The sequence below is a fragment of the Hymenobacter profundi genome, assembly GCF_019334315.1.
Taxonomy (GTDB): Bacteria; Bacteroidota; Bacteroidia; order Cytophagales; family Hymenobacteraceae; genus Hymenobacter; species Hymenobacter profundi.
This window is the reverse complement of the sequence record NZ_JAHWGL010000005.1, coordinates 1-57,671: the sequence shown is the minus strand read 5'-3', so window position 1 is coordinate 57,671 and position 57,671 is coordinate 1. Positions and strand designations below refer to the sequence as shown.

At 58.7% G+C, this 57,671-nt stretch carries 44 protein-coding genes and 2 tRNA genes (1 of these 46 running past the window's edge); 16 read left to right on the top strand and 30 right to left on the bottom strand.

Going from position 1 to position 57,671, the window contains the following annotated elements; translation table 11 throughout:
* Both murB and KYK14_RS02630 read left to right on the top strand, forming a co-directional pair.
* On the top strand, positions 1–7 hold the 3' portion of the coding sequence (gene murB / locus KYK14_RS02635; RefSeq protein WP_219156692.1) for a UDP-N-acetylmuramate dehydrogenase. Its footprint begins 1,025 nt before the window's first position; the window shows 7 of its 1,032 coding nt (coding positions 1,026–1,032); its start codon lies off the left edge, out of view; the stop codon is at positions 5–7.
* A 104-nt stretch (positions 8–111) separates the two neighbouring features.
* Positions 112–1,098: a mechanosensitive ion channel family protein gene (locus KYK14_RS02630; protein ID WP_219156690.1), complete on the top strand. Its 987-nt coding sequence runs from the start codon at positions 112–114 to the stop codon at positions 1,096–1,098.
* 131 nt (positions 1,099–1,229) lie between these two features.
* On the opposite strand, the gene KYK14_RS02625 is transcribed toward KYK14_RS02630, so the two are convergent.
* The 4 genes from KYK14_RS02625 to KYK14_RS02610 all read right to left on the bottom strand — a co-directional run bounded on the left by KYK14_RS02625 (position 1,230) and on the right by KYK14_RS02610 (position 6,770).
* Complete coding sequence (locus tag KYK14_RS02625; RefSeq protein ID WP_219156688.1) at positions 1,230–3,677, bottom strand: endonuclease MutS2; 2,448 nt, start codon at positions 3,675–3,677, stop codon at positions 1,230–1,232.
* A 255-nt stretch (positions 3,678–3,932) separates the two neighbouring features.
* A complete protein-coding gene (locus tag KYK14_RS02620; protein WP_185284027.1) occupies positions 3,933–4,556 on the bottom strand; it encodes a DUF4136 domain-containing protein in 624 nt (207 codons plus the stop codon).
* Between the two features lie 221 nt (positions 4,557–4,777).
* Positions 4,778–5,560, bottom strand: coding sequence for a TIGR02757 family protein (locus KYK14_RS02615; RefSeq protein ID WP_219156686.1), 783 nt, complete (start codon positions 5,558–5,560; stop codon positions 4,778–4,780).
* 226 nt (positions 5,561–5,786) lie between these two features.
* Positions 5,787–6,770 carry a LysM peptidoglycan-binding domain-containing protein gene (locus KYK14_RS02610; protein ID WP_219156684.1) on the bottom strand — a complete coding sequence of 328 codons (984 nt, stop codon included), beginning with the start codon at positions 6,768–6,770 and terminating at the stop codon, positions 5,787–5,789.
* 180 nt (positions 6,771–6,950) lie between these two features.
* Between KYK14_RS02610 and kdsB the strand changes: the two genes are divergently transcribed.
* Entirely contained in the window at positions 6,951–7,694 is a 744-nt protein-coding gene (gene kdsB, locus KYK14_RS02605) for a 3-deoxy-manno-octulosonate cytidylyltransferase (RefSeq protein ID WP_219156753.1), read from the top strand.
* Between the two features lie 138 nt (positions 7,695–7,832).
* On the opposite strand, the gene KYK14_RS02600 is transcribed toward kdsB, so the two are convergent.
* The 5 genes from KYK14_RS02600 to gap form a co-directional block, all read right to left on the bottom strand.
* On the bottom strand, positions 7,833–8,237 hold the full coding sequence (locus KYK14_RS02600; protein ID WP_208307482.1) for a DUF1622 domain-containing protein: 405 nt from the start codon (positions 8,235–8,237) through the stop codon (positions 7,833–7,835).
* Positions 8,234–8,803 (bottom strand): HPP family protein, encoded by a 570-nt coding sequence (locus KYK14_RS02595; protein WP_208307483.1) that lies wholly within the window; start codon positions 8,801–8,803, stop codon positions 8,234–8,236. The genes KYK14_RS02600 and KYK14_RS02595 overlap by 4 nt, the downstream gene beginning before the upstream one ends.
* Before the next feature lie 35 nt (positions 8,804–8,838).
* Positions 8,839–9,183, bottom strand: a complete 345-nt coding sequence (locus KYK14_RS02590; RefSeq protein ID WP_208307484.1) for a translation initiation factor — start codon at positions 9,181–9,183, stop codon at positions 8,839–8,841.
* A gap of 111 nt (positions 9,184–9,294) precedes the next feature.
* Entirely contained in the window at positions 9,295–10,161 is an 867-nt protein-coding gene (locus tag KYK14_RS02585) for a diacylglycerol/lipid kinase family protein (RefSeq protein ID WP_281421280.1), read from the bottom strand.
* 148 nt (positions 10,162–10,309) lie between these two features.
* Positions 10,310–11,317 carry a type I glyceraldehyde-3-phosphate dehydrogenase gene (gap, locus tag KYK14_RS02580; protein ID WP_185284035.1) on the bottom strand — a complete coding sequence of 336 codons (1,008 nt, stop codon included), beginning with the start codon at positions 11,315–11,317 and terminating at the stop codon, positions 10,310–10,312.
* Positions 11,318–11,655: 338 nt separating this feature from the next.
* Here gap and KYK14_RS02575 point away from each other — a divergent pair.
* The 3 genes from KYK14_RS02575 to KYK14_RS02565 all read left to right on the top strand — a co-directional run bounded on the left by KYK14_RS02575 (position 11,656) and on the right by KYK14_RS02565 (position 12,762).
* A tRNA-Glu gene (locus KYK14_RS02575) sits at positions 11,656–11,727 on the top strand.
* 475 nt (positions 11,728–12,202) lie between these two features.
* Positions 12,203–12,274, top strand: a tRNA-Glu gene (locus tag KYK14_RS02570).
* 248 nt (positions 12,275–12,522) lie between these two features.
* Positions 12,523–12,762, top strand: coding sequence for a hypothetical protein (locus tag KYK14_RS02565; RefSeq protein ID WP_208307486.1), 240 nt, complete (start codon positions 12,523–12,525; stop codon positions 12,760–12,762).
* Between the two features lie 7 nt (positions 12,763–12,769).
* Here the strand turns inward: KYK14_RS02565 and KYK14_RS02560 are convergent, their stop codons facing one another.
* Together KYK14_RS02560 and KYK14_RS02555 are read right to left on the bottom strand one after the other, a co-directional pair.
* Positions 12,770–14,428: a PAS domain-containing sensor histidine kinase gene (locus KYK14_RS02560; RefSeq protein ID WP_219156680.1), complete on the bottom strand. Its 1,659-nt coding sequence runs from the start codon at positions 14,426–14,428 to the stop codon at positions 12,770–12,772.
* A 168-nt stretch (positions 14,429–14,596) separates the two neighbouring features.
* Positions 14,597–17,668: a CheR family methyltransferase gene (locus KYK14_RS02555; RefSeq protein ID WP_219156678.1), complete on the bottom strand. Its 3,072-nt coding sequence runs from the start codon at positions 17,666–17,668 to the stop codon at positions 14,597–14,599.
* Between the two features lie 178 nt (positions 17,669–17,846).
* On the opposite strand from KYK14_RS02555, the gene KYK14_RS02550 reads away from it, so the two are divergent.
* The 3 genes from KYK14_RS02550 (at position 17,847) to KYK14_RS02540 (ending at position 22,224) form a co-directional block, all read left to right on the top strand.
* Positions 17,847–18,860, top strand: a complete 1,014-nt coding sequence (locus tag KYK14_RS02550; RefSeq protein ID WP_219156676.1) for a chemotaxis protein CheB — start codon at positions 17,847–17,849, stop codon at positions 18,858–18,860.
* A gap of 368 nt (positions 18,861–19,228) precedes the next feature.
* Entirely contained in the window at positions 19,229–19,456 is a 228-nt protein-coding gene (locus KYK14_RS02545) for a hypothetical protein (protein WP_185284039.1), read from the top strand.
* Between the two features lie 575 nt (positions 19,457–20,031).
* Positions 20,032–22,224, top strand: a complete 2,193-nt coding sequence (locus KYK14_RS02540; RefSeq protein ID WP_219156674.1) for a bifunctional alpha,alpha-trehalose-phosphate synthase (UDP-forming)/trehalose-phosphatase — start codon at positions 20,032–20,034, stop codon at positions 22,222–22,224.
* A gap of 106 nt (positions 22,225–22,330) precedes the next feature.
* On the opposite strand, the gene KYK14_RS02535 is transcribed toward KYK14_RS02540, so the two are convergent.
* From KYK14_RS02535 to KYK14_RS02525, 3 genes are all read right to left on the bottom strand, one after another.
* A complete protein-coding gene (locus tag KYK14_RS02535; RefSeq protein ID WP_185284041.1) occupies positions 22,331–24,133 on the bottom strand; it encodes a glycoside hydrolase family 15 protein in 1,803 nt (600 codons plus the stop codon).
* Positions 24,134–24,329: 196 nt separating this feature from the next.
* Positions 24,330–25,184 (bottom strand): YsnF/AvaK domain-containing protein, encoded by an 855-nt coding sequence (locus KYK14_RS02530; RefSeq protein ID WP_208307493.1) that lies wholly within the window; start codon positions 25,182–25,184, stop codon positions 24,330–24,332.
* Positions 25,185–25,223: 39 nt separating this feature from the next.
* A complete protein-coding gene (locus KYK14_RS02525) occupies positions 25,224–25,655 on the bottom strand; it encodes a YsnF/AvaK domain-containing protein (RefSeq protein WP_219156672.1) in 432 nt (143 codons plus the stop codon).
* 396 nt (positions 25,656–26,051) lie between these two features.
* On the opposite strand from KYK14_RS02525, the gene KYK14_RS02520 reads away from it, so the two are divergent.
* A complete protein-coding gene (locus KYK14_RS02520; protein ID WP_185284044.1) occupies positions 26,052–28,370 on the top strand; it encodes a hypothetical protein in 2,319 nt (772 codons plus the stop codon).
* 215 nt (positions 28,371–28,585) lie between these two features.
* Positions 28,586–29,464, top strand: coding sequence for a M48 family metalloprotease (locus KYK14_RS02515; protein ID WP_185284045.1), 879 nt, complete (start codon positions 28,586–28,588; stop codon positions 29,462–29,464).
* Positions 29,465–29,645: 181 nt separating this feature from the next.
* Here KYK14_RS02515 and KYK14_RS02510 read toward each other — a convergent pair whose 3' ends face one another.
* The 5 genes from KYK14_RS02510 to modA form a co-directional block, all read right to left on the bottom strand.
* Positions 29,646–30,050 (bottom strand): SpoIIAA family protein, encoded by a 405-nt coding sequence (locus KYK14_RS02510; protein WP_185284046.1) that lies wholly within the window; start codon positions 30,048–30,050, stop codon positions 29,646–29,648.
* 44 nt (positions 30,051–30,094) lie between these two features.
* The gene (mutM, locus tag KYK14_RS02505; RefSeq protein WP_185284047.1) at positions 30,095–30,955 is read right to left on the bottom strand and encodes a DNA-formamidopyrimidine glycosylase; all 861 of its coding nucleotides are present in this window, start codon (positions 30,953–30,955) and stop codon (positions 30,095–30,097) included.
* A 253-nt stretch (positions 30,956–31,208) separates the two neighbouring features.
* On the bottom strand, positions 31,209–32,063 hold the full coding sequence (locus tag KYK14_RS02500) for an ATP-binding cassette domain-containing protein (protein ID WP_219156671.1): 855 nt from the start codon (positions 32,061–32,063) through the stop codon (positions 31,209–31,211).
* A complete protein-coding gene (gene modB, locus KYK14_RS02495) occupies positions 32,060–32,734 on the bottom strand; it encodes a molybdate ABC transporter permease subunit (RefSeq protein ID WP_185284049.1) in 675 nt (224 codons plus the stop codon). Before modB ends, KYK14_RS02500 begins: the two co-directional genes overlap by 4 nt.
* 168 nt (positions 32,735–32,902) lie before the next feature.
* Complete coding sequence (modA, locus tag KYK14_RS02490; protein WP_219156669.1) at positions 32,903–33,670, bottom strand: molybdate ABC transporter substrate-binding protein; 768 nt, start codon at positions 33,668–33,670, stop codon at positions 32,903–32,905.
* Positions 33,671–33,906: 236 nt separating this feature from the next.
* Here modA and tkt point away from each other — a divergent pair, with 236 nt between their 5' ends.
* The 4 genes from tkt (at position 33,907) to KYK14_RS02470 (ending at position 41,723) form a co-directional block, all read left to right on the top strand.
* Positions 33,907–35,958 carry a transketolase gene (tkt, locus tag KYK14_RS02485; protein WP_219156667.1) on the top strand — a complete coding sequence of 684 codons (2,052 nt, stop codon included), beginning with the start codon at positions 33,907–33,909 and terminating at the stop codon, positions 35,956–35,958.
* A 227-nt stretch (positions 35,959–36,185) separates the two neighbouring features.
* Entirely contained in the window at positions 36,186–38,996 is a 2,811-nt protein-coding gene (locus KYK14_RS02480) for a bifunctional transaldolase/phosoglucose isomerase (protein WP_219156665.1), read from the top strand.
* A 127-nt stretch (positions 38,997–39,123) separates the two neighbouring features.
* Complete coding sequence (locus KYK14_RS02475) at positions 39,124–39,477, top strand: spore germination protein GerW family protein (RefSeq protein ID WP_208307503.1); 354 nt, start codon at positions 39,124–39,126, stop codon at positions 39,475–39,477.
* Positions 39,478–40,076: 599 nt separating this feature from the next.
* Positions 40,077–41,723, top strand: coding sequence for a MutS-related protein (locus KYK14_RS02470; protein WP_219156663.1), 1,647 nt, complete (start codon positions 40,077–40,079; stop codon positions 41,721–41,723).
* A 174-nt stretch (positions 41,724–41,897) separates the two neighbouring features.
* Here KYK14_RS02470 and KYK14_RS02465 read toward each other — a convergent pair whose 3' ends face one another.
* The 11 genes from KYK14_RS02465 to KYK14_RS02415 all read right to left on the bottom strand — a co-directional run bounded on the left by KYK14_RS02465 (position 41,898) and on the right by KYK14_RS02415 (position 56,928).
* A complete protein-coding gene (locus KYK14_RS02465) occupies positions 41,898–42,134 on the bottom strand; it encodes a hypothetical protein (protein WP_185284054.1) in 237 nt (78 codons plus the stop codon).
* Positions 42,135–42,264: 130 nt separating this feature from the next.
* Positions 42,265–42,489 (bottom strand): hypothetical protein, encoded by a 225-nt coding sequence (locus KYK14_RS02460; RefSeq protein ID WP_219156661.1) that lies wholly within the window; start codon positions 42,487–42,489, stop codon positions 42,265–42,267.
* Positions 42,490–42,700: 211 nt separating this feature from the next.
* On the bottom strand, positions 42,701–44,116 hold the full coding sequence (locus KYK14_RS02455; protein WP_219156659.1) for a T9SS type A sorting domain-containing protein: 1,416 nt from the start codon (positions 44,114–44,116) through the stop codon (positions 42,701–42,703).
* Positions 44,117–44,128: 12 nt separating this feature from the next.
* A complete protein-coding gene (locus KYK14_RS02450) occupies positions 44,129–45,877 on the bottom strand; it encodes an LVIVD repeat-containing protein (protein ID WP_219156657.1) in 1,749 nt (582 codons plus the stop codon).
* Between the two features lie 41 nt (positions 45,878–45,918).
* Positions 45,919–47,649, bottom strand: a complete 1,731-nt coding sequence (locus KYK14_RS02445) for an LVIVD repeat-containing protein (RefSeq protein ID WP_219156655.1) — start codon at positions 47,647–47,649, stop codon at positions 45,919–45,921.
* A 66-nt stretch (positions 47,650–47,715) separates the two neighbouring features.
* A complete protein-coding gene (locus tag KYK14_RS02440) occupies positions 47,716–49,575 on the bottom strand; it encodes a tail fiber domain-containing protein (protein ID WP_219156653.1) in 1,860 nt (619 codons plus the stop codon).
* Positions 49,576–49,632: 57 nt separating this feature from the next.
* A complete protein-coding gene (locus KYK14_RS02435; RefSeq protein ID WP_219156651.1) occupies positions 49,633–51,444 on the bottom strand; it encodes a tail fiber domain-containing protein in 1,812 nt (603 codons plus the stop codon).
* Between the two features lie 65 nt (positions 51,445–51,509).
* Entirely contained in the window at positions 51,510–52,139 is a 630-nt protein-coding gene (locus KYK14_RS02430) for a response regulator (protein ID WP_219156649.1), read from the bottom strand.
* Positions 52,140–52,316: 177 nt separating this feature from the next.
* Positions 52,317–53,483 carry a hypothetical protein gene (locus KYK14_RS02425; RefSeq protein WP_219156647.1) on the bottom strand — a complete coding sequence of 389 codons (1,167 nt, stop codon included), beginning with the start codon at positions 53,481–53,483 and terminating at the stop codon, positions 52,317–52,319.
* Positions 53,484–53,561: 78 nt separating this feature from the next.
* The gene (locus KYK14_RS02420) at positions 53,562–55,481 is read right to left on the bottom strand and encodes a tetratricopeptide repeat-containing sensor histidine kinase (protein WP_219156645.1); all 1,920 of its coding nucleotides are present in this window, start codon (positions 55,479–55,481) and stop codon (positions 53,562–53,564) included.
* A gap of 421 nt (positions 55,482–55,902) precedes the next feature.
* Positions 55,903–56,928, bottom strand: a complete 1,026-nt coding sequence (locus KYK14_RS02415; protein WP_185284066.1) for an SDR family NAD(P)-dependent oxidoreductase — start codon at positions 56,926–56,928, stop codon at positions 55,903–55,905.
* A gap of 196 nt (positions 56,929–57,124) precedes the next feature.
* Here KYK14_RS02415 and KYK14_RS02410 point away from each other — a divergent pair, with 196 nt between their 5' ends.
* Positions 57,125–57,592, top strand: a complete 468-nt coding sequence (locus tag KYK14_RS02410; protein ID WP_219156643.1) for a hypothetical protein — start codon at positions 57,125–57,127, stop codon at positions 57,590–57,592.
* Positions 57,593–57,671: the final 79 nt, after the last annotated feature.

The window sequence follows — 57,671 nt, the reverse complement described above, 5'->3', positions numbered from 1 at the left end:
CATGTAGCAGAAGTCTCTGCTGGTAACCCTGGAGCGGCAACTTACGTGTCTACTGTCAAGCTCCTACCAACTGCCCGCTATGCTGCTGGCAGGTTACCAGTGCGTATTTCTATGAATTTTTCTATTGCCTGGCAGAAGATAAATGCCATGGGCAGGGATTTTATGGCCCTGCTACCCAACCTGATTCTGGGGATTGTTGTCTTCGTTATCTTCCTGTTTATTGCCAGCGGCGTCCGGTCGCTGGTTCGGAAAGTGACGGCCAGCCGCCAGCAAAGTCAAAGCCTGACGCTGCTATTAAGCCGGCTGGCCTACGTATTTATGCTGATTGTTGGCATTCTGGTCACGTTCACCGTCATGATTCCCAGCTTCACCCCTACTACGCTCATCAGCGCGCTGGGGGTAGGCGGCGTGGCCATCGGCTTTGCATTCAAAGACATCTTTCAGAATTTCCTGGCGGGTATTCTGCTTCTGCTCACCGAACCGTTCAAAATCAACGACCAGATTAAATACAAAGATTTTGAGGGCACTGTCGAAACCATTCAGACCCGCGCCACCACCATCAAAACCTATGATGGCCGTCGGGTGGTGATTCCGAACGCTGAACTTTTCATCAACTCCGTAACCGTAAACACGGCCTACGAAAAGCGCCGCCTGCAATACGACGTGGGAATTGGCTACGGCGACGATATTGCCAAGGCGCGCCAGTTGATGCTAGAGGCTATGCGCGAGGTAGAAGGCGTGCTTTCTGACCCGGCCCCGGAAGCCTTGGTGGTAGATTTGGCTGATAGTACCGTGAACCTACGCGCTCGTTGGTGGATCAACCCGCCCCGCCGCTCCGACTACATGGAGTCGATGGACGGCGTGCTGGAGGCCATCAAAAACAAGCTGGTACTCAACGGCATCGACCTGCCTTTCCCTACCCAGCAAATCCTGCTGCACGACCAGACCGAAGAAACCGACGGCGACCGGCGCGCCCAGCGCGAAGGCTGGCCCGCCGGCAACGGCGACGTGCCCCGCCCTGCCCGCGAAATCCCCCGCCCCGAGCCCGAAACCACGCCGGCTTTGGAAGAGAAAGCTACGGAAGAGAAACCGGCCTAGTTTGCTTTTGCGCAAAGAAAAAGCCCCTACACTACTTGTTTAGTGTGGGGGCTTTTTAGTTGTTGATGAGCGCACGGCTATAGCATGCAGTCCTGACGAGTGGACGCCTGCAAGGCACCCCTACACATAGTTTACTTCAGCACAGCCAGCGTTACGCCGTCGCCGCCGCGGTCGGCGTGCTCGTCGCCCACGGTGGCAATGCTGCGCACGGAGCGGAGGTAGTCGCGCACCACTTGGCGCAAGATGCCATTGCCACGGCCGTGCAACACCTTGATTTCGGGGATGCCGAACATCACGGCGTCGTCTACGAAGGCCATTACTTTGTGCAGAGCGTCCTCGGCCCGCTCGCCGCGTAGGTCGAGGGTAGGGCTGAAATCGGCCATGCGACCCGTGAGGTCCATGCCCGCGCCGGCACCGGAGTACACGGCTTTTTCGGCCTTCTTCTCCCGCTCGCGCACTTCGGCCCGGCTCAGCTTTTCGAGCTGGCTCACCTTCACGAAGGTTTTCATGCCGCCGAATAGCACCTCAGCGTTTTTGCCCTTCACCCCAATGATTTCGCCGTGGCCTTCCTGCCCGAGCAGGGCTACCCGGTCGCCGGCCTTTAGGGTAGCGGCGTCGGCCATTTCGCGGGTAGGGCGGGGCTTGGGCGGCTCTATTTGCAGCTTTTCGCGCACAAACGTATCGAGCTTTTGGCGAGCCTCCTTGGTCTGCTCCTTCTCGGCCTGCGAGCGGCGGATTTCGGTGATAGTCGCCTCAATCTGCTGATTGGTGTCTTTCAGCAGCGCTTTGGCTTTCTGCTTGGCGTCGCGCAGTACGTCGAGCTGGGTTTCTTCGAGGTAGCGCTTCAGGTCTTGATATTCCTGAGCCGCTTTCTTCAGTCGGCGCTCCTGCTTCGTGGCTTCGGCGGTACGCTGCTCTAGCTCGGTTTTCTCTTTTTCAAGACCTTCGAGCAGGCGGTCGTAGCGGATTTTATCCTTGCCTACCAGCTGGGTAGCGCGCTCCACAATCTGCTTGGGCAACCCAATTTTGCGCGCAATCTCGATGGCAAACGACGAGCCCGGCTTGCCGATTTCCAGGCGGTAGAGCGGTTGCAGCTGCTCGGGGTCGTAGCGCATGGCGCCGTTTACGATGCCCGCCGTGCGCTCGGCGAAGTTCTTGAGGTTGGTGTAGTGGGTGGTGACTACCCCAAACGCCCGCACCTGATTGAGTTGATTGAGCACGGCTTCGGCAATGGCGCCGCCCAGTACGGGCTCGGTACCAGTACCAAATTCGTCAATCAAAATCAGGCTGCGCTTGCCGGCGAATAGCAGAAACTGCTTCATGTTCAGCAAGTGCGAGGAGTACGTACTCAAGTCGTTTTCCAGGCTCTGCTCGTCGCCGATGTCCAGAAATACGTCCTCGAATACGCCCGCCTCGGAGGTGCCGTCGGCCGGAATCAGCAGGCCGCATTGCAGCATGTACTGCACCAGCCCTACCGTCTTCATGGCCACGGACTTACCCCCAGCGTTCGGCCCCGAAATCAGCAAAACGCGCTGCTCCGGCGTCAGGTCGATATCCAGCGGCACCACCTCGCGGGGTGCTTCCTGCGGCTCGTCGCTGTTACGCTTCTTCTTACTCTGCTCCTGAAACGCGAGGTACAGCAGCGGGTGGCGCACGGTGCGCCACTGCATCAGCGGGCGCGGGTGCAGGGTAGGCAGTGTGGCTTCCAGGCGCTGCGCCAAGCGGGCTTTGGCCCGAATGAAATCAATCAGCCCCAGGTACTGGTAGGCCTTGCGCAGGTCGGGAATGTGCGGGCGGAGCTGGTCGGTGAGCGAGGTCAAGATGCGAATCAGCTCGCGCTGGTAGGCATTGTCTAGGTCCTTGATGTCGTTGTTCAGCTCGAACACCGCTTCCGGCTCGATATACACCGTCTGGCCCGTCGCCGATTCATCGTGGATTAGGCCTTTCACGCGGCGCTTGTGCTCAGCCAGCACCGGCAGCACCAAGCGCCCACCCCGAATGGTCGGCTCAGCCCCATCGGGCACCCAGCCTTGCTCGCGGGCGTGGCGCAACACGCCCGCAATCTGCTTACGCAGCATTCCCTGGCGATTGATCAGCTCCTGGCGTAGCTGGAACAGCAGCGGCGAAGCATTGTCGCGCACGTGGCCGTCGTCGTCCACTACCTTATCCAAGGTAGCCAACAAGTTGCGGTCTACCTGCACGCCAATGCCTAGCAGGCGCAGGGTAGGATACAGTCCCTCTTCGGCGTGCACGAAAAACACCAGCGCTTCCCGGATGGTCCGCAGCGACATTTTGATGGCGAAAAACGCCGTTACGTCGAGGTAGGCGCCGGGCAGGTTGGCGCGCACCAAGTGCTGGTGCACATCGTGGTAGTGCTGGCCGGGAAAGTCGGCGCCGGATTGCAGCAGCTGGCGAAATTCGTCGGTTTGTTGCAGTAGCTTCAGCAGCTGGTCGTGCTTGGTCTGAAACTGCATTTTGGCTACAAACTGCCTACCCAACGTGCTCAGGCAGAAGGAGTCCAGTAGCTCCCGCAGCTGCGAGAAGCCTATTTTATGTTCGAAGTTATTCGGAAAAATCAATAGTAAAGTGCGCGTTGCGATTTTGATAGAACGTACAAAGATAAACACCGATGCATGGCAGAAAGATTCGCTTTGCACGATATATAGCGTGGTTTTTACGGCGACGCAGCTGGGTAGGGCACAACGTTTCTTCCGGACGGGCCGTGTACCGGTCAGCTCTTTCATAAGTGCATCGTCACCACGATGCAGCACAAAGCAAAAGGCCAGCGCATCAGCACTGGCCTTTTATTCGTATAACTACTTGGCAGCAAGCAACTATAGTTTGTCGCCACGGTATTCATATTTATTAAATATCTGCCCGACGGCTGTGTACACTTTGTTTTTGTCTTTATCAAAAGCGTTACCGTTAGTTAGACCAGAAGCATAGCCCTGCCACACTTCTACACTTTTGTTGCGGTCAATCATCTGTACCAAGATACTACCCCGATCCAGTTTCACTTGGTTGCGTGTATTATAGGCGTAGGTTTCGTTGGCACCCCAGTAACCGGTGCCCAGATTTTCGTTGGATCTGATTTCGGTAGGCTGGTCGAATACCCGAAAGTTCAGCAGCAGGTCGCCGCCGCTAGGCGAGTACGTGTAGCCCCGCGAAACCATTTCATGGTCCACGGCGTCGCGCACCATAGCTTTGAATACCAAGTCGTTGAGAAAGTACACCGTATTGGCCTCATCGCGCACCTGCGAGGCCCAGGAATACGTTTTGTACTTCGTGAAATCTACAGCGTCGGAGTTATCAGTAGTAGACACGCTACTGTACGGGGTAGCGGTTTGGTTGGCATCGCCACGTTCGTCGCTACCTACTACTACTGCCGATTCGGAACCGGAGCAGCCAGCTATACCGGCGGCTAATCCACAAGCGAGGAATAAAGAAGTTATTTTCATGATTTTCAGCGTTTTTGTGAAAAAATATCTATACTTTATTTACGCTGAGCAATCTATATCGTTTAAAATATGACAATATTTTATAATATTTCAACGGAATTATACCATTATAATTAGACGCTATTTTGCCTTCTGAAGCAGAAGCTATATATGCTGTTTATCGCATTATAATGGCTGTTACCAGCACTTAACGGCGATGAGATTATTCAAGCAATTTCCTGCTATAAAGCTGCTCGTTGCTTGTTTGCTAGCTTCTCTTCCACACCTAGTCCAAATAGCGCAAAATCGTACTTCACGGGGTCTTTTGGGTCGAACGTGCGTAGGTGAGTCGTGAGGTCTTCGGCGGCTTGCCAATCTACAAGGGTGCGCGTCATGAGGCCCAGGCGGCGGGCAATACGCTCTACGTGCACGTCGCAGGGGCAAATAAGGTCGGCAGGCGCGAGGCGCGTCCAAAGGCCAAAATCCACGCCACGCGCGTCGGTGCGCACCATCCAGCGCAGGTACATATTCACGCGTTTGCAAGCCGAGCCGCGGGCCGGAGTAGCCACATGCTTGCGGGTGCGCTGAGGCGCGTCGTCGAGACTGAAGAATAGATTGTGAAAGTTTTGTAACCGCTCTTTTTGCGTGGCGCCGTGCAAAAACGCATCCTCCAGCGACGCGTGCTGCTGGTAGTACCACCGCAGCCAGTGCACGAAATACAGCAGGTCCGTATCGCAGAACGTGCGGTGACAAAAGCCCAGCAGCTGCTTCAGGTCCTCGTCGGAGTGATGCAACACGAACTGGTAGGGTGCGTCGTCCATGCGGCGCAGCAGCTCGCTGGTTTTGCTGATGATGGTTTTGCGCTGCCCCCAGGCCAGCAGCGCCGCAAACAGCCCACTGATTTCAATATCCTGCTTCTGCGTGAAGCGGTGCGGCAGGCTGATGGGGTCGTTGTCGATGAAAGCGGGCTGGTCGTAGCGGTCGTAGTGCTCCTCCAGAAAATCCCGCAGCTGGGCGGTGTTCATGTAATAAGAGACTGACTGAGAGTCTGTTTGGGTTAAATACAAACGTGTAGAGACGCATACTTGCATCTCATTGCATGCGCCATATCTACGAAATCGTTCAACGATGAGACGCAAGTATGCGTCTCTACACCCTGTCAACGGCCCACCGATTTAACGAAAACAGATTCTGAGTGATTAAGAAGCCTTCTTGAGCATGCACTCAGTTACTCTCCCACTCAATCACTCTTTACGGCACGTAGGAAGTTTCGACGCGGAAGCGCTGGTCGGGGGTGACGAGGCGCTGCACGGCGCGGGGCGAGAGGCGCACCAGCATATTGGCGTTGTCGCCAGTGTCGGGCAGGTGACCGATTACGCGCACGTACACCGACTGGCCATTCATGATATTGCGCACCTGCATGATGGTGCCCACCGGCGCGGTTTTGTGTAGGGCTAAGTACTTCTCGGTGGTAGAGCCTTCGATGATGGCAGCTAGGCCGCTTTCGCGCACGCGGCTCACAATTTCACTGGCGTGCTCGGGGGCCCGTTCCTCCTCGGGGCCGTCGGTGGTGGCGGTTTCAGTGGGCGCCGGCGCGGGAGTTTCCTTCGGGCGGTTGCGGTCGGGGTCTTCGGGGCGGGGCGCGGCAGCCGGTGGCGCTACCACCGTTGGCGCGGGCCGGGTAGGCGCCGGCTTGGCCGCAGCCACGCTGCCAGCGGCAGCCGGCACAATAATCAGCGTCTGGTTGGCATTCACGACACCCGATGCGGGCAGGCGGTTCAGCCGAATCAATTCTGTGGTGCTCACCCCGTAGCGCTGGGCAATGGAAAACAGCGTCTGGCCGGGCTTCACAGTATATAAGCGGTTGCCGCGGGCATCGGTGGGTAGGGCGCGGGCAGCGGGCGTTGCGGCAGAGGCCGCGGCAGCAGTAGCGGTGCGGGTAGCGGGGGCAGGCGTGAGCACCACGCGGGTGCGGGGCACCAGCACTACCTGGCCTTTCACTAGGGCACCCTGCAACTGCGGGTTGGCCTCCACAATGCTTTCCACCGTCACCTTATAGCGCCGCGACAAGCCGTACAGCGTTTCGCCGGCGGTTACCAGGTGCTTGATCAGCATTTTATTGCCCCTATATTCTACCCCAATGGAATCGGGCAGCGCGGCCGGCGGCAATGTAGTGGCACAAACAGCACGGCTTGCACCTACAAGTAGCACCAACAAAAAGGAAAGACGAATCATAACAACTATATCGTGGAAAAGAGCACCGGGCAACCTCACGCTCCAGCCCACGCTTTTTACCCGTAATAAGGCCGAAAGATAAAGATTAATCTCCGCACAGTACCATTCTTCAGTAGGAAACGCGGACGGAAAGGTGCTTATTTTGCGGCGTTTCTGATTTTCTCTACCCTCCCGCCCATGTTGCACGCCATTGGTATCATTCCGGCCCGCTATGCTTCTACCCGCCTACCCGGCAAGCCACTGATTGACCTAGGTGGTCAGTCCATGATTCAGCGGGTGGTGAACCAGGCCCGGCAAGCCCACCTGAGCCGCGTGGTAGTAGCCACCGACGATGCCCGCATTCACCAGCACGTGCTGGATTTTGGGGGTGAAGCCGTGCTGACTGCCTCCGACCATCCCAGCGGCACCGACCGCGTGTACGAAGCCTACCAGTTGCTAGGCGAAACGGCCGACTGCGTAGTGAATATTCAGGGCGACGAGCCGTTTATTCATCCCGCGCAAATCAACCTGTTGCTGGATTTGTTTGCCGATGCGGAAACGCAAATTGGCACGCTGGTGAAACATGTGGTGAGTGAGGAGGAACTACGCAGCCCGCACTTGCCCAAAGTAGTGCTGAATACGCGGGGCGAAGCGCTGTACTTCAGCCGCCACCCCCTACCCTACCAGCGCCAGCACAACCCCGCCGACTGGCTGGCTTACCACCACTACCTGCGCCACATTGGCCTCTATGCCTACCGTCCTGCTGTGCTGGCCGAGCTAACCCGCCTACCCCCTTCCCCCCTCGAAATAGCTGAGAGCCTGGAGCAGCTGCGGTGGCTGGAACACGGCTACCGCATCCGCACTGCTGAAACTGAGTTGGCTACCCTGGGCATCGACACGCCGGAAGATGTAATTCGCGCCTTAGCACAGATTTTAGGAGAATAAGAAAGTAGAGCTGTCATCCTGAGCTTGCGAAGGACCTTCTTACGCTAGAACGGGTCGTTGGTACTTGTGCGCTTGTCGTACAGATGTGAGAAGGTCCTTCGCAAGATCAGGATGACATATTTTTCAACTCACACCTTCCTACCCTCCTTCGCTCCCCGATGCTTGGGCGGCTACTTTCTTTTCCTGCTCAGAAGCGCTTTCCTCTTTCATCTCAATAGATAGGAAATAGTTGAGGGCAGTACGGATAACGGCAATGGCGCCTAGCTTACCGATTTGTTCCCAGCCGGGTGCAATGGCGGTACTCAGCACGTCGGCGCCTAGCTCAAATTCTAGTGCCACGGCCAGGTAGCGAGCCAGCATCAGGCGGATGGCGTTGAAGTTGGCTGTTTGTCGCCGCAGGAGAGCCATCACAAACTGGCTGCCTGCTATGAGCACGCCCAGCGCAATAATAGCTGCTCCAATGGCCTCTACGGCCAGCTTGATCCATTGTACGGCGGCAATTACGGAGCCTTCGACTCCCAGACTTTCGGGGGTAGCAATCATTGTGGTTGGGTAAGGGCCGCGGCGGCAGCAGAAGACGTACGGGTAAGGCGGCGCAACAGCCAAACTGACCCCCGTTGCAGAGCCACGAGCACCAGAATCAGCCCCACGGCAGCCCCGAATAGCAACAGGTTATCGGCCTTTTGCCCCTGAAAGGCGAAGCTGAGAGCCGTGGATACGGCCGGCGGGTGCACTGCGTCCAGCACCACCATCAGCCCGATAACCGTGAGCATGGCCAATGCAGCGGGGAGGTAGCCCGGCCCCAGCCACGCGTAGAAGCCAAAACCTGCCAGCGCCGCCGCGCATTGCGAGAGCAGCAGCGTACGGCCACTGTTGGTCGCGTGCTCGGGGTCGAGGTAGATAAGAAAAGCACTGGAAGCCAAAGAGGCAAACAGCAGCCGCTGGTGGCTATATACCTCCACCAAGGCCAGTACCGCCAGCACTGTAGCCGTGGGTAGCAAGGCTAACAGCAGCTCGGCGCGCACGCTCAGACGCTTGCGGCCTACGCCGCGGGACGGTGCATCGGCAAGCGGAGCGGTTGATTGTTGAGAGGGAGCAGAGGGGGCCATACTGGCTTATGCATACGCCCACATGCAAGGCTGGTTTAGCCGCCTGCCTTTTTTGCCTTGTAGCCAGCAGCTAGTAGCACAGCCATCACTTTATCGCGAAAGTCGCCCTGGATGAGGATTTCGCCGTCTTTGGCATTGCCGCCTACCCCGCACTTTGTTTTCAGCAGTTTGCCCAGGGTTTGCAGGTCGGCATCAGTACCTACGAAGCCGGTTACGAGGGTGACTTGTTTGCCGGCACGGGCTTTTTTGTCGAGCTGCACGCGCAGGTTTTGCTGCTGAGGTGGCAGCGTCGTTACTACAGCTTCGTCATTGTATTGATAAGCAAAATCGGCGTTGGTGGAATACACAACTCCTTCAGGTCTCTTCTTGTCGGCTTTCATAGGGTGAAGTTATGAAATGGGAAAGTAGTGCGTTTGATGTTCTGGCTGCACGGTTTGGGAAAATGGCGTAGTTCGTGCAACCAAAATATCAAACGCACCACTACATTATTTTCAAACAGCCACTTCCAGCGCCAATGGCGTCAGCTCCACGGCAAAGTTGGTGGCTTCTCCTTTATAATCGCCATCTACGTGGAAGCCGAGCGGCTGGGCGGCTTCTACCCGTACCTGCTGCGCGGTGTGGTATACGGCTGCGCTCGAGGTAGGCAGATTGCCCAGCGCCAGCCCTACCCCCACGCGCACGGCCCGCAACAAGGGTAGCGCATCAATCAGGCATAGATCCAGTAGACCATCTTGGATGTTGGCATTCGGAGCGATGTAAGCATTGTTGCCGTACTGCGCGGCGTTGGCAAAGGCCAGCACATAGCAGTTAGTTTCCAGCACGTTATCGGCAAAATGCACCTGTACCGGCGTGGGCTGGTAGTGGCGGTATTCGTGCAGGGCTACCTTCACGTAAGTAACCAGCCCGCGGGTGCCGGCCACGGCAAAGCACTTACTCACGTGCGCGTCGAACCCTACCCCCGCCGTGCAGAAAAACTGGTGCCCATTGATGCAGCCCACGTCAATACGCTGGAACTCTGGCGCATTCAAGCGCTTAATGGCCGCCGACAGCCCCAGCGGCACGTGCAGGTGGCGAGCCAGGCCGTTGCCGGAACCGCGGGGCAAGATGCCTAGTGCAGCCCCCGTACCCAGCAGCCCCCTTCCTACCTCGTTCACCGTGCCATCGCCCCCCACGGCCACTACCACCCGGCAGCCGGCTTCGGCAGCTTCGCGGGCCAGCAGCACGGCGTGGCCGGCATACTCGGTGTGACGCACTTCGTAGGTCACCCGCGCCGGGTCGAGGTAGCGCGCCAGCAGGCCCGCCACATCTTGCCGACGATTGGTGCCGGACATTGGATTCAAAATAAAACAGATGCGCAAGGTGGTGAGTAGTGAGTTTGAACGATTGGGTAGTGGTAAGGGAATTCGTTTGGCGCTCAAAAGTCGACAAATCTATTTTTATGCTACAACAAAAAAGCGGCCTACCCCAGTGGGGCAGGCCGCTTTTTGATATAAGGCAATGCGGAGCTTAGCCCTGCATTTTTACGCCCAGCTTCTCGATGAGGTCAGCGGTGCGCGAGCTGTAGCCGATTTCGTTGTCGTACCAGCCTACCACTTTCACCAGCGTGCCGTTAGCGGCCGTCAGTTGCGAGTCGAAGATGCACGAGTGCGTGTTGCCTACGATGTCGATGCTTACCAGCGGATCGGTGCTGTACTCCAGGATGCCTTTCAGCGGACCTTCGGCAGCCGTTTTGATGGCTTCGTTGATCTGCTCTTTGGTCACTTCCTTCTTCAGGATAACGGTCAAATCGGTGGTAGAGCCGTCTGGAATAGGCACGCGCATGGCGATACCATCGAGCTTGCCTTTCAGCTGGGGCAGTACCAGACCTACGGCCTTGGCGGCGCCGGTGCTGGTAGGAATGATGCTATATGCAGCAGCGCGGGCACGACGCAGGTCTTTGTGCGGCGCGTCTTGCAGATTCTGGTCCGAGGTGTAGGCGTGCACCGTGGTGATGTAGCCCTTCTCAATGCCAAACGCATCGTCCAGCACCTTGGCCATAGGGGCCAAGCAGTTGGTGGTGCAGCTGGCGTTCGAGAGAATGGTCTCGTCGCCGGTCAGGATGTCTTCGTTTACGCCCAGTACTACCGTCGGGATGTTGCCGGTAGCTGGAGCCGAAATCACTACTTTCTTGGCACCAGCGGTGAGGTGCTGGCCAGCACCTGCCTCATCTACGAAGCGGCCAGTCGATTCCAGCACTACATCAATACCCATGTCGCCCCAGGGCAACAGCTTGGGGTCGCGCTCGGCCAGGGCCGTAATGCGCTGACCGTTCACGGTCAGGCTGTCCTCGTCGTACGATATATCGCCGTCGAAGCGGCCGTGCAGCGAGTCGTACTTGAGCAGATGGGCGAGCGTTTTGTTATCGGTCAGGTCGTTGATGGCAACCACCTCCACGTTGTCGCGCTTGAGCAGCGACCGGAACGTGAGGCGGCCAATGCGGCCAAATCCGTTGATGGCGACTTTAATCTTAGCCATAGCAGGAAAAAGGGGTTAATCGGCCCACACAAGTGCGGGTCGGGTTTAGGGTTAGGCGAGGCGAAGGTAAAGGGCCTCCTTAACTTCGCCAAATTAACCCGCCAGATAGGACAAGTGTTTCGGAAGTGCTTCCGCGCTGGCAGGTAAGTGTCCTCTAGTACGTACAGAAGGCGGTCCGTAGCTATTCCATTTTCAATGATGAGGTAAAAACGAAAAATTTTCTACCTGTAAATCAATCTATTTGCCAGCGGACACACTTTTTTTTCGCGTCAGATATTGCGCTGAAGCTTCCCTACGCTACTTTTGCAGCACCAAAGCGCATCAGGGTTTAGTTATCTGGTCCGTTCGTCTAGGGGTTAGGACAGTAGATTTTCATTCTACCAACAGGGGTTCGATTCCCCTACGGACTACTCCCCCGCTTTGCAAGGCCTTCTGCTCCCCAGCAGAAGGCCTTTTTTGTTGCTTTTTGTTGCGGCGTTTGCGACTTGCAAGTAGCCCTATAGCGCAGCTGAAATATATTCTCGGGATTTTTACTACACGTTTTCCGTGAGCAAAGGCGTGCTGTCTACGCGGGAGGCCGACCGGAAACGCAAGTTTCCCAGCGAAGCCGCGATTCTCCATTTTCTCTGCACCAACGGGTAGGACGTGCTACCCAATGGCTCCGTCACAAACTCGGCCACCAGCAACACTTACTTTCGGTATATGCTGAAGCACCGCCAGCCGCTTAGCAGCGCCAGCCCTGGTTTTCAGTAGCTTAACAAGGCCCGGAAAGCCTAATGGAAATGCAGCAATAAGCCCTTGCAATATTTTTTTTACAGCCTGCTTGCATTCTTATTATCTAGTATTACCTTTGCAGCACCAAAGCGCACCAGGGTTTAGTTATCTGGTCCGTTCGTCTAGGGGTTAGGACAGTAGATTTTCATTCTACCAACAGGGGTTCGATTCCCCTACGGACTACTCCCCCGCTTTGCAAGGCCTTCTGCTCCCCAGCAGAAGGCCTTTTTTGTTGCTCAAACAAGGTATTTTTACTGACTGCAACTGTGTATTTACTGACTACGGTGCTACCAGTTCTGCCAATAGTATTTTTTACAGCTACCTTAATTACGTAGTTGTTACTAAGTCACTTACGGGTTTATACGATTGAATCTTTCTACACTATTCGGCAATTTTGTTACTCGTTCTATCCTCCCCTTTCCACTATTCTTATGGCTCACAATCCTAAATTCGGCCCCTTTGCCCAGACGCCGCAACAGCGGGCGCACGTGCTTCGGCAAATGCTGATTGTGCGGGAAAATATGGGGCTCAAAACGCCAACTCGCGCTCAGGCCCTATATCAACGGTACGTGGCTGGCGAATTGAGTTGGCAGGAAGTCTGCGACTTGCTGGCTGCGCCCAGCGCTCTACCCTCACCCGTACCCTTCGGCTCCGACCGTCAGTCGCTTTAGGTGCCGCTCAGCTTATGCTTGGCACGGTAGCCGACCTATCCGGGGTCAGGGGTAGGAAAACCGTAATGTCCGTCCCCTGCTCCTTCTCCGAGTCGACGTTCAGGGTACCGTTCAGCAAGCGCACCCGGTCGCGAATGGCGCTCAGCCCCAAGCCATCGGAGGAAGAGGGCTGTTGCGCGTCGAAGCCCTGGCCGTTGTCGCGGGCCTGGAGGATGAGGTAGCCGTGTTCCTCGCGTAGGTACAAACTTGCCTGCGTGGCCTGAGCGTGCTTCACGATGTTGTTGGTCAGCTCCTGCGCCATTCGGTACACAGCAATTTGCAGGTTTTTGGGGATGCTGGTTGGTAGGGTCTGCACGTGGCAGCGTAGCTGCAAGGCTGGGCTGCTGCAAATCTGGCAGATATCCCTCATAGCAGCCTCCAGGCCAAAGTCTTCCAGCGTGGTGGGCACCAACTGGTGCGACAACGTACGGGCCTGCTTGATGGCGCTGGACAACAGTTGCTCTATCTTCGCTTTCACTTGCTGCGAAACTTGGTCGTCCCCTACCTGAATATGGTCGAGGTGCAGCTTGGCGGCGTACAGCGACTGCCCCAGCCCGTTGTGCAACGACTCCGCAATGCGGCGCTTCTCAACTTCCTGGGCGTTCAGCACGGCATCGGCGAGGCGCTGCTGCTGGGTAGCCCGCTCGGCTTCCGCCAGCTTGCGGTCTGTGATGTCGCGCCAGCTGGCGTGCACCAACGCGCTACCCACTTCTTCAGGAATACTGGTAAGAAGCACTTCCTCCCAAAACGGCTCGCCGTTGGCCCGCAGGCGGCACCACTCAAACTGCAAAGAGCCGCGCAGCAGCGTTTCTTCCCAATACTGATTGGCCAGGGAGTAGGACCGCAGGCCATTAGGCTGCTTCTCGGGCGAGAAGGCCGAGGCATGCTGGCCAAGTAAGGCTTTTCTATCGGGTAGCTGCAACAGGCGCAGGACGCTGTCGTTGCAGTCCACAAACCGATTGTCGCGCAGCAGCAGCATACCGTCTTCGCTCAGCTCGAAGAGCGTTCGGAACCGCTTTTCGCTGATGGTCAATGCTTGCTGCGCCTGGTATTGCTCCGTTACATCAAACAAAGCCAAGCGGCAGCATAGCTCAGATAGGTCCGCAGACGTGGCCATGCCTTCCAGGCGGGCATAAAACAAAATGTTGTCGACACGGCGCATGGGCAGCGTCAGGGTCTGCCGATGTCCGGTGCTGAGTAGCCGTTGCAGAAATTCTACGAATGGCTCCCGGCTGCTCATTTCCACAAACAGCGCTAAGCGCCGCCCCAGCAACTGCTGCCTTGGGGCGCCCAATAGCTGGCTGGCGCGCAGGTTTAGCTGTTGCAGTTGCCCATTGGCGGCGATGGTGCAGTAGCCAATGGGCGCAAACTCGTATAGATCAATGTACTGCGCCCGGCTTTTTTCGGCTTCCATTTGGGCCAGCAGCAGTTCTTCGTACTGCATTTCCAGCTCAATCTGGTGCACTTGCAATTCCTGCACCAGTTGCCGCACTTCGGCCGGCGTATCAACTGGTGTGGGCTGCGTAACCAGATAGCGGCGCTGCTCGGTGCGCTGGCGCAGGCTCTCCAGCGCTGCCTTAGCGCGGGAAACATCTTGAGGTTGCTCTCCTTCTTCAAGCCTTCCCATACAACAAGCCGGTTATAGATAATGAATTTGGTAGGTAGTGGGGGTAGGAACAGAGCCGGAGTGTAGTTGAAAAAGCCAGGCAGCCGCTTTCTGTCCTGCTAAAGATATACGGGCTTTTCCTACCCTATAAAGAACCAATAGGTACGCAACCTGGCGCGGCGGCGCGGCTTAGGGAGTGGTATCCTCTGCTATGCTTTTCACGCCTAGCAACACCTGGTTAGTAGGCTGCTCCAAGTGCAGCAGGCGCCGACCATACAGCACCACTTGCCGCCGCCCTACCTCTGGCAGTGCCATATCCAGTGTCAAGTCGTTGAACTCCATTTGGTCCGATTCAGGATCGAGCAGCTGGTGCAGCTGGTGGCGCAGGGCGGGCTTGTCCCAGGCGCCGCCATTGAGGCTAACCAGTGGTTTGCCCGGCAGCTCACTGGCCTGCTCCCGAAATGCCTCGGCAAACGAGCGGCTGGCCGTTAGCACCCGCAGCTGTTTGTCGAGCGTGAGCTGGGGCTCGCGCACGGCCTCGTGAATGCTGGCCGCAAAGCGGGCACTTTCCTGTAGCTGCTTCTCCATTTGCTTCAGGCTGGTGATTTCCGTGAAGGTGATGACGGCGCCGCTGATGTAGTTGTCGAGGGTACGGTAGGGCAAAATGCGCATGGTGTACCACTGCCCGTTTACGGCCTGAATGTTGGCCTCCTGGCGGGTGAGGCGGCTGAGCACTTGCTGCACATCGCGAACGAGGTGCTCGTAGCGCAGGTTGGAAGCAAAGTGCATGAGGGGCCTACCCACGTCGCTGGGCATCAGGTTGACGATGCGGCTTACAGGCGGCGTGAAGCGCTTCACCAGCATGTCGTTATCGAGGAAGATAATGGCAATTTCGGTGGCATCGAGCAGGTTTTTCATGTCGTTGGCCGACTGCGTTAGCTCCTCCGTGCGCGCCATGTACTGCATGTTCAGGGTCAGCAGTTCCTCGTTCAGGCTCTGCATTTCTTCCTTGTTGGTCATGGCCTCCTCGTTGGTGCTTTGCAGTTCCTCGTTGGCCGATTGCAGCTCTTCGTTGGTGCTTTTCAGCTCTTCCAGGCTGCTTTCCATCTCCTCGATGGTGGTCTGGAGGCGGTGCTTGGTGTATTGCAGTTCCTTTTCGAGGGCCGAGGCGACGTCGTTGCGCTGCTCAAGGGAAGCACTTTGCTTGCCCAGGCGCAAGCGTCGGGGGGTAGGCTGATCTTCGAACACCACCAGCAGCAAGCCCGCCAGGTTGTCGGTCTCGCCCAGGTGCCGCACCGATAGGCGTAGCACCTGCTGGCCCGTATCCGTGCGCACCCGCACGTTGTCGACCACCACATCCTCGCGCGACTGGGTAGCCCGGAACACGGCCCCACTGATTTCAAAGTTCAGCTCCTCGCGGGCCATCTCAAACAGGTTCATGCCGCTCAGGCCGGGGGCAGGCTCCAGGTATTTGCCCGTGCGGCCATTCACGTACAGGATTTCGCCCTTGCTGTTGATAACCACTGCCGGCGGCGCGTACGTGCGCAGCAGCTCTTTCTGAATAAGGGAGGCAAAAGGTCCACCATCGCGGCGGGCAGAAGAAGAAGCAGGAACTAGCACGGGCGGTACGGGCAAAGCCATGGGATGGCTTGATAGAGAAAACGGGAAATTGGCAAGCCGCGGCAACGACGCGGCCGTTTCGGTGCGGCGCGAAATCTTCCACTTCACATCCAGGGGTTGAAACAAATCCTGAAAGCCCGTGATGTTTTCGCTCGGCCCCAGGAACAGAATGCTGTTGGGGTTGAGCGCGTAGTGAAACACGGGCAGCAGGTTTTTTTGCAGTTCCCCGCTCAGGTAAATCAGCAGGTTGCGGCAACACAGCAGGTCCAGCTTCGTGAAGGGCGCGTCTTTGTTGATGTTGTGCAGGGCAAACACCACCAAATCGCGCACCTCCTTGCGAATCTGGTAGTGGCCGTCGACCTTCTGGAAAAAGCGCTCCAAGCGTTCCGGGCTTACATCGGCTACGATGTTCTCGGGGTAGAGCCCAGTGCGGGCAAAGTCGATGCTCTCGGCGCTGATATCGGTGGCAAAAATCTGAATCTTAAGGTAGCGGCTGGGGTCCACCGCGTCCAGGCATTCGAGCAGCAGCATGGCCAGCGAGTAGGCCTCCTCGCCGGTAGAGCAGCCGGGCGCCCACACGCGTATGGTGCTATCGGTTTCTTTGCGCTGCAACACGGGCCGCAGATGCGTTTTCAGGTGCTCGAAGGCCTCGTGGTCGCGGAAGAACTTGGTGACGCCAATCAGTAACTCCCGAAACAGCTGCTCTACCTCGTGGGGGTTTTCCTGCAAATAGCGCACGTAGTGGGTGAATTCCTTGATCTGGTGCGCGTTCATGCGCCGCTCGATGCGCCGAAACACCGTGTTGCGCTTGTAGTAGCTGAAGTCGTGCCCGGTTTGGGAGCGAATCAGCAGGAAGATTTTTTGCAGGGCGTGGGCCGGTTTGCTATTGGCGTCGTCCCGATTTTCGCTGAGACGGGGCGGGCGCCCCAGCAGGGGCCGCTCTACGTAGTCGAGCAGCTTAGCGGGCATCATTTCCGGCGCCAGCACAAAGTCTACAAACTCGGTGGCCATGGCGGCGCGGGGCATCGAGTCGTACGCTGCCGTTTCGGGGTCCTGCACCATCACCATCCCAAAGTTCTCCATCACCAGCTTCAGGCCCAGGCTACCATCGGAGCCCATGCCGGAGAAGATGATGCACACCGCCCGCTCGCGTACGTCTTTGGCCAGGCTCTGCAAGAAAAAGTCGATGGGTAGGCGGCGCCCCGGCGCCTGGGTGGGCTTGAGCAGGTACAAAATGCCGTGCAGCAGGCTCAGGTCGTGGTTGGACGGAATCACGTACACGTGGTTGGGCCGCACCCGCATGCCGTCTTTCGCTTCCATAACGGGCATGGTGGTGAAGTGCTGCATCACCTGCGCCATCTCCCCCTCCTGTGTGGGCGACAAGTGCGTGACCACCACGTAGGCCAGGCCCGTATGCGAGGGCAAATGCTGAAAAAACTGTTTGAATGCCTCCAAAGAGCCCGCCGACCCCCCCAGCGCCACCACCGTAAACCGGTCTTCCTCGTGGCGGACAGGCGCGACGCCTACCCCCAACGGCTCCTGAATCAGATGAGCCGGCATAGCATCAGTTGTGGCCTCCTCCACGGGTCGGGCAGCTAAGCCACTGTGCTGTTGCTTGGAAGGCTGTTTAGATGAACTCATACACAATCAGAAGGGAATAGAAGAAGAAAATAAGCAGAACAGTAAACGCGTCCCAGGGCACAGAATCGACAAATTTCAATTAAAAATAAGTTAATTCGACATAGCCCGCTTGTGGTTTTGGTGCGTAGTATACAACCGCCCTGCGCCTGGCGTTCTATCTTAACCTTTTACGTTTTCCGTGGCTGCTCCTTCTTATCTTATTGTTATTGGCACTTCCGCCGGTGGTATGCCGGCTCTCACGCGCCTAGTAGCGCAACTTCCTGCTACGCTTCCGGCAGCCGTATTGGTAGTGCAACACCTGGCCCCCGACTCGACGGGCCAGCCCCTGGTGCACAGGCTGTCCATGCACACCTCCCTGCACTGCCAGCTGGCAGTAGACCAAACGCCTTTGCAAGCAGGTACCCTCTACCTGGCCCCGCCCGACCGGCACCTGCTCACGCACGAAGACCGCATACTGGTTACCAAAGGCCCGCACGAAAACAACTACCGCCCGGCCGCCGATGCGCTATTTCGCTCGGCCGCCGTGGCTTTCGATTCCCATGTCATTGGCGTGGTCCTAACGGGTATGCTGCACGATGGTACCGCTGGCCTCGACTTTGTGAAGCGCTGCGGTGGCACTGCCGTGGTGCAAGACCCCGCCGACGCCGAGTTTGCCAGCATGCCCGAAAGCGCCCTGCGCCACGTGGCCGTCGATTACGTGGTGCCCATGAGCCAGATGGGGGCACTGCTGATGGATTTGGTAGGTCAGCAGGTCAGTAAACCGGAGCATCGCCCACACATTCCGCACGACTTACAACTAGAAGCGGCTATTGCCGAGCGTGTTATGGGTACAGTAGACGAAGTTAGTGAGATTGGGCACCAAGTGCCCCTCACGTGCCCCGGCTGCGGCGGTAATCTTTGGGAGGTGAATGAAGGCAGCGTGCTGCGCTTTCGCTGCCACACCGGCCACGCCTACACCGCCGAGGCCTTGCTCGAATCTTCGCAGCAGGAAATGGAGGAAACGCTGTGGGTGGCCTTGCGCATGATGGAAGAGCGCAAAAACCTACTCAGCAATATGGCTAGCCACGGCGAAGGGTACTGGAGCGCCCAGCAGGAAGAACGCATCGAAGAAATAAAACGCCACATCAACCGGCTGCGCGAATTTTTGCTGAGCGGTAGTGAAAATACTAGTTCAGCTGCGAGAAAAGTATAGTCTACTGCTGTGGCTATAAGCAGCATTTGCAATGTGTTGCGGAATACACTCATCTTTAGCTACTACTACTGAACTACTTAGATATATTTATCTCAAGTATATCTAAGTAAGCTGTAAGCGTATTTTTCATCTTTTCAGATAGCAGCGTCATTAAAAAATTGTCTTTCAACCATTCAGCATAACTATTACACGCATTGACGTAATAATAAAAAACAAGAGAAGAAACCGCAGGCACAATCTTGTGCAAACCATATCATTCATACATCTATTAATTAATTTATTTTTTATTATTACCACTCAGGAACTAACACTATATTTGTCACGTAACATTTACAACACGTTAATTTAAACTCACAACTTAACTCATAATGGCAACCATGGATATTGCCCGCCTGCAGGAAATTGTTGATAATGCCGCCACCAACGAGCAATTACTCAATCAGATTCGCAAAAACGTTACGAAAGTAAATTCGCTGCTAGAAGAGCTAAACGAAATGCTACAGCCCGGCTACACGCCTACCGCCAAGGAGCGTAAGCCTCGTGCCGAAGGTGCCCGCAAGCCTGGCCGCCCGCGCAAAGCCGAAACTGCCGAGTAATTTATCCGGCCCCTGTTTTTAAAAGTCCGATTAGCTGCCGCTAATCGGACTTTTATTTTTAGTGCTACTGGTTCATCTACCCCAAGCTACACTTCGCTACAACTGTACCACAGCAATTAACTCATGAAATGCGGGTTACTTGCTTATGTACTCTGACAGCAGGATATTCTATACCGCGTAAGGGCAATAGTATTTTTCTCTATTGAAAAAATGTTGATAGATTTTCAATGCTCTACTTATGTACAGCACATCACCCCTAAAAACCAATAGTCTTCTCTACCTACGACCACTGGAATAACTGCACCACACAGAACAATCGTGCAGCAAAGCACAACACGATAGTATTATTGATGATTACAGTAGTACTATAGTAATTTCTGTTGTATTCTGTGAGTAGCAATAAGATCAGCCATTATACCAAAAAACAGAATTGCTGCGGTGTTGACTTGTGCCTGATGACCTTACCCTAACCTATCGTTTGTAATAATCGTTATTCCCATTCGGTAATAAACAATTCTACTCCGTACTACTTATTACTTGAATGCCTACTCTTTCTTTCACCAAGCTTTCTTTCTATGTCGCGTACTATTATTGTTTCTAACCGTTTGCCTACCAAAGTACAGCGCACCGACGACGACCTGGCTTTTACGCCCAGTGAAGGCGGATTGGCGACGGGGCTGGGCTCTATTTACCGGGCCGAGGGCAACGTCTGGATTGGCTGGCCCGGCCTGGTAGCAGACGACGAAACGGAGCGGCAGCAGATTACCACCAAACTACAGGCCGACAGCATGCAGCCGGTCTTCCTGAACGACGACGAAATAAAGGGTTTTTACGAGGGGTTCAGCAACGAAACGCTGTGGCCTACCTTCCACTACTTCAGCCAGTATGCCGTGTACAATGAGCAGCACTGGGAGACGTATGTGGCCGTGAATCAGAAATTCTGCGACGCCGTGCTGGAGGCAGCCGGCGACGATGATACCATTTGGGTACACGACTACCAACTGCTGCTGCTACCGCAAATGCTGCGCAAGGCCCGGCCGCACAGCACCATTGGCTTTTTCCTGCATATTCCGTTTCCGTCGTATGAGCTGCTGCGCGCCCTACCCTGGCGCACGCAATTGCTGGAAGGCATGCTGGGCGCTGATCTGATTGGTTTCCACACCTTTGGCTACATGCGTCACTTCCTCAGCTCAGTGTCGCAGCTGCTGGGCTACCCCAGCCAGAACGGCCGCTTGGAGTTGAAGAATCGTACGGTGCTGATTGATGCTTTCCCGATGGGCATTGACTACGAGCGCTACGCTAATGCCGCGGCCTCGGAGGTGGCGCAGGAGCACGAGCAAAACTACCTGGCGGCCCTACCCAACGCCCGCATCATCCTATCCATCGACCGGCTCGACTACACCAAGGGCATTGCCCAGCGCCTGCGGGCCTTTGAGCTGCTGCTCCAGCGCTACCCCGAATGGCAGGGCCGCGCTACGCTGATTATGCTGGTAGTGCCCTCGCGCGACCAGGTAGCGCAGTATCAGGAGTTGAAGGAGGAGATTGACGAGTTGGTGGGCCGCATCAATGCCGACTACCGCACCATCACCTGGAACCCGATTCATTATTTCTACCGCTCGCTGCCGCTGGAAGAGCTAACGGCCCTGTACCGCATGGCGGAGGTAGCCCTGGTAACGCCCATCCGCGACGGGATGAACTTGGTATCCAAGGAATTTATTGCCAGCAAGGCCGACCGTAGCGGTGTGCTAATCTTGAGTGAGCGGGCCGGCGCCGCCCGCGAGCTGTCCGACGCCCTGCTTATCAACCCCTCCGACATGAACCAGCTGGCCGAAGCCATGCATGAGGCGCTGGAAATGCCCGAGGAGGAGCAGAAAATGCGCCTAGCCAATATGCAGGCCTTGGTGCAGCACTACAACGTTTACCACTGGACGGAGCTGTTTATGAATCGTCTGGCGTATACTAAAATCAAACAGATGACCCTCGCCACCGAAATGCTGGATGCGACGGAAGCCACCACGCTCCGCCAACAATATACTACCGCTTCGCAACGCCTGCTGCTGCTCGACTACGACGGCACGCTGGCGCCCTTCCACCCCAACCCACAGAAGGCGGCGCCTTCGGCGGAAATACTGGAAACCCTGACTACGCTAAGCGCCGACCCGCACAACCGCGTGGTGATTATCAGCGGGCGCGACCGGCAGACGCTGCAGAAATGGCTGGGCCATTTGCCCGTCGATTTCATTGCCGAGCACGGCGTGTGGCTGCGGGCCGCAGGCCATGACTGGACGCTGTTTCAGCCCATGCGCAACGACTGGATGAAGGAAATTCGCCCTACCCTGGAGTTGTATGTGAGCCGCACGGCGGGGTCGTTTATTGAAGACAAAGACTTCTCGCTGGTGTGGCACTACCGCCGCGCCGATGCCGAGCTAGCTGCCGTACGCGTGCGCGAGCTCATCAGCCACCTCAGCTTCCTGACCAGCAACAGCGACCTGCAAGTGTTGGAGGGCAACAAAGTGATTGAGATTAAGGCTGCCGGTCTCAACAAAGGTACCGCCGCCGCCCGTTGGGTGGCCACCTACCAGCCCGACTTCATCCTGGCCATCGGCGACGACCGCACCGACGAGGATACCTTCGGCGCGATGCCCAAAGATGCTTTCACTATTAAGGTAGGCCGCAATAGCCGCTCGTTGGCGCGCTTCCACGTGCCCGGCACCACAGAGGTGCAGGAGCTACTGCAAAGCCTGGCAGAGGTGAGCGTGCCGCAGTAGTATTACTGTAAAAAAGCTGTTGGCCGTTAGCTGATAGCTGTTAGCTTTCTATCTCTTAGAGAAGCTAACAGCTATCAGCTAACGGCCAACAGCTTTTTTTATAACCCTACAAGAAGTTCGGGCGGTCCAGCTTTTTGGAGATACGGTAGGCGGCGTTTACCAAGCCCACGTGGCTGTAAGCCTGCGGGAAGTTGCCCCACTGCGAGCCGGTTTTGGCGTCTACGTCTTCGGAAAGCAGGCCCAGATGGTTGGTGTACTTGAGCAGCTTTTCAAACTCGCGTATGGCTTCATCGAGACGGCCGACGGCGGCCAGGGCCTCTACGTACCAGAAAGAGCAAATTAGGAACGTGGTTTCGGGCGTGCCGAAGTCGTCGGCGTGGCGGTAGCGGTAGAATAGGCCTTCGGGGGTCATCAACTCCTTTTCCAACTCTACCAAGTGCTGGCGGGCTTTTTCGGAAGCCGGGTCGAGGTAGCCCATCAGGATCAACTGCATGGTGCTGGCGTCGAGGTGGGGCGAGCCAATGGCGTTGGTATATACACCACGCTGCTGGTTGTAGCACTGCTCAATTTTATCAGCCGCCTCGTCCATCAACTCCTGCGCCATACGCTGGATTTCGGGGTTCTGGAAGTAGCTGGCCACTTTGCACGCCGCGTGGCTACCCGCCCAATGGAACAGGTAAGTGTAGGCATGGTACTGCGACAACGTGCGGAACTCCCACAGCCCGGCGTCGGGCTGGTTCATGGTTTGCCGAATCAGGCGCAGGGCGTCGTAGATCAGCTTTTCGGTGTGGGTGCGTTCAAAATCGATGAAGCGCCGGTCTACGTAGAGCGGCAGCAGCGCAACCAGCACTTGCCCATACACGTCGTTCTGAATGTGCGTGTAGGCATCGTTGCCGATACGTACGGGGCGGTTGCCAAGGTAGCCCTCCAGGTCCAGTTCCTCCTCAATCAGCTTGGAAGCCCCGCTGATGCTGTACAGGGGCTGATACTTGTCTTCTACCTTGGTCGAGATATTGGCGATGTAGTGGAAGTAGCGCTCCATCTCCTCGAAGTGACCAATGTTGTTGAAGGCCGTGAGGATATAATAGGTGTCGCGCATCCAGCAGAAGCGGTAGTCCCAGTTGCGGCCCGAGCCAGGGGCTTCGGGTAGAGAGGTAGTAGTGGCGGCAATAATAGCGCCTGTGTCCTCGTACTGGTGCAGCTTTAGGGCTAGCGCTGAGCGAATTACGGCTGCTTGATGGAACGTGCCGATGCTCATGCTCTTCACCCACTTGCGCCAGTACTGGGTGGTTTCGCGCAGAAACCGTTCGGCGGTGCTTTCCAAGGGTGCTTCCAGCGGAGCGCCGTAGGTGAGCACTAGATAAAACGTGTCGTTCAGGACAAAATCCTGGTCATCGAGCACGTAGGTAAGTGGAATATTGGTAGTGAGGCGAATTTCCTCTTCCAAGCCCAGAAACGCAATGTGGTTGGAGCTGCGGCGGCGGCTGAGTGCCTGCTCGCCATATTGCCCTACCGGCTGGCAGCGCACCCGCACGCGGGGCGTGCCCTGCAAGGGCTCCACCTTCCGCACAAACATTAGGGGCTTGTAGTTACGTTCGTACTGCGTGAAGCGCGGGGCAAAGTCCGTGACGCGGTAGCGGCCGTCAGGGGTTTCAATCTCAGTGCACAGCACGTTGGTGTTGTCGAGATAGTACTGGTTGCTCCGAAACTCCCCCTCGGCGGGCCGGATGCTGTACTCACCGCCTTTGTGAGAGTCAAGCAGACTACCAAACACAAAGCTGCTATCGAAGCGCGGCCAGCACAGCCAGCGCACGGCCGTATCAGTTCCAATCAGGCCTAGGAAGGCGCAGTTGCCAATCAGGCCCATGTTGTAAGTATGGGTGCGGGAGGTAGGGGGAGGTGTGGTCATTCGGGAAAGTGAAAGGAATGGCCCGGCCACTATGGCAGGTACCTAGTGCTTTTCTAATACCGTGCAGGCTAGTGTTGGGTTGCGCAATGCGGCATTCTTACCATGCTACAGCAGTAAATCTTAGGCAATGAGCATAAAAAAGACGGCTGCAAAGCAGCCGTCTTTTTTACGTATTTATAAGGATTAGTCCTTGATTCTAGCGACGTGGGTCACCGGCAGGACGGTCGTTGTTGTTCAACTTCTCTACGTCTACTTCCGTCTTGCGCACAGTGTCGTGGATGGTTTCTTCGCGCTCGGTTACTTCTTTGCCCAGCGTTACTTCTTCCACCACGCGGGCTTCTTTGCCCACTACAGCGCGCTCGGCGCTTTCGGTTACTTCGATATTACCTTCTTTGAAAGCTTCAAAGTCAGCTTCCGAAGCAGGACGGTCTACCGGCTTGCGGTTTACGTTCACATGCTCCTCACGCAGACGCACACTGGCTTCTACGGGGCGCTCGATGATGCGGCTACGCAGACGGGCACCGCCCGTTTGCTCCACGCGCTTACCTACTTGTAAGTTTTCCTCGATTACCTTCGCCGACACCTGATCATTGGTGTTTTGATTGGTTGCGTTGGCGTTGGCATTCGCGTTGTTTGCGTTTGTATTCGTAGCCTTGCCCTTATAACCCGACTGCTCGGCACGCTCGTTCACGTCAACAGCGCCGCAACGGTCCAGAATTTCGGCGGCCTGGCGGGCGTTTTCGTCGGAGTGAGCATGTACGGTTACCAACGAGCCGCTTTCGCGGGCTGCATGAGCATAGCGATTAGCGTTGTCGTCATCATCGCTGAACAGGTTGCTGAAGAAGTCGCCGATGCTGTCGGTAGAGCTTTCTTCGGTGCGGTTAGTATTGCTACGGTACCGGCCGCGATTTACATCATTAGTATCGGTTGTATCGTCGTTACGCGAGGCTACGTCTACATGGTCTAGGCTGAAGCCAGCACTAGCAAGTTGTTGAGCAGCAGATTTTGCCTGGTCGGCGGTATCGAACATTCCAATTACGGTATGAGTCATTTTTTTAGGGGTTAGGTGGTGGTTAAGTATGAGAGAATGTTACTGATCAGGAGAAGCGTTAGTTGCTTCGTTGGCGGGGTAGCGTTCCACGTTCACTTCCTCGTGACGTAGCGTTACGGTTTCCGTTTCACGGGTTTCCACTTGTTGTTTCAGAATGTGTAGCTCTTCTACAATCAGCAGACGTTTCATCACGATTTCGCGTACTACTGGTACAATGAGTGTATTGCCCTCGTATCGCGGTGTGGGAGGGGCCACGCCATCGGCCACAAACTGGTTGACGGCGACGCGCTCTACCTGCACTTCCTCGTGGCGTAGGATGACGTCTACATCCTCTTGGTGCTCGTGTACGGTTTTGGATAACCGCACCCGACCACTTTCCACTACCTCGCGGTGAATCACCGCCCTCTCCTCTATTATGGGGACTTTCGCTGACGAAAGTGGCGGCTGATTAGCAAGGTCGTTGGTAGGCATTGGCAACAGGCTTTTAACCTGGATCAGATTCTAAACTATCTGTCTTATCTTACGCGACCTCTCCTATTAAGTTATTGAAAATCAATTTACTGTTGAGTATACAGCTCTTTTTATCGATATAATTATTCTTATATATAGCCTATTCTTCTTTGGCTTGCTATCTGCCCCTATACACACCGTATCAGTCCGTTTGGTCCCTCTTCAAGGGTAGGCTAGAAGTTGGAGAAAATGACTGCGCTCCGTGGGCTTTTATGGACAATAAAAAGTTGAAATTAACTCGATGTGCAAGCCTGCCTTTCCAGTAGGAACCGGCATGTAGAGGGGTAGCAAGCCGAATTTTCCGCGCGAATCGGCCTCGTGGCCCTACCTTTGCTTGCGCTTCGGCGCTTGCTTTGTTTGTTCGCCTCTGTTCTGCTGCCCGTGCTATTGCCTACTTTGTTGCGTCGTGCCCTACGGGGCACAGGTTGGTTGTCGTTTTTTGTGCTGTTGTGGTTGTTTCCTTCTCGTAGCTGGGCCCAGCAGCCTACCAGCCCGGCCCCGGTGCCAGATGTGCCAGCCTCTACCCCTGCCCCTACTTATCGCACCAGCCAAGCGCCGGCCCCAACGACAGTTAGCCCTGCGGCCACCCGTAGCGCCACGCTGCTACGCGAGTTGCTGCTGCGCACCGACACCACCAACTACGCCCTCAGCCGCAACATGATTGCCGTGCAGGGCGAGCTGAACCTGTATTTCTACTATCGTCAGGAAGACGAAACGGCCGAAATTATGGCCTATCCTGTGCGCATGAACCCCAGTGCGCCGTTGCGCCTGGTGCGCTCCGCCGACTTCCAGCAGCTGGATTCGCTCACACCGGTCAACAACGAGTACTATCGCACCAAAATTCGCTTCAAGGCCTTGACCGGGGTGCGCTACCTCAGCCTCACTTTTGCCCAGGCCAACCTCGACAGCCTGCGCGGCCCGCAGTTCACCCAAACGGTGCAGCTGCTGCCTGTCACTCGCACTTCCCTCGACTTCCGCCCTACCGATACGGAGCTGTTTGTGGGCGAGGAGAAGGTGTTCGACCTGACCAGCAACAACGTGAAAAACGTGCGCGCCACCGGTGAGTGGACCCACGGCCAGGACATCGACTACCGCATAGCGCAGGAAAATGGCGGCCTGAAGCTGCACGTGCTGCCCAACGTAACGGGCACGCGCAGCATCACGCTGCGCATGCAAACCGAGCGGCCCTTTCTGATTGAGAATGGTCGAAAGCTGAGCTATTCCCTACCTCCTATCCGGCAGGAATTCACGGTGAAGAGCAGCCGCTTACGGTTCCTGAGCGTCGACAAAAAAGAAATTACGCTGGATGAAAGCTCCCGCCGCAAAGGCGTAGAAATCATCCTCGACAACGGCCGCACCTTCGACCTGAAGCACACCTACCGGGTAGAAGATCAGGAAGAAGCCGGCGGGGCACTCGTTGCTGAAATTTTCACGCGCCAGTACCTTTCCAACGACCGGGTGCTGTGCTGGCTGCGCGTATACAACACCCACCGCCAAACGGACAGCTACTTATATATAAAGGACGGTGACCAGCCCAAATACATCACCAACCTCAACATTTCGCCCAAAACCACCATTACTACGGTGAGCGTGCGGCACCGCGGCGGCGACTGGACCACCAACACCAACGTGAATCCCGGCGAAACGGTAGATGTACGCCTAGAGGGCGAGTCGCTGCTGAAGGCGCCTTTTCGCTTCGAGGATGTGCGCGTGGTTCCCTCCGACTCATCGGTGCGCTCGGAGTCGGCGGTGATTTACCGCTTGCAGGTGCCCGTTGGGATTGATAAGAAGCGCGTGGCCATTTACAACGGCAATGAAAACACGGGCCAGGGCCTGAACGTGCGCGAGTTTCAGCGCCCTCACCCGCTGGACTTCGTGAAGGTGACGTTTGGGGAGGCAGCGCGCCCCGTTACGACCCTCAACGGCCCCATCCTCTACCCCCGTACCGTGCGCGACGTGGTGTTTTCCTTCGATGCCAACGCCATCGACGCTGACCAGCAGCTGTATGGGAAGCAGTACCTCACGTTTCAGATCAGAACCCAGGACGCCAAAGGCAACCTGATTGAGATGCGCACCATTGAAAACGTGGTGGTGTGTCCCGGCGACAACTCCTTGCGGGCCGCTTTCTACCGCGACCCGCAGTGCCAGGTCGGCAACATCAACCTCAACAGCCTGCTCTCCCGCAAAACCTACGACCTCGACGATTGGGCGCACATCTACGTAACCGTGCAGCACGTGGCCAGCCAGTACGGCGACAAGGGCTACTCGCAAACGCTAGACCTAGTGTTGCAGCGTAGGGTGAAGTTTGACATCGACATTAGCTTCCCGGCCGGTTTGCTTACCAAGCAAATAAATGGCAACGGCGAGAACAACAACTATACAGCCTTTAGCGGCATCAGCCTAGCCACGCTGGCCCAACTAACGTTTTACAATCCCAATAAAATCAACAAGCCCCGCCCTTATAAAGTAGGTGCAGGTTTCGTAGCACTCAATGCATTCAACCTGAGTCCTACTAGCAATGCCAACCGCGACTTGGGTATTGTAGTGCTCGGCTCGGTCTACCCGACCCGCAGCGACGCTAAGCTTACGTTCCCACTCTATCTTGGCGGAGGCTACTTAGTAAATGGCGGGAAATTGTTCTTCCTCTTTGGGCCGGGTATCGGCGTGCGCTTATAGCCCTACTACCTATCATACAGCGGGGCGCTTTCCGGATGGGAGGCGCCCCGCTGTATTTTGGTTGATTTTTCTGTAAAAAAGGCTCCCCAGGGCAGGAAAAGTAAACGAAAAAGGTAGCGTTCTGCGTTGTATAGATAGAAGCCGATATGTCTGCCAAATAGGATTTTATGGCGTATTATTTGCCTTCTGTTATCAGCCACTCAGAACTCACTTCCATGTCCTACGCCTTTTTCCGCCGCTTGGCGGGTCTTTTCTTGGTGCTGGGGGCTCTGTTGCCCAGCACTTCCTACGCCCAATCCTCCACCGGTCAGCGCGACGTGCTGCGCGATATCACCTCGGTAGTAGGCCTGAAACCGCGTTTCGAGTTGCAGGCTACCTCGGAGGTAGACAATGCCGCGGCCGTGGTCTACAATGGCCAGCGCTACCTATTGTATAATCCGCAGTTTGTGGCAGCCGTAAACCGCGCCGGCCGCACCGACTGGGCCGGCACCAGCATTCTGGCCCATGAAATGGGGCACCACCTCAACGGTCATACCCTCACGAGCCGCGGCTCTAACCCCGCCGACGAGCTGGAGGCCGATGAGTTTTCGGGCTTTGTGTTGCGCAAGATGGGCGCCAGCCTGGCCCAAGCGCAGGCCGCTATGGCGGTGATATCGGACGAGCATGGCTCCGCAACCCACCCTGGCCGTAGCCAACGCCTCGCGGCCATCAGCCGGGGCTGGCAGCAGTCGAACACCCAGATTGCGGCCAGTACGCGTACTACGGCTCCTTCGTCCGCGCCGGCCGTATTGCGTCCGCAGACTACGGCGCCTGCCGTGGCCCGCAACGTAGCTAACCGCACCGCCATTGTGGGCAAGCTTACTTTCCGCGACGCTCCGGATGAGCCCTTCTACCTCACCGACCGCCTGAACGTGGTGCACGTAGAGCCCGGCACCCGCACCGCCGAAGTAGTGGGCCGCATCACTCGCTCCGACGACGAGGACTTCCCCCTGATCCTGGTTGATTCCAAGCAGCGCCGCCTATACATCGATACTTCTGGAGCGGTGTACAACCCCAACGGCCGCTTGGTAGCGATGCTCACCGACGCTTCGTAAGCAAAAAGAAGGCGTAGCAGGAAATACAAAGAGCCAACCGCGTGCGGTTGGCTCTTTTGCGTTGTAAGGGCGCGTTGCACGCGTCTGTTGCTTCATATTCAACTGACTTGGCATTGAAAACTTGGTTTTTCCCACCAAAACAGACGCAACGATGGGCGCGCGTAACGCTCCTCTACTGATTCTACGAGGAATACACGTCTACAGTACGCGGTGAGGCCACGGCGTTTTCGCCGCGCACCCATTGCAGGGCTACCATTTTTTCGTCGGGGTTGAAGTGCTTCACATCGCTGGGCGTGATGACGGAGCTGAGCGCCGCCCCGGCTTTCACCAATGTATTGTCGTTGCTGACCACAGCCACGCGGTTGAAACTGGTGAAGTGCTTTACATCTTCTTTCAACTCTTCCCAGAGCGCTTTCAAAGTCACATCTTCAATGCCCTGGTATTCAAGGTAGGCGTTCACCTTACCGTACTGCTGTACCTTTTTTTCGAGGGTAGGCACCACGCCTTGGTAGTCGGCTTTGGTGAGCGTGCCACCGATATAAAGGGCCAGCAGGTTTTCATCGGGATAATCAACTGCGCGAAACATAAGCGAATTCGTTAAAAGTGGAGGGGCTACTTTTTACGCTTTCCCTACCCCTGGGTTCCGCTGGCCGTTGGCTTTTCACTGGCCGTGACGGGCACTGGCTGGCATTTGGGGCAGTAGTAGGTAGCCCGACCACCCACGTATTTCTTCTCAATTTCGGTGCGCGGGTGGCGCGGGCAAAACCGGTGCTTGTCGGTACCCGGCGTGGCCGAGTCGTCCCACTCGCGCGCATGAATCAGGAACGACGCCGGGAAGTTGCGGTACGTGGCCTCCTGCTGGATAGCCGTTTTCAGCACCAGTTGAATGGACGCGTGCAGGGCTTTGAACTCCTTCTCGGTAAGCGTATTGCACAGCCGTTCGGGGTTGATTTTAGCCTGAAACAGCACCTCATCCACAATCCAGTTGCCCAAGCCGGCAGTGATGCGCTGGTCGAGTAGAGCAGGCTTCAGCAGCGTTTTCTTTTTGCTGAGCGCCGCTTGCAGCTGCTCAGAAGTGATATCGAGCGCATCGGGACCAAGCTTTTTCAGCTTCTGGTATTCGGCCACACTGCCGGCCAGCCGGATGCGGCCGAATTTGCGCGGGTCTACAAAGGCGATGCGCATGCCGTCGGCCAGGTGTAGGGCCACGCGGGTGAAGCGCGGGGCGTCGGGGTCGTCGCGGTAGGCGCCCACGTCGCCGGTCATGCCAAAGTGCAAGGCCAGCACAGTGTCGTTGTCGAGTTCGAGAAAGCAGTTTTTGCCCAAGCGACGCGTGGCCATTACCTGCCTACCCACCAGGTAGCGCCGCAGCGTGTCCTCATCGGTGGTGAGCACATGGGCGTCGCGCACTTCTACTGCCGTAATGGGTTGATGTAGAATAAGGTCATCCAGAAACCGGCGGTAGGTTTCGACTTCGGGTAGTTCGGGCACGGGCAGGAAATGGTGAGTGGTCGAATGATGCGTAAGAAACGCGCTGCCTTACTGTGGAGTTTCGCCTTTATTCATACACTCAAATGCCTTTGCTGTAGCGGCTATTTGAATTAGCTAAAAAGATGTGTAGAGACGCATACTTGCGTCTCTTCATTGAACAACTCGCATCAGCACCGTTTCAGCAAACAACATCAACAACGACGAGACGCAAATATGCGTCTCCACACCGGACAATAGTTAACTCAAACAATAGCTACCTCTCCCGTTGCACGCTACCTGTTAGCACTAGCGTGTCGCCTACTTGATAGGGTGTGGCGGCACTTACTGCCACGGTTACTACCTCCTCTCCTACCCTTACCTGCAATGTCTGGCCAGTGGCCGAAGGCTCGGCGGCTACTACGGTGCCGGTCAACTGGAAGTTGGGAGCTGTGTCAGTGCCGGGCAGCACCGCCGACGGCAAGCCGTCGCGCACTACCCTACCCCCGTCCAGCTCCACGGCACGGGTAGCCAGCCGCGTTATTTCGGCGTAGTCGTGGCTTACGAGCAGCGTAGTGAGCTGAAAGCGCTGGTGCGCCGCGGCCAGCGCCTGTTGCAGCCGCAGGCGGGTAGGCACGTCCAGGGCAGCCAGGGGCTCATCGAGCAGGAGCAGGCGGGGCTGCCGGGCCAGCGCCCGCGCCAGGGCCACGCGCTGCTGCTGCCCCCCCGAAAGCTGCTGCGGCCGCTGCCGGGCCAGCTCGCCTAGGTCCATTAGTTCCAACAGCTCGTCTACCAACGCCTTGCCCGACGCATCAGGTAGGGCAAATTCTAGGTTCTGGCGCACCGTCATGTTCGGAAACAACGCGTAGTCCTGAAATACGAAGCCAATGCTACGGCGCTGGGGTGGCAGCCAGATACCGCTTTGCTGGTCATACCACACCTCGTTTCCTACCCGTAAATGGCCACTGGCCGGTCGGCTCAAGCCCGCCAGCAAGCGCAACAGCGTGGTTTTGCCGGCGCCCGAGGCGCCGTATACGGCCACCAACTCACCGGCTGTTACGGACAGGCGCACGTCTAGCAGGGTCGGGCCGTGCGCGGTTTGCAGGGGCTTGGTGAGGTGCAGGTCAATCACAGCAGGCGGCTGGCAGAGCGTTTGGTGAAAGCGGCCAGCAGCAATAGCCCCGCGAAGGATAGTCCTACCAACACCAGCGCGTAGTGGTTGGCGCGGGCGTAGTCGAGGCTTTCGGCGGCGTCGTAGATGGCGATGGAAGCAACCCGCGTCTGGCCCGGAATGTTGCCGCCAATCATCAACACTACCCCAAACTCGCCCACCGTATGCGCAAAGGTCAGCACCGAAGCACTCAGCAACGCCGGCCGGATATTGGGCAACAGCACCCGCCACAAGGTCGTCAGCCGCGACTTGCCCAGCGTGTACGCGGCCTCCCGCAACGAGCGGGGCACATTGTGCAAAGCGGCCTGCACTGGCTGCACCATAAAGGGTAGACTATATACCAACGACCCAATCAGAATGCCGCCAAACGTGAAGTTCAGCTCTAGTCCCAGCGTGTGCACCAGGAAGTGTCCTACCCCACTATCGGCGCTGAAAGCCAGCAACAGGTAAAACCCAATCACCGTGGGCGGCAGCACCAGCGGCAAACTCACCAGCGCCTCTACCACCGCCTTGCCCCGAAACCGGGCATACGCCAACCAGTAGGCTAACGGCACGCCCAGCAGCAAGAGCAGCAGGGTAGTGAGAGCGGCCAGCTTGGCGGTGAGCAGTAGGGTTTGGGAGAAGTCGGACAAAGTGGAAGCGGTATTCTTTTATGTTTTCTTAGGTTGTCATCCTGAGCGGAGCGAAGGACCTTCTCACGTTGGAGTTACTAATGAATGACTTTGTTCTGCCGTGGGAAGGTCCTTCGCTCCGCTCAGGATGACAGATAAATATGACAGACGACTTTCAAGGCTCCTACCCTACTCAAACCCATACCGCTTCAGCACGGCTTTGGCCGAGGCGCTGCTGATAAACGCCGTGAACGAAGCTGCCGCCGGATTGCCGGCGGCTCGCTTTATCACCACATAAGCCTGCTCCAAAGGCGTGTGCGCGTCAGCAGGAATGAGGTAGTAGTGCCCTTGTCGGCGTAGCTGCGGACTACGGGCCAACGACAAGGCGAGTATACCTGCGTCGGCGGCGCCGGTAGTGGCGTATTGGGCCGTTTGGCTGATGTTTTCGCCCAGCACCAAGCGCGGTTTCAGCTTATCGTACAGGCCGTAGTGTTGCAGAGCCTCCTGCGCCTTCTGGCCGTAGGGGGCGTGGGCGGGGTTGGCCATGGCAATTTTATGAATGGCTGGGTTCAGTAAGATATTCATACCCTGCGGGCGTGGATCGAGCTTTTTGCTCCACACCACCAGCCGGCCGGTAGCGTAGCGTTGGGGCGCGCTGGCCGTGAGGCCCTGCTGGTACAGCTTGCGAGGGTAGTTGCTATCAGCGGAGAAGTAGATATCGAACGGGGCGCCGTGACTGAGCTGCTGGTAGAATTTGCCCGAGGAGCCGTACACCACCTTCACTTGCTGTTGTGGCTGTTGGCGGCGGTAGATGGTGAGCAGCGAATCCATCACGTACTGCAAATCGGAGGCGGCGGCAATGGTAAGGGGCGCGGGCGCTGCTGACTGGGGCGGAGTAGCGCCTACCAGGCACAGCAGCAGCAACAGCGCAGGCAACGCGAGATGCAAACGGAACATTATACGTAGTAGCGGGGTGATGTGCGAGAACGAGCGTTGTATACGCAAAGGTATAACGACGAATCTGGTTTTTTGGCTGCGCTTCTGCCCGTCAGCCCCAGGTTTTATTCATCGTTTACACGGTTTTTCCCGTACTAAGTAGTAACGTCTCTGGGCGCAACCAGCCCCCAAGGCTACTGGCAACGATGCCGGTTACGCTTCTTTTGCACCTAAATTTCTTTCAATCTTTCCGTATCATGCCCGAAAACCAACAATCCCTGGACCAGCTGAGCGTCAATACCCTACGTCTGTTATCCGTTGATATGGTGCAGGAGGCCAACTCCGGCCACCCCGGCTTGCCATTGGGTGCCGCTCCTATGGCTTATGTGCTGTGGTCGCGCTTCCTGCGCTTCAACCCCCAAGACCCCGAGTGGCCCAACCGCGACCGGTTTGTATTGTCGGCCGGGCATGGTTCGGCGCTGCTTTACAGCATGTTGCACCTCTACGGCTACGATTTGCCGATGTCGGAACTGAAACGCTTCCGGCAGATGGGCTCCAAAACGCCCGGCCACCCCGAGTCGAACCTGACGGCGGGTGTGGAGGTAACCACCGGACCATTGGGCCAGGGCTTTGCCAACGGCTTAGGCATGGCCATGACGGAGGCTTTCCAGGCCGCCATCTACAACAAGTCCGGCCACAATGTAGTCGACCATTATACTTACGTATTGGTGAGCGACGGCGACCTGATGGAAGGTATTGCCTCGGAGGCCGCCTCGCTGGCGGGTCACCTCAAGCTGGGCAAGATGATTTATCTATACGACGATAATAGCATTTCGCTCGATGGCCCTACTAGCCTCGCGTACACCGAAGACCCGATGGCCCGCTTCGACGCCTACGGCTGGCACACCCAGACGGTAGGCGACGGCAACGACCTGGACGCCATTGAGGCCGCCATCCGTGAAGCGCAAAACGAGACGGACCGCCCGTCGATTATTGCCGTGAAAACGATTATCGGCTTCGGCTCGCCGCTGGAAGGCACCAATAAGTCGCACGGCTCGCCCCTCGGCCCTGAAAACGTGCGCAAAACCAAGGAGTTCTTGGGCTGGAATCCGGACGAGAAGTTCTTTGTGCCTGATGAGGTGAAGCAACACTTGCTGGAACCCGGCCAGCGCGGCGCCAAGCTGCAACAGGAATGGAACGAGCAGTTTGCTACGTATAAAAAGGAATTTGAGGCCGAAGCTCAGCAGTTCGAAACCGCTTTCAGCCACGACTTACCCCAGGGTTGGGATGCCGAACTGCCCGTGTTCAAGCCCGCCGATGGCCCCTTGGCTACCCGTCAGGCTTCGGGTAAAGCCCTTACGGCTCTCAAAAAGAGCGTGCCCTACCTGTTCGGCGGCTCCGCCGACCTGGCTTCATCCAACGAGATGTCGACCAAGGGCGAGGATAGCTTCCAGCCGGGCCGCTACGAGGACAGCAACATCTGGTTTGGGGTGCGCGAGCACGCCATGGGCGGTGCCCTCAACGGCATGGCCCGCCACGGCGGCGTGCGTCCCTACGGCGGTACGTTCCTGAACTTCTCCGACTATATGCGCGGCTCTATCCGCCTCACGGCGCTGGCCCAGTCCACGGCCACGTTTGTGTTCACCCACGACAGCATTGGCCTGGGTGAAGACGGCCCTACCCACCAGCCGGTGGAGCAGGTGATTGGCCTACGTACGGTGCCCAACCTGATTGTGCTGCGCCCCGCCGACGCCAACGAAACCGTGGAATCGTGGCGCATTGCGCTTACCCAGGCCGAAACGCCGGTAGCGCTTATCCTTTCCCGTCAGAAACTGCCGGTGCTGGACCAGGAAACGATGGGGTCGGCCCGCGAAGGCGTGGCTAAAGGCGCCTACATCCTGAAAGACGCCGACAACGGCCAACCAGAGCTAATTTTGATTGGTACCGGCTCGGAAGTGTCGCTGGCGCTGGAAGCCCAGGCGAAGCTGACGCAGGAAGGCGTGGCCGTGCGCGTGGTAAGTATGCCCTCGTGGGAGTTGTTTGAGCTGGAAGAAACTGAATATCAGCACAAAGTCCTACCTCCTGCCGTGCGCAAGCGCATTGCCATTGAGGCCGGCTCACCCATTGGCTGGCACAAATATGTGACCGACGAAGGCACGACCATCAGCATGAACCGCTTTGGCGAATCGGGCCCCGGCGAGGAAGTGATGGCCGAATTTGGCTTCAGCGTAGAAAACGTTGTGAAGCAAGCCCGCGAGTTGTTGAAAGGCAACGACGTGGGTATTGAGAAGAAGGAAGTGCTGAAGTAATCTGTCATTCCGAACGCAGTGAGGAATCTGAGGAAAACAGCTACTTGCTACTCAGATTCCTCACTACGTTCGGAATGACAACTCTTCTGCCCTACCTCGGCAACGGTTTCGGTATTCTCCCTCTTAAATCCGTTAGCCTGAATATTTGGTTTTCCCTAGCTTAGCGCCGCGAACTGTCCTAACACATTTCCGGCCGGGGCTCCGGCCCCAGCTTCTACCCATTTTTTATGAACGCACTCAACAAAATTCGCGAATTCGACCAAAGCATCTGGTTGGACTTCATCCGTCGCAAAATCCTTATCAACGGTGAACTGGTAAAGCGCATCAAGGAAGAAGATTTGCGTGGCGTGACGTCGAACCCGGCTATTTTCGAGAAAGCCATCGGCGGCAGCGACGACTACGATACCACCATCCGGGCCCTAGCCCTGCAAGGCAAATCGGCCGACGACATCTACGCTGAACTGGCCGTGGCCGACGTGCAGCACGCCTGCGACCTGTTCCGCCCCCTCTACGACAGCCACGATAACTCCGGCGACGGCTATGTGAGCTTGGAGGTAGGCCCCAACCTCATCAACGATACTGAGGGTACCATTGAGGAAGGCCTGCGCTTCTGGAAAGCCGTAGACCGCCCCAACGTGATGATTAAGGTGCCGGCTACCCTCGAAGGCCTGCCCGCCATCCGCAAGCTCATTTCGGAAGGCGTGAACGTGAACGTGACGCTCATTTTTGGGCTGGAGCGCTACGAGGCCGTAGCCGAAGCCTACATCTCGGGCCTGGAAGACCGCGTGAAAGCCGGCGGCGCCATCGACAACATCAATTCCGTAGCCAGCTTCTTCCTCTCGCGCATCGACGTGCTGTTGGATCCCGTGCTGGAGAAAATGGTGGAAGAAGGCGGCGAGAAGGCCAAGCTGGCCGAGCCCCTGGTGGGTGAGGTAGCTCTGGCCAGCGCCAAGAAGGCTTACCAGCTCTACAAAGGCATTTTTGCCGGACCACGTTGGGAAGCCCTCAAGGAGAAAGGTGCCAACTCGCAACGCTTGCTGTGGGCCAGCACCGGCAACAAAAACCCCAAGTACGACGACCTGCGCTACGTAGACGGCCTCATTGGTCCGGAGACGGTAAATACCATTCCGGTGGAAACCCTGGACCTGTTCCGCGAGAAAGGCAAAGTAGCCAACACGCTGGAAACCAACCTCGACCAAGTAGAAGAAGTGCTGAACGCCCTACCCAAGCTGGGCATCGACTTGAAAGAGCGTACCCAGTTCCTGGAAGAAGACGGCGGTAAGAAGTTCAAGGAACCCTTCGCTAAGCTGATCGACTCGATTGAGAAAAAGCGCGTGCAAGCCCTGGACTTGCAGCCGGTAGAAGCTGAGATGCAACTAGGCGAGTACCAGCAAGAGGTAGACGCCAAGATTGAGGAGTATAAGAAGTCGGATTTCATCACGGGTTTCTGGAACAAGCAGGCCGATCTGTGGACGCAAGACGCTAAAGGTCAGGAGAGCATCCGTAGCTACATGGGCTGGCTGCGCGTAGCCGAAACCATGATAGACGAGGTAGGCCGCCTGGAGCAGTTTGCTCAGGAAGCCAAGGCCGACGGCTTCACCCACGTAGTGGTAATGGGCATGGGCGGTAGCACCATGGCCCCCATCGTGTTCGAGAAGTCGTTCCCAAAAGGTGAAAACGGCCTCGACGTGCTGATTCTGGACACCACTAATCCCGGCACGGTGCAGGAGATTGAAAAGGCGGTGCCTCTGGAAAAGACGCTCTTCATTGTAGCCAGCAAATCGGGCACTACGGCCGAGCCGCTGGCGTTCGGCGATTATTTCTACGAGAAGGTGAAAGCCGTGAAGGGCGATAAAGCCGGCGAAAACTTCATCGGCATCACCGACCCCGGCTCCCCGTTCATCGAAACGGCCAAGGAATTGGGCTACCGCAAGGTGTTCCTCAACTTCCCTGAGGTAGGCGGCCGTTTCTCGGCTCTCACGTTCTTCGGCCTGGTTCCGGCTGCGCTCTACGGCATCAACGTAGGCGAACTGTTGGCCCGTGCCGTTATCATGATGCGTGCCTGTGGCGCCTACGGTGCTAGCGACAACAACCCTGGCTTGCAGCTAGGTGCTGCGTTGGGCGTACTATCTACCCAAGGCCGCGACAAGCTCACGCTGGTAGTACCTCAGTCGCTCAGCGACTTGGGCTTGTGGCTGGAGCAATTGCTGGCTGAAAGCACTGGCAAAGAAGGCAAAGGCATTCTGCCGGTTGCCGGCGAGCACCTGGGTAAGCCCGAGGTGTACGGCCAGGACCGCGTGTTTGTGTACGTGGGCTACGAAAACGAAGCCGATGAAGATAACACGCAGAAGCTGAAGGCGCTGCAAGAGGCCGGCCACCCGGTTATCACTATCCGCATGAGGGATGCCCTGGACCTGGGTGCCGAATTCTTCCGTTGGGAAGCCGCTACGGCCATTGCCGGCGCGGTGCTGGGCATCAACCCCTTCGACCAGCCCAACGTGCAAGCCGCCAAAACGGCTACCGACAAGATTATGAAGGAGGTAGCCGAAAAAGGCAGCCTGCCGGAGCAGGAAAAAGCCCTGTCGGAAGGCGGGCTGGATTACTACTCATCGGTATCGGGTAGCTCGGCTAAGGAGCTAGTGCAGCAGTTCTTCGCGCAAGCGAAGGCCGGCGACTACGTATCCATCCAAGCCTACCTCACGGAATCGGCAGCGGTGAACGAAGAGACGGCAGAGCTGCGTCAGCAGATTCAGGACAAGCTGCACGTGGCTACCACGTTTGGCTACGGTCCGCGCTTCCTGCACTCTACCGGCCAGTACCACAAGGGTGGCCCCAACACGGGCTTGTTCCTGCAACTGACGGCGGGCCACCCGCAGGATTTGCCCCTACCTGGTCGCTCCTATTCCTTCGGCACCCTGCAAGATGCCCAGGCCCAAGGCGACCTGGAAGCCCTGCAAAGCGCCGACCGCCGTACCCTGCACGTGCACCTCGGCAACGACGCCGCCGCTGGGTTGAAAACGCTGCTGGCGGCTTTCTAAAACAGGTTTTCAGTTGAATAGAGAAGAAGCCAGCGGTGTATGCCGCTGGCTTCTTTTTGTTTACTTTCTTTAGACTATCATGCTGAGCTTGCCGAAGCATGACGTTCTTTTATCAAATGATTTTCTCATGACTCCTTCTGATTCCCCTACCCTCACAGTCGCCCAAAACTTGGCCGAACAACTCAGCACTACCGTCACTGCCCGCACCGTATACGGAGAGCCTGTAGAACGCAACGGCACCACCGTGATTCCCGTGGCGCGGGTCGTTTATGGTTTTGGCGGTGGTGGCGGCGGCCGCCTACCCGAAGCAGCCGGTTCGGGCGGCGGTGGAGGCGTGGTTGTCACGCCTGTTGGGTATATCGAGATGAAGGAAGGCACTACCCGCTTCCGGCCGATTCGCAGTTCCACGGCGTCTATTATTGCCGTGAGCGGGGTCGTAGCGTGGGCCCTGCTGCGGAGCCTACCGAAGCTGTGGCGGTAGGGGCGTTAGACGTCTTCTTTTACTTATCAGACAGCTTTTCAAGATAGCTATTAAGCATCGATCAACTTCTCAAAAGTCCATTCCGCGCCTTTGTTCACTCTAGAAGCACTCATGCCTAAGGGAAGGTCAGCCACCTCCAAGATGGAGGAGTCTAAAGCGGTAACTTGGGCTAGTCCTAGGACGAGATAATCAGCGTCTGTTACATGCTCTTCTTGCCCGGAAAATTGTCAAAAGCCATCGGCAAAGTGGTAAACAAAGAGAATAGGCGATTTGTGATGCACGATATACTTTGTGACAATGACTGCGGTTCTTGATGCATCTATAAATGATTTCATATTAGCTACTGAATTACTGCGTTGGAAATATGATATTAGTGAGCGCATGTAAATAAAATAGCCATAATATCATTCTTAAAAGTTGCTTAATGTAAAGTTTAATTTCCGAACTAGTCTCAGAATAATAACAGTTTTAGCCCGCTCAATCATTGCACCTAGAGTAGCATATTCATTACAATCATTACTGCGCTACCTTTCGCGCTACTTATAATGACCAGTGGCACCACCTCACTGCCCGTGCCTTGATAGCTACCCTATCTTCTTATGTGGACTTCTTCCCGCAAGCGCTTACGCCGCTTGGAAGCGGCCTGGCAACAGCCGGCTGCGCACACTCCTCGTATTCCCCTAGTGGCCCGCTACTACAACCATGTGCAGCACGAGCCCGCCTACCACCGCCTACCCGACCAAACCTGGGTCGACCTGAACGGCGACGCGCTCTTCGGTCTGCTCGATGCCACTGTGAGCCCGGTAGGCGAGCAATGCCTCTACCACCGCCTGCGCAGCCCGCTCGCCGACGAGACTGCCCTACAGGAGTTTGATGCCGCTGCTATCCTGCTGGCGCAGCAACCCGCAGCCCGCGGGCAAGCCCTACTCGCCCTCGACCAGCTGACGGCCCCAGAGGCGTACTACCTGGTTGATTTGCTGGGCGAGGAGCCCCTGCCCGCGTTGCCCAACGTACGCTTCGCGGCGCTGCTCGCGCTGGGGCTGTTGACCACGTTGCTCGGGGGCTTTTGGCTGCCCGTGCTTTGGTTGGGCACGCTTGCGTTTGGTTGCTTCAATGCGGTGTTTCACCTTCGGCATCGCGCCCGGATTCAGCTCTATGTTCGTCCGCTGCTGCAACTGGGCCGCTTGCACCGGGCAGGGCGAGAGTTGCAGCGGGCAGCCCTACCCCTACGGCCGCTGCAACTGCTGGCCGCCCCGCTGGCCCGATTGGGAGGTGTTTTGCGGCAAGCGGCTTTCTTTCAGGTAGAGGATAATATGGGGCTGCTGGAACTGCTCAAGATGCTGCTGCTAGTTGACCAGCTGTTGTATGCCCGCTGCCGGGTGGCTATACAGCGGCAGGCGCCCGCCATTCGAGCCGTCTTTGAGGCCGTGGGCTACGTGGATTGTGCCCTGGCAGTAGCCAGCTTCCGCCAGCGCCACGCTACCTGCGTTCCGCACTTTGGGCCATCTACCGAGGGTGTCCAACTGCAAGGCGGCTACCATCCGCTGGTGCCAGGGTGCGTGCCCAATGACCTCACATTGACCGAATTCGGCGTACTGCTTACCGGCTCGAATATGGCGGGCAAAACCACCTTCATGCGCACGCTGGGCATAAACGCCTTACTGGCACAAACAATAGCCACGTGCCCCGCCACTGCCTACCGCGCCCCTTTTTGCCGGGTACTCACCAGCCTCAACTTGGCCGACAGCCTGTCCACGGGCAAAAGCTATTATTTGGTCGAGGCCGAAACCATGCGGCAGTTGCTGCTGGCCTGCGACGCGGCCCCCGGCAGTTATCTGCTGCTGCTGGATGAGCTGTTCAAAGGCACAAACACGCAGGAGCGCATCGCTGCCAACAAGGCTGTGCTAGAATACTTGCAGCCCCGCAGCTGGGTAGTAGCAGCCACCCACGACGGGGAGCTGGGCACGCTTTTGCAGTCGTGCTTTATTGAGTACCACTTTTGCGAAACCGTCACGGAGGATGACTGGTATTTCGACTACCGCCTCAAAGCGGGTCCGCTCACCACGCGCAATGCTATTCGGCTGTTGGCGCGCCTACACTACCCGGCGCAGGTGGTAGCGGCGGCGCAGGCGCTCAGCGCTACACTGGCTACGCGGGTACAGCCAAATAGCATGCACCTGACCACGCCGGCAGAAACCAGTGCTGTAGCCGATTCTGCCAGCTACGAGGAGAATTTGTTAAGCTAGAGAGTTCTTTACATCAACATTACCCTACACCGAGCTCATTCTTAGTATTTTACCACCGTAGCGGCGGTGTGGTCGGCACGCCTGTTAGCTATATCGAACTGAGAGACAGCACTACTTACTTCCGGCCTATCCGTGGCTCCACGGCTTCCATTATTGCTGTGAGCTGAGTAATGCCTACTTAAGACTAGGCTTCACACGAATAGGCATCATGCCGGGCCGGCTCGAACGGCGGAAAGCAGCCGTATCTTTAATAACAGTAAGATTTTTAGAAGCCGCTTTTCTATTGGTGCGCGGTTGATCGGCAATGGTTGTCTTAGCCTTCGGTTTTGCAGCCGGCGTTGTTTGTGCGGCGGCTGATAGCGAAAGGCACAACAAAGTGCCGCCTACAAGAAGCATGGATAGGGTTTTCATAGTATTATCTTAGTTTATTTAGGGCTTCGACCGTGCCGAGTGAGTGCGTAAGCATGGCTACCACTGCGGAGCCTGCCAAAACTATACAGGTAGTTATATTGAAGTAAGGCTTACCCGATACTTCTAACTTTCACAGGATCGGAACACGTATCCGGCCATCATTTGGCTGGCTCGAACGCAGGAAGGTAGCTGTATCTCTAATAACAGCCAGATTTTTAGAAGGCACTTTCTTAGTGGTGCGCGGTTGAGAAGATGTAGTTGTTTTAACCTTCGGTTTCGGAGCTGTTTGAGCAGCGGCCGAAACCGAGATATAAAGCAGCGCAGCGCTAGCAAGGAGAATCGAGATGGTTTTCATGCGTTTGGCTTGGTTTGTTGATGGAATATACGGAAACTACTCAGGTCCTCAGCATAACGGGTTGAAGGCCTGAGTAGTTTGCACTGCTCAACTTCTTGCGCTACCCTTCCTACTTCTCCACTTCCTGCGTCACGGTTTAACTCAGCCCAGCACGTCGGCGGGTGGATTGTGGAGGCTGAATAAAGCCCATGAGGGAATAGTTACTGCCTACCTATTGCCTTATCAGGCGCAGGGCGTGCTGACCAGTTCGCACCATATATACCCCCGCGGCGCTGCCAGCCGGCAGCCGTAGCTGGGCCGAGCCGGCTGCATCGGCGGTGCTCGTGTGCACCAGGCGGCCCATAGAGTCATACACGCTCACCGCTGCGCTGGGTAGCGCACCCGTTAGTGTGGTAGCCTCACTGGTTGGGTTTGGAAACAAAGCCAGCTCCGGCTGCCCGCTTACAACTACTGTGCGCACCGGCGAAAAGTGGGTGGTGCCATCGTGGTCTACCTGCCGCAGGCGGTAGTACACCAGCGCTGCCCCGTAGCGAGCTAACTCTGGGTCAAGCAGTTGATACTCGTGGGATAGGCTACTCGTGCCGTGCCCCGACACCTGGCCAATACGCCGAAACGCGTACCCATCCTCGCTCACTTCTACCTCAAATCGGTCGTTGTTCACCTCCGAGGCGGTGCTCCACCGCAACAGCGCCGCGGCACCGCGGCGCTCGGCCGTGAAGCGCACCAGCTCCACGGGTAGGGGCTGATTGGAGCTGCTAAGGGTAAGCATGCCCAGCTGCCCAACGCTGGCCGTAAACGAACGGGCACTGACGCTGACCGGCGCACCCTGCGGCGCCCAAGGGCCCGTGCCTTGCTCGGCACGCCAGAGCTGCGCTGTGGTCGGCAGCGTCAGTCCGTGGTCGTCGTCGGCCACCCAACTCACCTTCACAGTGGCCGGAGTAGCCGGGTCGAGCGGCTGGGTAGCCTCCACCTGCCACATTCGGTCGATGCCCTGGTTGGTGCCGCTTCCGCTCTGCCCGTAGCTGACCCCGCCTACTTGCAGACCCGCCGTACGCGTTACTGTCACGGTGCCTAGGTTCTGGCCGTTGGTAGTGAGCGTGAAGCCGTTGGTGAAGTCCACGGTGCCATTTACCGCTGTTCGCTTCACTTGCAGACGGCCCTGTACGTATCGGCCGTCGGCCTCGCCCTCCACGCGGGCGCCGTTGGGGATCAGCAGGGTAGCACTACCCTGGGTGCGCAGCAAACCCTGCGTGAGCGTGAGCTGGGTGCCGATGGTAAGGTCGGCCGGCAGTAGCAGGCGATTATTGCCAGCGCCACCGGTGTTGGCCACCGTCAGCTTTTCTACCGTAGCGGAGCCGGGCGAGAAGGTCTGGTCCTGGCTACCACTAAACAGCAGCAGGCCTGGCGAAGTCAGCGTGCCGGCGTTGAGTAGGTCGCCCGTAAGCTGCACGGTGCCAGCGTTGGTGAGGGTAGCCCTGCTGGCCTGCTGCACGCCGCCCACTACGTAGAGCGTGGCGCCGCTTTGCACGGTCAGGCTGCTGCCAGTGGTGGCCGTAAGGGTTTGGGCAGCGGCGGTGCCTGCCGTGAGTCCTAGCAGCAGACCCGCCATTGAAATGAATTGTTGCATAGCGATGACGGGTTAGGGTAGGTACACGGTAAAGCTGAAACCCCGCTCGGCCGCCTGGCCGTTGGCGTTGGTTGTCGTCACGTCGATACTACCCGACTCGGTGGCCGTGTAGGTGGCAAAGCCGGGGTTAGCACCGTAAAGTGTAAGGTTGACCACGGCGGCGCTGAGGACGGTAGTACCCAGGCCGCTGGCGGGGGTGAAACGAATTCGGTAGGTGTTGCTGCCGGGCGTGTGGTTCACAGAATAATTGTCGGTAGAGCCATAGGCATTGCCCGCGCTGCCGATAGAACCGTAGGCCTGCACCAGCAGGTTGTGGCTGCCAGTGGCGGGCGTGAGCACGGCGAAGGTTTGCACGTTAGTGCTGGCTAGCACTGTAGCGGCCTGGATGGCGTCGGTGGCCGTTAGGTTGGTGGCGCGAGTGGCGCCGTTCACGTCGAGGGTAGCAGCGGGCGTGGTGGTGCCAATGCCCACCTGGCCGCTGCTGCTGATGCTCAGGCCACTGCCGCCGCCGTTGCCGACGAGCTGGTAGCTGGCCAGGTTCAGGTTTTGCACGGCCGTGTGGTTGCCAAGGTTATCAGAGTTGGTAGGCAGCACCGCCGACTGGGTGCTGATGTTGCCGCTGGGGTCGAAGGCCAGCACCGAGGGCGCCGCTATCTGGACCGCGTATACGCTATACCCGCCGCTCGTAGAACCAGAAAGGTAAGCGTAGCGGCCGATAATGTCTACGTCATAAACGCGGGTGGGAATGGGTATCGAAACGAGGTCCTGCGGAGCAGCGGGGCTACCGCTTACGTTGAGTATGTGGAGGTGGACGTGGTCGATATTTATCTGATAGAGCATTCCGCCCAACGCGCCCATTTTCTCCACCAAGCGCGGGCTCGTGACGCTCAAGGGGCCCGTGGTGCGCAGGGACGTGGGATTACCCGGCGCGGCCATTTGGTATAGTGAATAGGGGTACCCCCCGATGTGGGCGTACAGCGTATTGGTCTGCTCGTCGGCGGCCAGCTGCACGGGGCGGACTTCCCCTTGGCTATTGGGCACGTCCAGCATGTTCAGCAGCGTGGGATTGGCCGGGTCGGTCAGGTCATAGGTCAGCAGCTTAATGGTTGGGCTAAGACCGGGGAAGTAGCCCACGTAATACAGGTAGTTGCCAGACACTGCTACGTCCATATACGCCGTTCTGGAGGCCCCGGGCGGCCGGTTGATGACGGTGCGCCGGAAGGCGAAGGTGGTGGGTGTGGTGAGCTGGTACACGTCCAGCGTATCGGTAAAGTTGAAGACGTAGGCGTAGCCGTTGGCTACAACTAGCCGTTTTCCCCGATTGGGGACTATGGCCGACGGCGGGCCCGCCAGCGTGGGCTGGGTGGGCCGCGCCATGTCGTACACGCGCACTTCTTTGTTGCCCAGCAGGTAGAGGTAGCGGTCATCGGCTGCCTCATCGGTGTAGTACGTGTTGTTGCCCAGGGGTATTGGGGATAGCACGGGCGCGGGCAGCAACTGCGAGCTGGCTCCCAGGCCCGACAGCCTGCCCAGCGTATCGCCCACCGTGAGCGTGCCATCGGGCTTCACCGAGAGCAGGCGGCCGTTGCGGCCGGGGTTGCTCAGGCCCCGCACGCGCAGGTTGCCGTTCACGTCGAGGGTTTGGGTTGGTGCGTTGGTGCCGATGCCAATGTGCTGGGCCAGAGCCGCGGTGCCGCTCAGCAGCAGGCTCACTAGCAACAGCCCCATTCGCCACCATAAGAGGGTAGAAGGTGTAGTCATATCAGAAAAAAGCGTGGATAGAAGGAAAAGGCAGGCTGAGGTTAAGGTAGAAACACGCTGAAGGTGAAGTCCCGGTCGGTCAGCGTCCCACTGGGGTTGCGGGTGTACACGTCGATGTAGGGGTTGGTAGTGGAGGCGGTGAACGTAACGAACCCCGGGGTGCCCACTAGCGCGGCCAAAAATGCGGCCGCCTGCAGATTGCCCGTCGCCAGCGGGCCGGCCGTGAACGTGAGGCGGTAGGTGCCCGCGCCGGTGCGCGCCACCGAGTAATTGTCGCTGCCGCTGCTCGCCGTGTTGTTCCCGCTGACGATTACCTGGCCGGTAGCCGCCGCCAGGCACGGGTGCGCACCGGTAACGGGGGCCAGCAGGCTGGGCGTGCTTAGGCTGGTAGTGGCTGTGAGCGTCGGCGCGGCGAGGGTGCCCGTCACCGCTATATTGGTGGCACGCAACGTCCCACCCACGTCGAGGCGGAAGTTGTTGCTGGAGGCCGTCAGCACGCCTACTCGCCCGCCCGCGTCGAGGCGCAGACCCTGACTACCGCCGTTCCCCACGAGCTGGAAGCCCGCCAGGTTCAGGTTTTGAGTGGCGCGGTGGTTGCCCAGGTTGTCGGCGGGTGGCAGCACCGGCGCCACGCTGGCCACGTTGCCGGCCGCGTCGAGGCCCACCAGGGCCGGGGCCGCCACCCGCACCGCCACCAGCTCGTAGCTGCTGGCATCGGCCGTGAGCAGGTAGGCATATTCGCCGGCCACGGCCAAGTCGCGCACCTTCTTGGGCAGGCGCACCGCGCCCAGCGCCGCGGGCTGCGAGGGGTTGGCCGGGCTGGCTTCGTCGTACACGTCGAGGGTAGGCGGGGTGGTGGCGTTGTTGGCCCCGTACAGGATACCGCCCACCACCGCCACCCCTCCCTCGAAGGTAGGCAGGCTCGGCGCCGTAGCCGGAGCCGTGGCAACCAGCACAGGGGTAGGCGCCGTCGGCGTGGCCAGGGCGTACACCTGCAAAGCCCCTGCATCGGGCGCTACCAGCAGGCGGCCGCGGCTTTCGTCGGCCGCCAGCTGCACCCGGCCAGTTAGGCCCAGCGGCAGCGTGGCCACGGCCGTGGGCTGGCCGGTGCTCAACTCAAGAACGCGCACCACGGTGTTGCTGGAATTGCTGAAGCAGGCCGCTACGTAGAGGTAGCGACCCGCCACTACAGCGTCATAGATAGCGGTGCTGGTGGTGCCGGCCGGAGCCAGGGGCAGGTTGTACTGGGCGAAGAGCGCCAAGGTGGAGCCGTTGGAGATGGTGAATTTGTCCAGCCCCGCTGTAGAGGCCGCATATAGGGTATTGCCGCTGGCAGCCAGCGCGCCTACCGTACCGCTCATCGACGAATTGATGCCCGTGTAGACGGGTAAGGTGGGAGTAGCCTGCGCGTCGTAGACTTTGAACTGGTCGCCGCCGGCCACGAACAGGTAGCGCCCGGCCGCCGCCACCCGCCTGTAGGCCGTGCCGCTGGCAGGGCCTAGCGTTATTGGGTTGGTACCGGCTACCTGGGCATACAGCCCCAGGCCCGCCGTGGCCGCCAGTGGCTCACTCAGGCCCAGCGTACCATCAGACAAGGCCACCAGCAGCTGGTTTCCGCCGGGCGGCGTAAGGGTGCGTACCCGCAGGGAGCTGTCGACGTCGAGCGTCTGGGTCGGGTTGAGGGTGCCGATACCGACCCGCTCCTGCTGGGCCCACGCTGGTCGGTGGCCCAGTAGCAGGACTACCAGGGGTATCAGGAATACTTTTTTCATGTAGTAAGCGTGCTAATCGTTGCGGAAAGAATGAGGGTAGGCGCTGAGACGTGGAACACGGGCGAATCAGCGGGCCGCGGGGGCCGGCGCAGACGGCGGGGCCTCGCCCAGAAGCCGGGCCAGTTGGGCTTGCAGCGTGAGTAGGGCGGCGTGGTCGGCCTGCTGATCGGCCAGGCGGGCGCGCAGCTCCGTGAGCTGGGCCTGCTGCTGGTCGAGCTGGCGCTGCTGCTCCTTGAGAGCCTCCACCAGCACGGCCGTCAGCTGGCTGTAGTTCACGGATTTGTATCCCCTGTTATCGGTGCTCACCAGCTCGGGGTACACCTTTTCCAGCTCCTGCGCCAGAAAGCCCACCTGCTCGCCCGCATTGCCGCCGCGGGCCAGCCCGAGCGCGTTGAGGCGGTAGCGCACCCCGCGTAGCTGCTGCACCCCGGCCAAGGCCCCGGTAAGCGGGCGTATCTGCGTTTTAAAGCGCTGGTCGGACGAGATGATAACCCCCGTAGCGTAAATGCTGCCGCCCACGTCGAGGCGGTAGGTAGGGTTAGTCTGGTTGATGCCCACGTTGCCCTGGCCGCTGGGTTCGAGCAATAGGTTACCGGCTGTGTTTTCGATGATGCTAGCCGAATTGCCACCGTTGAGCGGGCGCACAATCAGGTTGGAGCCGCGGTGCTCAAGCTTGAGCGAGGCGGCGGCCGTGGATGCAGGCAGCTGCACCTCAAGCTGGGCAGAAGGCGAGCTGGTGCCAATGCCTACCAGGTCGCTCCCCACCGTTGTGCTTACCATAGTACCCTGCTTGCGCCAAGGGCTGTTCACGAAGTTGCGCACGTCCAGGGCCGGGGCGGGGTAGCTGGCGTAGAGTGGCGTGATGGTTACGTACCCATCGCCCGACTGCACGCCCGGCGTCATCGTCACGTTGCTGATGCCCAGCTCGGAGGTCGAAGCAGCGGCGTAGGAACTCCCGCCGCCACCCCCGCTGCCGTACTCCTGGTAAGCGTATCGGGTTCGGTAGTTAGCTCCGCCTCCCCCGCCGTAGTAGCCGCCGCCGCCCCCACCGCCACCCCCAATACCACCCTCGCCCAGCACACCGTCGTTTCCTACCCAGTAGGGATTATCGTTGGTCGCGCCTTTTCCGCCCGCCGTCTGGCTACCGCCTTTCCCCCCGGTGAGGGCTCCATGGTAGAGACCAGTAGCCCCGGTCTGGTTGCCGCCGCTGCCGCCTGCTTCGCCCCCGGTTGAGTTTAGGTAGTAGCCGCCGCCACCGCCACCGCCGGCCACCAGCACCCGGTTGGCCAGCGCCGTACCACCCACGCGCAGGTCGCTGGCCCCGCCACCGCCGCCCGCAACGCCAGACATCGTACTAGCGCCGCCGTTGAAGCCGCCGCTGCCTTCATTATCGGTGGTACGGAGAATTATGCCGCCGCCACCTTGCTTTATCGGCCCTTGGACCCCACTCCTACCCACCACGGCGTACAGTACCTGCCCTGGCTTCACGCTGAGCTGCGCCTGTACCAGGCCACCCCGCCCACCATTGCCAACGGAACTGCCGCCGCTAGCTCCGGCCAGCTCCACCCGCAGGCTGGTAACGCCGGCTGGTACGGTGTACGTGTAGGTACCTCCGGTCGGTACATTCGTATTATCGGCCGCTACCGCCACCGACTCACGCCACTGCTTGCCGTCGTAATAGTTCAGCTGGCCGCTGGTTGTGTTGAAAATGCTGAGGCCGGCCGCCGGGCTGGCAATAGCGTTGCGCTGCTCCACAGTCATGCGCGGCGGCAAAAAGCCTTTGCTCGTCGACGTCAGGTCGAGGGCGGCGGAGGCGGCGGGCGTAGTGGTTCCGATGCCCACGCTGCCGCCCGTCTGCCCCAGGGTAGGGCCAGCCAGCAGGCTCAGCAGCAGTAGCAGGCAGGCTTGTAGTAGAGTGTGTTTCATATCGTGATAGGTGAAGTGTGGAAGTGCGGAAGAGAAATGGCGGCGACGGTTGCCGGGCTAGCGGACGGCGGCGCGGTCGGCGGCAGCTTCCAGGGCCCGCAGGCGCTGTTCGAAGGCGGTTGTGCTGGTATCGGCGCGCTGCTGTTGTAGGCGTAGCTGCGCCTGTAGCACCTCGTTTTGGACCGCCAGCTCCCGGATTGCCTCCAGCAGCACGGGCGTGAGTTGGGCGTAGTTGACGGCCTTATAGCCCTGCGCATCTGTGCTCACCAGCTCCGGATAGACCTGCTCCACTTCCTGCGCCAGCAAGCCTACCTGCTCGGCCCCGGCTACCCCGCCGTGGGCCACACCCAGCGCGTTCCAGCGGTAGCGCACCCCGTGCAAAGCCAGCGCCCCGGCCAGAGCCCCGGTTAGCGGCCGCACCTGCTGCTTGAAGCGCACATCAGAAGGCGACACGTTGTTGCCGCGAATGGTACCGGCCACATCCAGCGTGTAGCCAGGGCTGCTCGTACCAATGCCCACATTGCCATCAGCACGCACGAGCAGCAGCGTCGTACCGGTGGCGTTCTGCGTGCTTCCCCGACTCACGTCCAGGACTGCGGTACCGGCCGAGGCCGAAGCCACCTTCACGGCCAGCGCCCCGCCACCGGCTCCACTGGTATTGCCGTTGTAGAAGGCGGCCGTGTAGCCCTGCTCGGGGCTACTCCACGTCAGCGAGGGGCTGCTCACGCCGAAGCCGTTGCTGCCCACCACGTTATCGGCCGTATTACTGAGCTGCGAATACGGCGCCGTGATACCGATGCCCACGCGCACGGCGTTGCTGCCCGTGCCACCCAACACCAGCGAGTTGCTCTGGCTAACCTGGGCTCGGTAGCCGATAGCCCCGGCGTTGGTCAGGTTGCCTGTGGTAGGGCCGGCCAGGTAGCCGAAGGCCCAGTTATTGCTGCCCGTTGTGTTGTAGTAGCCGCTCCGATAGCCGCTGAACTGGTTGAAGCTGCCGGTCGTGTTGCTGTAGCTGCTCAGGTAGCCGCTGAGCTGATTATAGCTGCCGGTCGTGTTGTAGTAGCCGCTCAGGTAGCCGCTGAACTGGTTATAGCTGCCCGTTGTGTTGTGGTAGCCACTCTGGTAGCCACTAAATATGTTATTGCTGCCCTCCGTATTAAGAACACCGCTCTCGTAGCCGCTGAATTGATTTTGGTCGCCCGTCGTGTTGCTATAGCCGCTACCATAGCCGCTGAACTGATTAAAGCTACCGGTCGTGTTGTGGTAGCCACTCTGGTAGCCAATAAACTGATTGTAATTGCCGGTCGTGTTAGCCTGCCCGGCCTGGTAGCCAATAAACTGGTTGTAGTAACCGGTCGTGTTGGCTTGCCCGGCCTGGTAGCCCAGGTACAGGTTGTCGCCTGGCGTGTGTTGGGCTATATTCAAGCCTCCATCGGCGCGCACGCCTACCCCCCGCACACCGGCCGGCAGCTCGGCCCCGCTGCCCACCAGCGCATTGCCTTGCAGGTTCACGGTGGTGGTGGCTACCCCGTTGCCCAGGTTGTCGCCGCTGCTGCTGCGTGTCTGGTCGGGCAGGTAGCGCCAGCCCGCGGCCGGGCCGGCGTAGTAGTAAAATCCCGCCCGCGGGCTGGTCTGGAACACGAGCAGGCCCGTGGCCGGGGCCGCGATGCGTACGCGCTGCGCCGAGTCCAGGCGCGGGATGAGCAGGCCCTTGTTCGAGGCCGACAAGTCGAGCACGGCCGAGGCGTCCGGAGTGGCAGTGCCAATGCCCACGCTACCGCCCGTTTGCGCTAGGGTAGGGCCAGCCAGCACGCTCAGCAGCACAAGCAACAGCAGCCGGCAAGGGGTAGGGAGGAGATGTGCTTTCATGTCTACAAAGCACGCGTCCTACTTTATATGGCGAAAGTACATCTTGATGTACCTGCCGGGCGGGTTCAGCCGCGGCGCACGTTGCGGGCCAGCAGCTCGCCTTTGCTGTTGATGTGCAGCTTGGCGTACACGCTTTTGATGTGGCGGCGCACGGTGTTGAGGCTGATGCCGAGCTGGTCGGCAATCAGCTTGTAGCTCAGGCCCTGCTCGATGGCGCGCACCACTTGCAGCTCGCGGGCTGAGAGCACCTGCGTGGGGTCGGGGGCAGGCTGGAAGTATTTCACCACCTCGCGGGCCACGGCCGGGCTCATGCTGCTGCCGCCCTCGGCCACGGCCAACAGTCCCGCCTTGAGGTCGGGCAGCGGGGTGGTTTTCAGAAAGAAGCCTACCGCCCCGGCGCACAGCCCCTGAAACACGCGGGCCGGGTCGCCCATAGTCGCCGTGAGGAGCACTACCTCGGTGTGGGGTAGGCGCTGCTTGATCAGGGCCACCCCCTCGATGCCCGAGCGGCCGGGTAGGCCAATATCGGAGAGCACCAGCCGGGGCGGCGTAGCCTCCTGCCCGACTTTTTCCAGGAATTCCTCCACCGAGCCCACCACCAGCGTGCAACTGAACTCGGGCTGGGCGCAGAGGTAGGTTTCCAGCCCCCGGCGCACGGCGGGTAGGTCTTCGATGATAGCCAGGGTCAACGACATAGCCATAAAGAACGGTAGAAATATCAGGGTTGAAATACCAAAAAATGAAGTCCCGGTCGGTGAGCGTGCCGCCTGCATTGTAGGTGCGCATCAGCAGCTTTCCAGTGCTGCTACCGCCCGCGAAGCTAACGAAGTCCAGTCCGTTGTAAAGCGTCAGCGACCCGGCCCAGCCGGGGCTTACTCGGCCTGGGTAATGGTGTAGTATATCCGTACGCTGCCCACGCTTAGGTTGGCGCTGTTGGCGGGAAAGCGCACTAGCAGGAAGTAGCTGTACGTGGTGTTGTCGACTACCCCCCTCGTCGGCATGTTGACGGTTTGGTAGTTGGCGTTGTCCACCGACGATAAGGCCCCTAGCGTAATCTGGGTGCTAGCCGTGAAGTCGGCAGCTTGCAGGGACACGGTAAGGGAGCTGCTGGCATTAGTATCCCGCAAAAACACGTCGCAGCTGGTAATGGTAGCTCCCTGAGGCAGATGCACCGGGGCCTCGAATACGCCTTCCCCGCTGCTCAGGGAAAAGGTACGCAGAACGCCGTCCTGCCGCGCTCCGCCGCCGCTCTGCGCCGTAAAGTCGGCCCGGCTCAGGTGCAGGACGTAGGCTTTGGGAGCGGCATAGGCGAAGGCACTAGTGGCGGGTACCGTTACGCTGCCCTGGGTGCTGAGCGGGCCAGCGGTTCTGGCGCTGCCATCGGCGTTCAGGATCAGGGCATCCGTGAGCGTGCCGGCATGGGTGGTGCGCAAGGTCAGGCCCAGGTTGGTGCTGGCTATGGGATTAGGCACGCGGGCCTGCACATAGGCCACCGGATCGGCGCTGCTGTACGGAGCCAGATACAGGTGGCCGGGCAAGTACACGCTCTGGCCATTGCCTTTGCTGGGGTCCGCTACCAGATACGTGTCGCCCGCGCCGGCCACGTCTAGCGTTCCGCGCGGGGCAGTGCTGCCCGTACCGATGCCCACGCGGCCGGTGCTGCTGACGGTCAGGCCCGTTGTGCCGCCGTTGCCCACCAGCTGGTTGGCGCCTAGGTTCAGGTTACGGGTGGCGGTGTGGCTGCCTAGGTTGTCGCCGCCGCGGGCCTTATCAGCCAGAAACAGCCAGCCGGCCGCGCCGCCGTAGTAATAGAAGCCCAGACGTGGCGCGGTTTGGAACACGAGCAGGCCCGTGGCCGGATGGGCAATGCCCACGCGTGCGGCCGAATCCAGCCGGGGCACGAGCAGCCCCTTGTTCGCAGCCGACAGCTCCAGCACGGCCGAGACATCAGGCGCACTCGTGCCGATGCCCACGCCGCCGGTTTGGGCCGTAGCAGCCAGCGGGGCCAACAGCGCGACGAGCAGGTAGGGATGTTTCATGTTTGCAAAGCACGGTCCTACCCCCATACGGCGTAAGTACATCTTGATGTACTCCGTTACGCTCAGCCAGGCTCGTCCTTAGTGCACTGGTACCTGTACCTGCACGCCCCAGCCCGGGTGGCCCGGCACGGCGCCGTAGCCGCTGACGCAACTACCGCCTACCGCCTCGGCCCGGGCGGCCATGTTGCGCAGGCCGTGGCCGCTGGCCCGCGGCGCCCGAACCGGGGCGGGGGCATCGTCGGCCACCGTTAGCACCAGCTCAGCTTCCGTGGCAGCCAGAGCCACGCTTACTTGCTGGGCTGCCGGGGCGTGCTTGGCCACGTTGTGCAGGGCTTCTTTGAAAATCAGATACAGGGCGCGGCGCGTTTCCATCGGCAGCTGCGGCGGTAGCTGGGCCGTGTCGGCGGTGAAGAACAGGGTCCGCTCGCCACTGCCTAATAGCTCGTAGGCGTAGTCGCGCATGCGGTCGAGCAGGCTATTGGTCGTGTCGTTGTGGGCATCGTAGCCCCACACTACGTCTTGCAGTTGGGCGGCGGCAGCGCGGCTAGCCGTGGCTACTTCTTGCAGCTGCACCTGCTGCTCGTCGGGCGAGTAGAGACCGGCTCCCAGTAGGTTGGTTTGCATTGAAATCTGCGTCAGCAAGCCCCCTACCTCATCATGCAAATCGGCCGAGAGCCGGGTGCGCAAGGCCAGCTCCTGGCGCAGCTGGCGGCGGCGGTAGGCACTCAGCAGCAGCCCCGCGCCTGCCAGTAGCAGCACTGCACCCAGCACCAACACCAACAGCAGCCGCTGCTGGCGCAGGCGTAGCAGTTCGCCCTCGTGGCGTAGAGCACTTACCTGGGCCTCAGCCTCATCGGTTTCGTACGCGGCCCGCATCAGCTCCGTGAGTTGCTGATTGTCGCGGGCCCGCACGGAATCCAGCACGGCTTGCTGGCGCACCAGGGCGGCGTAGGCGGCCGCGTAGTCGTGGCGGGCCAGGGCAGCGCGGCGGCGCACCTCCCAGCCCTGGGCCCGCAGGGGTAGGGTGGCGCCGGGGGCTACTTCGGCACGCCGGACCGCCTGCTCGGCGGCCTGCCATTGGCCCCGCCGCCCCCGAAACTCGGCTAGGGCCATCAGGGCCGGGGCCAGCGTCCCCGCCGCCCCACGGGCCTGCTGGGCCGCTACGGCTCGCGTTAGATAGTGTTGGGCCGAGTCGAGCTGGCCGCGCTGCTCATAGGCCTTGCCCAGCAGTAGCCAGGCAGCGGGTAGGTAGTTGGCTAAGTGGCTGCGCCGGGCCAGCCGCTCCGAGCGCTGGAAGCAGGCCAACGCTCCCGCTAGACTATCGGGCTGACCCAGCAGCGCCTCGCCCAAAAACTGCCAGGAGGAGGCTAGCCCCATCGTGTCGAGGTCAGCCGCTTCCAGGGCCATGCCCCGGCGCAAGTAGCGGGCCGACTCGCGCCAGCGGCCCTGCCGCAGGTATACCCTCCCCAGATTACCCAGTGTGGCGGCCGCAGGACCAGTACCCGCCGGCAACCCCTCGGCCCGCCGCAACGAACGGAAAAAGCAGGCTGCCGCCGAATCGAGCTGGCTTTGCCGAGCGTAAATCAGGCCCGTGGAGTTTAGCAGCTGTGCCTGCAGCTCGCGGTTGGTGGGGTCCAGGCGGCCAGCTTCGCCGTATAGCACCAGGGCCCGGCCGGGTTGGCCCAGGTCGCCCAGGGCCATGCCCAAGTGGTAGCGGGTCTCGGCCTGCAGCCGGGCCGGGGCACCAATAAGCTGTTGCCCGGCGCGTTGCAACAGCGGCAGTGCCAGCGCAGGCCGGCCAGCCTGGCGGTAATAGTCGCCCTGCAAGTCCAGTGCTTGCCCGGCAATATGAGGCTGCCGGGCACGGCGCGCGGCGCGCTCAGCCGCGCGTGCGTACCCTACCACGCCGGCCGAGTCGAACGGTGCCAAATAGGCCTGCGCTACCCGCAGCAACGCCGCGGCAGCGGGAGGACTGGTGGCCGATACTACGGCACGCAAACTGTCTGGAACCGGGGGAAGCGGCACGGTTTGGCTGAAACCAACAATTGGGTATAGCAGCAACAGGATGATCCAGCAGAAACCAAATGGATACCGTTGCGCCATACAGGCAAAGAAACAAAACAACCGCGCTTTTCACCTATGTCAGTAGGAAATACATCCGCGACATATTGCCACTCAGCAAAGCACCTATAGGCACCAGAACGCGGCCTGCCGACAGTCGCTATTCATCTCTTTAACAGCCTATTGCCTGTTTTTTTGAAGCAGATACAGAATAGACTTGTTCTTGAAGAATACGTCTAATGCCCTTGTCTTTGTATAGGTCAGTGTACCAAAACGCTGAAGCGAGGCTCCAACATGATTCATGCAAAACCACGTGGAGCCTCGTTTCACAAAACACAGTCTAATCAGCAACAATATCCTATACCTCGTTATTTTCCTCCTCCGCTTCTTGTGTCAGCGTAGTTATCCAAGAGCGCGTGATGTCAGATTCCAGTTCGCTGCCGCGGCGGCGCACGTCGCCTAGGTCGCCGGCGGGGTCGGGGAGGGTTTGGTTGACCCAGCCCAGCACGTCGGCGGCGAGGCCGGGGAATAGGCCGTGGAAGGTAGCCAGCAGCTTGGCGGGCAGACCCAGAATCAGCTCGGCGTCGCCGCGGCGGCAGGCGTTCCAGATTTGGCGGGCCGCTGTTTCAGCATTCATGGAAATGGCGGGTAGCGAGTCGGCAATCATAAACCAGGCGTACTCCTTGCGGTGCTGGCCCTTCACAATAGCGTGGCGGGGGCTGCCCGTCCGCATCAGGCCGGGGCATACGGTGGTTACCTTGATGCCGTGCTGAGTTAACTCACTCCGAAAGCCTTCTGACAATCCTACCAACGCAAACTTGCTGGCGCTGTAAGGTATCAGATGTGGCACGGCTACTTTGCCACCCAGGGAAGCAATGTTTACAATGCGGCCTTCGCCCCGGCGGCGCATATCGGGTAGTACGGCCTGCATGGCATGCAAAGGCGCCCAAAAGTGCGTATTCATCGAGTCCTGAAAGTCGCGCTCGTCCAGGTTATCGAGCGGACCGGTGGAGATGATGCCGGCGTTGTTGATCAGCACATCAATCGGCCCAAGCTGCCCTTGCACTTCCGTGACGAGCGTGCGCACGGCTACGGGGTCAGTGAGGTCGCGCACCAAGGCAATTACTTCCCCGCCGTCGGCGGTCAGCTCACGTTGGGCGCGTTCCAACTCGTCGGCGTCGCGGGCGCAGATGGCTACTTTGGCGCCTTCGGCTACGGCCTGGCGGGCCAGCAGCAGGCCTAGCCCACGCGAGCCGCCCGTGATGAGCACCACGCGGTTGCGCAGCTCGTAGCTGCCCCGGCGGTTAGTATACAACGTGGCAGCGGCCAACAGGGCGCCCGCACCTAGGGCGGTCAGCCAGTTCGTTCGGGTTTCTCGCTTCATAATAGAAAGCTGTATGCAAAGTGCGCCCAAAAGGTTACGCCCGGCGCGCACAGATTCTGCGGTGCCGGGCATCAAAACAACCGGTCGTGTGTTGGGCTAAGCCAGATAGTCTGGCACTATCTTTAGAGGAAGTAGCACAGGCGGCGTGCTTACGCCCAGCCCACCTTTCGCTTTCTGCCGTAGTTTTGCATTCGATATGAAATCAACCTCCCTGCTTTTATCGGTCTTTTTGCTGGCCGCACCTGCTACCCTGTTGGCGCAAAACACCAAACCATTGCCCAGCAAAACCAACACGTCGGCTGCCTCAACCGCCACGCCGTTGTTTAACGAAACCCAGCTCACGGAGCGCGCCACTAGCCTCACCGCCAATATGCAAAAAGGTCTGGGCCTGAATCCGCAGCAGGTAGAGAAAGTACAGAAAATCAACCTTACCAGCATTCGGGCCGTGGAAACCGCCCGCGCCCAGTACCGCCGCGACCTGCGCAAGATGGCCGGCGTGGTGGAAGACGTAGGCCAGTCGCGCCTGGCCGCGCTGAAGGAGGTGCTCTCGCCTACCCAGTTTGACCGCTACCAGCGCAAGCGCGAAGAGAAAATGGGTGTACCTAGCGGCAGCGCCGCCCAAGGCAACCCTGCCCCTGGCCTACCCGGCGGTTATGGAGAATAAAGGTGAGTTTAGGAGTTAAAAACTGTGTGTCATCCTGAGCTTGCGAAGGACCTTATCACGTGAGAACGAGTCGTTGCTA

Excerpts from the sequence above, each read along its gene's own strand:
- KYK14_RS02630 (WP_219156690.1), top strand. The coding sequence starts at position 112 with ATGAATTTTTCTATTGCCTGGCAGAAGATAAATGCCATGGGCAGGGAT.
- KYK14_RS02620 (WP_185284027.1), bottom strand. The coding sequence starts at position 4,556 with ATGAAAATAACTTCTTTATTCCTCGCTTGTGGATTAGCCGCCGGTATA.
- KYK14_RS02615 (WP_219156686.1), bottom strand. The coding sequence starts at position 5,560 with ATGAACACCGCCCAGCTGCGGGATTTTCTGGAGGAGCACTACGACCGC.
- KYK14_RS02610 (WP_219156684.1), bottom strand. The coding sequence starts at position 6,770 with ATGATTCGTCTTTCCTTTTTGTTGGTGCTACTTGTAGGTGCAAGCCGT.
- KYK14_RS02600 (WP_208307482.1), bottom strand. The coding sequence starts at position 8,237 with ATGATTGCTACCCCCGAAAGTCTGGGAGTCGAAGGCTCCGTAATTGCC.
- KYK14_RS02595 (WP_208307483.1), bottom strand. The coding sequence starts at position 8,803 with ATGGCCCCCTCTGCTCCCTCTCAACAATCAACCGCTCCGCTTGCCGAT.
- KYK14_RS02590 (WP_208307484.1), bottom strand. The coding sequence starts at position 9,183 with ATGAAAGCCGACAAGAAGAGACCTGAAGGAGTTGTGTATTCCACCAAC.
- gap (WP_185284035.1), bottom strand. The coding sequence starts at position 11,317 with ATGGCTAAGATTAAAGTCGCCATCAACGGATTTGGCCGCATTGGCCGC.
- KYK14_RS02565 (WP_208307486.1), top strand. The coding sequence starts at position 12,523 with ATGGCTCACAATCCTAAATTCGGCCCCTTTGCCCAGACGCCGCAACAG.
- KYK14_RS02560 (WP_219156680.1), bottom strand. The coding sequence starts at position 14,428 with ATGGGAAGGCTTGAAGAAGGAGAGCAACCTCAAGATGTTTCCCGCGCT.
- KYK14_RS02555 (WP_219156678.1), bottom strand. The coding sequence starts at position 17,668 with ATGAGTTCATCTAAACAGCCTTCCAAGCAACAGCACAGTGGCTTAGCT.
- KYK14_RS02545 (WP_185284039.1), top strand. The coding sequence starts at position 19,229 with ATGGCAACCATGGATATTGCCCGCCTGCAGGAAATTGTTGATAATGCC.
- KYK14_RS02540 (WP_219156674.1), top strand. The coding sequence starts at position 20,032 with ATGTCGCGTACTATTATTGTTTCTAACCGTTTGCCTACCAAAGTACAG.
- KYK14_RS02535 (WP_185284041.1), bottom strand. The coding sequence starts at position 24,133 with ATGACCACACCTCCCCCTACCTCCCGCACCCATACTTACAACATGGGC.
- KYK14_RS02530 (WP_208307493.1), bottom strand. The coding sequence starts at position 25,184 with ATGACTCATACCGTAATTGGAATGTTCGATACCGCCGACCAGGCAAAA.
- KYK14_RS02525 (WP_219156672.1), bottom strand. The coding sequence starts at position 25,655 with ATGCCTACCAACGACCTTGCTAATCAGCCGCCACTTTCGTCAGCGAAA.
- KYK14_RS02515 (WP_185284045.1), top strand. The coding sequence starts at position 28,586 with ATGTCCTACGCCTTTTTCCGCCGCTTGGCGGGTCTTTTCTTGGTGCTG.
- KYK14_RS02510 (WP_185284046.1), bottom strand. The coding sequence starts at position 30,050 with ATGTTTCGCGCAGTTGATTATCCCGATGAAAACCTGCTGGCCCTTTAT.
- modA (WP_219156669.1), bottom strand. The coding sequence starts at position 33,670 with ATGTTCCGTTTGCATCTCGCGTTGCCTGCGCTGTTGCTGCTGCTGTGC.
- tkt (WP_219156667.1), top strand. The coding sequence starts at position 33,907 with ATGCCCGAAAACCAACAATCCCTGGACCAGCTGAGCGTCAATACCCTA.
- KYK14_RS02480 (WP_219156665.1), top strand. The coding sequence starts at position 36,186 with ATGAACGCACTCAACAAAATTCGCGAATTCGACCAAAGCATCTGGTTG.
- KYK14_RS02475 (WP_208307503.1), top strand. The coding sequence starts at position 39,124 with ATGACTCCTTCTGATTCCCCTACCCTCACAGTCGCCCAAAACTTGGCC.
- KYK14_RS02470 (WP_219156663.1), top strand. The coding sequence starts at position 40,077 with ATGTGGACTTCTTCCCGCAAGCGCTTACGCCGCTTGGAAGCGGCCTGG.
- KYK14_RS02465 (WP_185284054.1), bottom strand. The coding sequence starts at position 42,134 with ATGAAAACCCTATCCATGCTTCTTGTAGGCGGCACTTTGTTGTGCCTT.
- KYK14_RS02460 (WP_219156661.1), bottom strand. The coding sequence starts at position 42,489 with ATGAAAACCATCTCGATTCTCCTTGCTAGCGCTGCGCTGCTTTATATC.
- KYK14_RS02455 (WP_219156659.1), bottom strand. The coding sequence starts at position 44,116 with ATGCAACAATTCATTTCAATGGCGGGTCTGCTGCTAGGACTCACGGCA.
- KYK14_RS02450 (WP_219156657.1), bottom strand. The coding sequence starts at position 45,877 with ATGACTACACCTTCTACCCTCTTATGGTGGCGAATGGGGCTGTTGCTA.
- KYK14_RS02445 (WP_219156655.1), bottom strand. The coding sequence starts at position 47,649 with ATGAAAAAAGTATTCCTGATACCCCTGGTAGTCCTGCTACTGGGCCAC.
- KYK14_RS02440 (WP_219156653.1), bottom strand. The coding sequence starts at position 49,575 with ATGAAACACACTCTACTACAAGCCTGCCTGCTACTGCTGCTGAGCCTG.
- KYK14_RS02435 (WP_219156651.1), bottom strand. The coding sequence starts at position 51,444 with ATGAAAGCACATCTCCTCCCTACCCCTTGCCGGCTGCTGTTGCTTGTG.
- KYK14_RS02430 (WP_219156649.1), bottom strand. The coding sequence starts at position 52,139 with ATGTCGTTGACCCTGGCTATCATCGAAGACCTACCCGCCGTGCGCCGG.
- KYK14_RS02425 (WP_219156647.1), bottom strand. The coding sequence starts at position 53,483 with ATGAAACATCCCTACCTGCTCGTCGCGCTGTTGGCCCCGCTGGCTGCT.
- KYK14_RS02415 (WP_185284066.1), bottom strand. The coding sequence starts at position 56,928 with ATGAAGCGAGAAACCCGAACGAACTGGCTGACCGCCCTAGGTGCGGGC.
- KYK14_RS02410 (WP_219156643.1), top strand. The coding sequence starts at position 57,125 with ATGAAATCAACCTCCCTGCTTTTATCGGTCTTTTTGCTGGCCGCACCT.